The sequence below is a fragment of the Paenibacillus foliorum genome (assembly GCF_013141765.1).
Classification (GTDB): domain Bacteria; phylum Bacillota; class Bacilli; order Paenibacillales; family NBRC-103111; genus Paenibacillus_S; species Paenibacillus_S foliorum.
In genome coordinates, this window is sequence record NZ_WHOD01000050.1 from 57,672 (window position 1) to 102,938 (window position 45,267).

Sequence of the window (45,267 nt, forward strand, 5' to 3'; positions counted from 1 at the left end):
CGAACCGAATGTTATGGACTTTTTATCAGGGGTAGTCGAACAATGGGAACGGGCAATGGATCAAATTCAACAGACTCGTATAGTTAAACTGCGACTTGGAATCGTGCTGGGCAATGATGGTGGCGCATTTCCCAAAATGATGACACCCTACAAGCTTGGTATCGGAGGTCGAATTGGCAGCGGTAAGCAAGTCATGTCCTGGATACATATAGAAGATTTATGCAGATTGATCGAGTTTTGTATTGAGAATGAAGATATTATCGAGCAGATCAATGCAACCGCTCCACACCCAGTATCCAATGACGAGTTTGGCCGAGCGTTAGCTCAAACGATGAACAAATCACACCGAATACCGGTGCCTGCATTTATGATGAAGCTGATATTTGGTGAGTTATCCACCCTGATCCTTGATGGTCAACGAGTGCTTCCACTGCTGGCTGTAGACTATGAGTTTCAATATAAATATCCGGTTATTGAATTGGCATTAAAGGATTTGGTTAAAAAACAAACTTAACAAACTACCTGATGGAAAAGTTAGGTTAGGAATTGAATGAAAAGAGGTGGCAGTATGATCCAATACGGGTCAGATGATCATTCAGATTTGATATTTCAACGATTACACGCATCAATAGAGCCGCGGGACAGTCAATGGGTTGATGTAGAACTGAGCTTTGAACTGTCGCCGGAGAGTGTTATGCCTACAGATTTATTGGATTTAACCGCGCTGCTTGTTTGCACCCATTCAGGTGAAATTTTCCAGATTGTGCCGCAAGATGAGGGCCGTGATTGTGAGTATCAATTTACTGAAACTGAAAAGGTGCAGCTGCGTCAGTACTATGAGACTCAGGTAAAGCCTAAGCTGCTTCAGGTGGTCAGCGCTGAAGTATAGAAAAGAGGAGCGGGCGAATTTCGCCTCACTCCTCTTTTTGTTTTTGCAGCGCTGCCTTTAAGGCTTCTTCCAAGCTGGATCCAATAGTAGTATTATCGCTAAATTGCTTAATCATCTGAGCAGAGTTTCGCTTGGCGGCTTTTCCGCCCTCCCGCGGCCCATCAGTAAGCATTTCAATCACATTACAGTGGCGGCATTGCGCATATTTGCCTGCTTTTCCTGTGTGTATTTCCATCTTTTTATGACACTGGGCACAACGCTTGTTAGACAGCTGAGGCTCTGAAGCCCGTTTGTAGCTGCATTCACGATCTATACAAACGAGCATTTTTCCCCGCTTGCCTTTGATCTCTTGTAAGTTTTTGCCGCACTCTGGACATTTGGAATGAGTCAGGTTATGCGGTTTGTACTCAATGCTGCTTTGCTTCACAAGACGCACCATGTCAGTAGTTTGACCCCGTATCGCTTGAATAAAATCCTTCATGCTTCCTTTACCTTTGGAAATGCGCTCCAGCTCTTGTTCCCATTTGGCGGTTAGCTCAGGGGAACGCAGCGCGGGTACTACAAGCTCTATTAGCTGTGCCCCTTTACCTGTTGGCTGCAGCGTGTTCATTTTGCGTTCAATGGTATCGGTGGACAGCAGCTTTTCAATGATGTCGGCACGTGTAGCTGGAGTGCCAAGACTATGCTTTTCCATAACGGAGAGCAGTGCAGCTTCTGTATAACGGGAGGGCGGCTTAGTCGCACGCTTATCCAGGCTGCAGCGTGCTTCGCGAAGCACATCTCCTACCTTTAGAACAGGTAGCGCTTGCGTGCCATGTAGTTCATCCTCGGCTTGTCCTTCAGCATCGCTGTCAGCTGAATCAGAGAGGCTAGACGCAGCAGAGCTATCCTGGCCATACACAGCCTTCCAGCCGATATCCTTCGTGACGCGGCCTTTGGCATAGAAGCTTTCCCCAGCCAGCTCAACCGTAACAGATGTTTCATCGTAGCGGAAGGCTGGGTAGAATATAGCTATAAATCTGCGGGCTATCAGATCGTACAGCTTGCGTTCATCGGCGCTTAACGTATGAAGCAGGGGAGCCTGCTCTGTTGGAATGATCGCGTGATGGTCGGATACCTTACTGTCATCGGCAATCCGTTTGGTGACAGCTAAAGGCTTGCGCAGCAGCGGTTTAACAAGAGCGGCGTACGGCTGAACACTGATGCTTTCCAGTCGTCCCTTTAATGTAGGAACCATATCCGAGGTCAGGTATCTGGAATCTGTTCTTGGATAAGTAACTATCTTATGCTGCTCATATAGCTTTTGCAGCACATTGGAGGTCTGCTTAGCAGAAAAGCCGTATTTGCGGTTGGCATCCCGCTGCAGCTCGGTTAAATCATAGGCGAGTGGATGCGGTTCGCTTTTCTCTGTTACCCTCAGCTGTGTAACCTTGGCTTGGGCACCCTGCATCTTGGCCAGAAGTGTATCTGCAGCTGCTTTGTCGAACAATCGTCCGTCCGTCTGCTGCTTGCCTCTCCACATGGCTTGGAAGCCTCCCAGCTGTGCCTTGAGCAGCCAGTAATCCTGAGATTGAAACGATCTGATTTCTTTCTCGCGGTCCATCATCATGGCGAGGGTAGGTGTCTGAACTCTGCCGGCAGCAAGCTGTGCATTGTATTTGCAGGTTAGCGCACGAGTAATATTCAACCCGATTAACCAATCGGCTTCAGCTCTACACACTGCCGCTTGGAATAAGGCATCGTAGTCACGACCAGGCTTCAGCTTAGCAAACCCGTCCAGGATGGCTTTGTCCGTCTGGGAGGAAATCCAGAGGCGTTGGAATGGCTTGCGCCACCGGATTAGCTCCATAATCCACCGGGCAACAAGCTCGCCTTCGCGTCCAGCATCGGTAGCAATTATCAGCTTGTCAAAATCACTTCGTTGGGCAAGCTGTGAAATTGCACGAAATTGAGGGGTTGTTTCTTTGATAACTTTCAGCTTCATCCGTTCTGGAAGCAGGGGGAGATCCTCAAGCTCCCACGTTTTATATTTGGTATCATAATCCTCCGGCTCAGCTAACGTGACTAAATGTCCTAGAGCCCATGTAACGACATATTTAGGTCCTTCTATAAAGTGCTTTGACTTCTGATGGCAGCCAAGCACGCGTGCAATTTCCTTAGCAACACTCGGTTTTTCTGCAAGTACTAGTGATTTCATACATACTCCTTATAAGGGTTTTATTTAATAGTGGACTGATCTCACAATATGTTCAAGATTACTGGAAAAAGAAGCCTTTGTCCATTTTGCAGCAGATAAACTATTAATTCTTCCAGTATAAATCCCTATAATCCGATGGTGTCATACCCTCCTGCTCCAGAAAACGCTTGTTAAAATAGCTCGTGCTAGGGTAGCCCGAATCCAAGGCAATCTGACGGATCGTAACCTCCCGCTTTTCTAATAACCATTGCTTGGCTAATTGTAATCTGCATAATGTAACGAAGGTCATGGGTGTCATTTGAGTTACTTTGCGGAACAGCTTGCAGAAATAATAGGTGCTGACCTCTGCTTGTCCAGCCCAATACTCTAATTCGAAGGGCTTGCAAGCATCCTGCTGAATCTGCGGCAGCAGATGTAGTATTCGATTGGTAGTTTCTTCGTTCTTGTTAGTGGATAACGGCTCTGCTTGATTGACAAACTCAGCGATCACAGAATAAGTCAATGTGGATAGTCGAGTCAGCCTATAAAATGTGTTTTCCTCTGCTTCCAACAATAGCTCATGATAAGCTTGCTCCAAAGGCTTCCACTGACGAACGGTCCATAGATGAGAACGATGTAAGCCTCTCTCCAGTAGATAATCCTTCAGCTTTGAACCATAGAAATGCATCCACCGTACCTCCCAGGGGTCATCCTGACTGGAGTAATAGCGTTGTTTCTGCATGGGGAAGTACAAGAATGCATCTCCGGCTTGCAAGGTGTAGGTTTGGTTCTCTGCGACTAAAAAGCCTTTGCCTTTTACTATCATATGAAGGCTGAAATTGTTCAGGGCATTTTCCTGACGGTCAACAGAATGCCAGGGGGCATCCATATACCAGCCAACGGATTCCGGTAAACAAAAAAAGGCATGGTCAGCCAAGGTTGGGAGTGAGCGCTGGCGCTGCATATCAAAAGAACCTCCTACGTTAATTAAAGACAATATTGTTGTATAGGTGCGCAAAAAGTTTCTATATTCATATTAAATTTTGTTTTCTATAATAGCAATATAGTCTTATTTAATATATTTCATAAGGAGTTGGAGATGTAATGGAACAACGAAAGATACGCTGGGGTATCCTCGGCTGCGCAGGAATCGCGAAACGGGCGGTAATCCCGGGTACCAAGCAGTCGGAGACAGGCGAGGTTGCAGCTATTGCCAGCCGTGATGAGAGTAAAGCCGTACAGACAGCGAAAGAATTAGACATTCCAGTTGCTTATGGGAGCTATGAAGCGCTGCTAAATGATGATAGCATAGATGCCATTTATATACCTTTGCCAAATCACTTACATAAAGAATGGACGATAAAAGCAGCAGAAGCGGGCAAGCATGTGCTCTGCGAAAAACCAATCGGCTTAAATGCCGCAGAGGCCGAAGAGATGAAGGCAGCTTGCGATAAGGCCGGCGTTAAGCTTGCAGAAGCCTTTATGCACCGACATCATCCTCGTTATGCCATGATGAAAGAAGTCATTAAATCGGGCGAGATTGGCCAGATTCGCGGAATCCATGGAGCCTTTACATTTAACAGCTCACAAAATCATGGCAATGTTCGATTTAACGAGTTCATGGGTGGAGGATCGCTCTATGATGTTGGAGTATATCCGATTAGCGCGGCGCGGTTTCTGTTGGAGCAAGAACCGGAAGCAGCTACTGTACACGCCTTTTTTTCACCGGAGCATGATAATGTCGACATGATGGCTTCTGGTCTGCTGGAATTTCCAGGCGGTGTCGCTCTAACTTTCGACTGCGGAATGTGGGCTGCGGGACGAAATGTTCTTGAGGTTCTTGGAACAGAAGGACGTATAGAATTGCCTTGCGCTTATGTAACTCGATTGAACGAAGAGGACCATTTTTTTGTCACCGTTAAAGGAGAGCGCAGAGAAGTGAAGGTGCCATATGTTAACCAATATTCTCTGCAGGCAGACAATTTTGGACGGAGCATTCTAGAAGGTACACCACAGCTATTTGACGGTTCCGATGCTATTCTAAATATGAAGGTCATTGATGCTTGCCTCAAATCCGCCAAAGAACGTATACGCGTTGTCATTTAATTTTCATTCAAGCTGAACAATACCCATTCTTACACCAACTCAAAGGAGTGTTCAAACTATGAAAACCATTCGTGTACAAGGCTTGGAAAAACCTGTAAGCTGCCTGATTCAAGGCTCAGACTTTTTTACTCATGAGGTTTATGACAAAGTATGTACGGTGTTGGATCAATTTTTTGCATTGGGTGGGAATACAATCGATACTGCGTTTAATTACCGCGGCGGCCAGAGTGAAGAAACAATTGGCAGATGGATGCAGGATCGAGGCAATCGTAAGGATGTAATCATTTTGACAAAGGGTGCACATCATGACGCAAACGGACCACGTGTTAATCCAACAGCTATCGCAAGCGATCTTGCAACGAGTCTAGGTCGGCTGCAAACCGATTATGTGGACTTGTACGCGCTGCACCGCGATGATGTCAACATTCCAGTAAGCGTTATTATTGATGCGCTGAATGAGCATATTCGCGCAGGCCGTATTCTCACAATTGGAGCTTCCAATTGGTCGCATACAAGGCTGCAGGAAGCCAATGATTACGCAGCAGCCAACGGATTAATCGGCTTTACCTTCAGCAGCCCTAACTTGAGCTTAGCGAAGCCGAATGAAGCGCGGTGGGCAGGCTGCGTTTCTGCAGATACAGCAACCTGCGAATGGCATGAGAAAACTCAATTGCCGCTGCTTTCATGGTCATCACAGGCAGGAGGCTTCTTTACCGGCAACTTTGCTCCGGATAAGCTCGAGAACGCTGAGATGGTACGTGTATATTACAGTGATGCTAACTGGGAGCGTTTGCGCCGCGCTGAAGAGCTGGCCAAGAAGAAGGGAGTCAGTCCTATTCAAATCGCGCTCGCCTATGTGTTGAATCAATCGTTCCCAAGCGCAGCCTTAATTGGAGCTCAAAACCTGGCTGAGCAGGAGTCCTGCCTTGAGGGATCCCAAATCAAGCTTACGGCTGATGAGGTTCAATGGTTGGAAAACGTACAACTCGTTTAATCTTTATCTCTAAAGTAGCTTGTAGCTAATCGATAGCGTTGTAAGTAACTATCAGCTCTTTCATAATGCAAAACGCCATTCTCAACTATAGACTGCATTTAAGCAGTTTAGAATTGAAAATGGCGTTTTTTTGGTGATAACAATTACCGTCGTTTACGAGCCAACCATAGTATTGTAATAGTGAGCACCACGATGAGCAAAAATGTAACAGGAAATACGTAGGGATTAATGCTGCTGTCCGAATTGTTGAAGAAGATACCCGCGTTTGGTTTTTGAGGTTTAGGGGCTACCGGATCTTCTTTGACAGGAAATTGATGTACATGATTTTGATTGTCAACGATCACAAATTTACCGGTTATTTTGTTGCTTTCGTCCGGGCTTGTAAGAGCATTAGTGATGGATGCTTCATGTTCTGCGGACGAAGCCGACATAAGCAGCAAGCTTTTGGTTGGATTAAGCGGTGAATGAGTTATTTGAATGACCGCAGAGTTGTTTTGAAGTTCACTTAATAATTGCACATCACTCGCAAGAGAAAGGATCTGATCATCCTTGAATTGAACCTGGCTGCCAGAAAATCCATTCATGAAGTCGGGTAAGCTCTTGGATGTGCCTAAATAGATAATGTTAAGGTCTTTTAGTAGCTCTTTTAAACCAGGATTTGAAGTTTTAAACAGTAATAATTCAGTATTGTCTTGCGAGTTTCTGCCAATAATTCCAGCCAGCGTCAACGCCATGCTCAGTTCATTCGTTCCGATTTGATCCGGCAGCAGCAAAGCTGTTTGATTCCAGTGCCCATTCACAACAAATGGATAAGGAAGTGATTCGAGTCTCTGAGTTTGCCGTTGTGCAGGGATATAAGTTAATGTAGAGGCTTTATCAATGACTGCCCAGTTACCGAGATAGCTGGGATTGGAGCAATAATCCTTAAGGTTCTGATTTTGAGTATCCTTATTATTGCTATTGGCATTAATAAATTGAAACGCTACTTCAAATTCTAATGTTCTGCGCGAACCGATTACACTTGGATCCAATACCAGCTCTAGAATCCCAGCATCAGCTGTAGTTTCAGTTAGACGGACACTTTCAACAGGAACGCCGTTTAGTTTAACCGATGCAACGGATTGCTTTAAATTAATGGATTTAGAGTGCTTGAACAGGAGCTTAAGTCCTGCGCCATTATCAAAGTCCCAGTTCCCTGGAATTGGATAATTGATCCGCACACTTCCTTGTTCTACTCCTTCTACCGTAAGGTTGTTATACCCCATCTTTTCTAAGGTAACGGTGTAAGGACTTCCAATTTTCAACTCTGCGGGAGCTTCTTTCTTTTTCAAATTCGCAGGTACGATAGAAATGTTGCCTTGAAGCTGAGAAAATAAAGCTTCGTCCGTTAAGATGGTTGCCGCACTGGATAATTCCGCCTCATTCCCTGCGACGATTAGCTGTGCATTTGCAGGATTCCAAGGAGAAGGCGCCACACCGATAAACGATTGCCATTGGTTAGCCGGAGCGCCAGTAAGCTTTCGTAGTGCTTCTATAGCGGCTTGTCCCCGTTCCTTCCAGCGGTCCGTCCTTCCGAACCATATCACACGATTATCGCGCAAAATGATGTCTGTAAGCTCTGATTCAGCATATACCGGAAACTTAATTCGTTTGTCCGATGCTTGCGTGGAGAAATACTGAGCTAGTTGAGCTACGGATGAGAACTCATTCTGGTCTATATTATCAGGTACTGCAATAATAGACTGAAACGGATTCGTGCTTCCCTTTTCAAAGAAAGGACTGGGGTATGTAGTCAGGTCAGCTTTATCATAGCTTGGTACAAGATTAAGGTTGATTCTGCTGTTTTTATGAATAACCATCCAATTGGCTGTATTTTGAGGATCCACACATACATCACTTGCTATCTCCATGTGAGTCTGTAAAGACAGCTTATGAAAACCCGATTTAAGTCCAAGCTTAGAGAGATCGACCCGCCAAAGTGCTTGTTCTTTATTTGAATCATCTAAGGCAACACTGCCGATTGGAAGATCATTAACAAGTAGTGTTAAAGTAGAGTTCTTTGGAAGTAGTGTTGGTGAGTGACCATAATATAAGTCCAAGTAGGAGCCAACGGCAGCGGCGCGACCTTTTCCAATTTCGAAATACGATTCGTCCCTTGCATTCTCTCCTCTAATGACTCGATCATCACCACCAAATAGGGGGAAGTTTTCCGGTGTGGCTTGTGCTTGTCCGTATACTGTGGGCGAGAGAATAGGAGTGATGAGCATCACACAAGCCACAAGGATACATAAGCGTGCAATTAGCTTTAGCTTCATTAAAGTAGCACTTCCTTTATTGAGGTTGTTCAAAAAGTCCCCTGTTTGAACACTTTCTTACTGCTTGCTGCGTAAAAGGGTTCGGTCTGTGTTCCTGTTATTTTAGTGTTACACGCTTATTATTAAATCAAGCTTAGCCTTATCGTATATCTCTTGAAAGTTCATACCATCCTGCGGACATTCAGAACGTCCATAGCGCAGTCTGGCCTTGACTGAGCCTTCGCGTCGAGGTCTCGACAAAAGTAAGGAATTGAATTTGTCATCCATCCATTCTATGGAGATACTTACGTTCATTTGATCGGATCCGGTTAAGATGACCGCAAACAAACCATCGCCCAAATATCCTTTGCAATCTACATCGCGCATGACATCTCGAATTAATTCAGCAACTCGGTGTACCAGCAGCTGGGTTTGCTCATGGCCGTATTCATTCTTGAACTCTTGAAAGTATTGAACTTCGATGAGCATTAAAGTGAGTGTACGTTTAGCACGTAGTCCGCGAAATACTTCTTCTTGTAGCTTTCCCATAAACCTGGTGGAATCTGCAAAGCCCATCATCGTATCCAGTTCTATAGTTCCATCGGTGGGATAGGGTTCATCCAATTCACTGTCGGTACTGATCCCCATATTTCTCATTCCCCATGTTTTCGCCCGAGCATCATTCCTGTTAATTCCACCAACAAGCGCGTAGAAAGGGAAGACGAGTAACCAAATGATATCGTTCCAACCGATTTGGTAATGGGGATTACCCATATAAAGCATATACAGTGTGTAACATCCGTACAAAATAACTATTATCAGACAAGCGAGCAAAGCCTCATTGACTATACGAATACAGCCCAAAACTCCTAATGATACAGCCAATATAAACCACACGTAGTTGATGGGGTATAAATGGCGTGTGAAGTATACATATAGAGTCAGAAATATAACAGCCAGCAGTTGAACAAAAGTATTAGCATATATCCGCCCCGACAAGTTCATGTTTGTTAATCCTCTCCACTTAAAATCTCTATTTCTCCATAATTATTCCTTATTCGACATAACTATTATTCCCCGTAATCTTATCAATTCCTTTTTATAGAAATCAAGCAATAGTTAAATTTGTTAGTCATTTTTCGTACTTTTTAACATGTTTTATGTATAGGTTCCAATAAATGCCTATGGTATGATATTGAACAAATAATGAAAGCGATTACTATGTGTTAAGGTGGGGCTAAATATGCAAATAAATCCTTTGACCGTCTTGGTTGTTGACGATGAGCTGCCTTTGCGTGAGGAGCTGCGCTTATTTCCTTGGTCAGCTTGTTCGGCAGAACTGGTCGGTGAAGCGGAGAACGGGATGGAAGCATTGGAGCTATGCCGTAAACTATCTCCCGATGTGGTCATTACAGATATAACGATGCCGATTATGGATGGAATGGAGTTATTCAGGACCATTAAGAGTGAATTTCCTCAAACGCAGGTAATATTGCTCACCTGTCACAGCGATTTTGAATATGCAAGAGATGCAATAAAGCTAGGAGCGCTGGAGTATCTCATAAAGATTTCGTTATTGGACAGTGAGCTGGAGCATGCATTGGACAGAGCTAGGCAAGCCATCGATCGTGAGAGGAACCATCGCCGCAGTGAATTGGATAAGCAGCGTTGGCAGCTTTCTATGCTGCTTTCACGGACTGGAGCAGACGCTTCGCTCTTGGATGCTGTAAATCCCATACTTGAAAAGTGGAAGCTAGACTATCCTCTACGTTTTATTCGAATTCATCTCAATGTAAGGGCAGAGAACGAGATGTATGTGCACCACGAGCTGCAGTTTGCTTTTAGTGAGTGGGAGATTGCTTCAAGGGGGGGATATCGCTGGGTTCCATTAGGAAATACCGATTATTTGTTCTTGTTCCATTCACCTATCGATGTGCACATTCAACTTCTACATGAACAAGTGAAAAGCGCTATGGGAAGATTACAGGACGAATTAGACCAACGACTTTCCTTTGTTAGTGAAGCGGTACGTTTGTTTGCAGTAGTTAGTGAGGCGATACAAGAAGGTACGGTATTTTTATCAGAAATCAGCCATGTCCAGATACCCTTTGCGGCATTTTTTTATGACAGTTGTGAGAATGTGTATCTTCACGGGCTGGACAGCCGTGGAGCAACTGCTTCAATGAGTGAGCAGATAAGGAGTATGCTGCTAAGCGAAATGTGTGAAGCAGCAGCCCGCGGAAGAGATGAGCTTATTAACTTTGCTCGAACACGGTTTACCGAATGGGCGAACAGTTATCGTGCTGATCCGGATGAGCTGAAGCAATGGTTGAGGGAGACTTCCAAAGAGCTGTTTAAGACCATGAGAAATGAGAAGGGGACTCTTGATAATATGCTGCAAAGGATTGCCTTGTCGCGAACCTTAACTGAGCTGACAGCGATCTTCATTCGAGAGCTTGAGGCAGCTGACGGTGTGAAGAACAGATGCCGCAAGGAGGTTGCGATGGCCAAACAGATAATTACACAGCGGTTAGGGGAGCCGATAACATTAACTTTAATCTCCGAGGAGGTTGGATTGAGTTCATTTTATTTAAGCCGTTTGTTTCGGGAGGAAGTAGGCGAATCATTCAACGAGTTCATTACTCGATTGAGGATAGACAAAGCTATACACTTATTGCAAACAACTTCCATGAAGGTATATGAGGTTGCAGAGCAGGTTGGAATACCGAGCTACCGTTATTTCTCCGTGTTGTTCCGTAATCGGACCGGTGTCGCTCCGACTGATTTCAAGAAAGGTTGAACGGCATGAAAAAAAATAGGGTTAGCTGGTTTCAAAGTCGAAGTATTGCAATCAAGCACTTTGTGTTTTTATTTGCAGGTTCACTCATATTATTCGGGCTGCTTGCCTGGAATAACTTACAGGATGCTGAGCAGCTATTCCGCAAGCAGGTGCTTACAGACGCAAAGGTCATTATTGATCGTACAAACTTATATTTGGATGCCTATTTGGATAATGTTCAAAATATACTGCTTCTGCTTTCAACGCGTGATGATCTGCTGGATGAAGGGAAGGAGCAGGAAGCGATTGAAGTGTTAAGGAAATATGCAGAGAAAAACAGCGCTTTGTATAGAACCTTATATTTGGTCCGCGCGGATGGAAAAGTGATGTCTAACTCTCAGGTATATTTAGATATCATTGGGAACACTCATTTATCGACACTGTATAAGCAGGCTCAGAGCAATTACGGCATTATGATCAGTGAACCCTATGAATCTTCCCTGTCTGGGAAAACCGTCGCTTTCATTTTACCCATTACTTCTAAATCAGAGGATGAAGTGAAAGGCATGGCTGTAATAGAAATCGATTTGATCCGGCTTACGAATATGCTTGCTCAATTTATGAATACACGGAATCAGACATTTACCATTGTCACCAACAAAAATAATGTGGTCAATACGTTCGATGCAACCTGGCCCCTGTATTATTATGCGCTGCTGCCTTATAATACGGCTGTTTTTCCTCCTGAATTAAAAAGCGCCTTTGTTTCTCAGATAAGCGAACTGCCGGTCGGAATTACCGAGTTGAATGGAGCTAAAGGTAAGCTTGTCGCGGTAAAATCAGGTATGAACAAGCTGGGCTGGTACTTCATAGCTTTTATTGAGGATAGTTACTTCTATCAAAATATCATCAGTCTTTACAACAACTACAAGACAGCTGCGTTTGTGTGGGTGTTAATATTGTTGATCAGCTCCTATATGATGAGCCGTTATGTAACATATCCAGTGCGTATGCTGGTTGCCAAAATGGACCGTGTGCGGGATATGGAGGTGCTCCCAAGTATTTCAGTTCAGCGTGAGGATGAAATTGGTCGACTAGCCAAGAGCTACAACGCCATGATGGAACGTATCCATCATCTGCTGATCGAGACCAAGGAAATGGAGACGCGCAAAAATCAATATGAGCTGAAAATGCTGCAAAGCCAGATTGCCCCGCATTTTTTATATAATACGTTAGCTTGCATCAGTAGTTTGGCAAAACAGCAGAAAACGGATGCAGTTCGTGAGACGATCCGTTCTCTAGTCGGACTACTATCATTCAGCTTTGACAAAAGCAGTGAGTTTGTAACATTGCAGGATGAGCTGGAGGGTCTGAAAATGTACGCGCATATTCAAACGGTACGCTATGGCGCGAAGTTCAGTATTGAAATGGATATTGCCCCGGATACGCTGGATTGCAAGATATTGAAACTTACCTTACAGCCTTTAGTGGAAAATGCAATTTTTCATGGATTGGCGCCTCAGAAGGTGCAAGGCCTTATACGTATCCGTGCTTTCGTACGCCGCGGTAAGCTATTGATAATAATTCGGGACAATGGTCTTGGAATGAGCTCGCTTCAGCTGGAGAGCGTATTTTCCGAACGGAGAAAAGCCCCCAGTAAACACCGGTTTACAGGTATAGGTATTATGAATGTGCACGAGCGTATCCGACTTCATTTTGGCGCTGAATATGGGCTTCGTATAGCCAGTTTGCCAGAGGTTGGGACCCTAATTCGAATTAAATTGCCAGAGCTATCATTTAAAGAATAACGCGTATACAAGAATTGATACACTTTCGCAAGATCACTGTATAGAACGAAAAGAAAGCGCTTGCTAAAATATAGTTATAGTCATTCATGACACACTTTCAGTTTGGCTCCAGCTTTATGATTTTCTTAAGCTGAACTATTCTAAGTTAAAAAGATGTTAATTAACACTATTTTATCCGCTCATATGCTTATGAGTGCTATCCCTATAGCTCAGTGACTTATGGTTATTATCCCTTTGACTCAGAAATATCAGTTCAAATTGAATTGTATCGGAAAACCAAAAGTTAAGTGTGTCCCGAAGGGACGAACACGCTGTACGCACATTACTTGCTAGGCAACGTCTATCGTAACTCCTCCCCAAGCACTTGAAGGGTGTCCAGAGGGCAGAGCCCTTGGAGCCCTCCCTGTAGGGAGGGTTTGGGTGGGTAGAAAAGAATGGGTGGGTAGAAAAGAATGGGTAGGTAGAAAAGAATGGGTGGGTAAAAAAAGGAAGGGGGGCCGTATGATGAGAATGGATCAGCCATTGTCGATGGAAAGTTTATCCGCAGCCAAGCTTAAGGAATCGAAATATAAGCTCCTCGGCAAAAATGTTTGGGCACACCGCGCCTTTTACTTCATGCTGTTGCCCGGTGTTCTGTATTATGTTTTATTTCGTTACCTACCCATGTATGGGGTGATCATAGCTTTTAAAGATTTTAGCATTTTGGATGGCATTATTAGCAGCCCATGGGCAGATCCATGGTATAAGCATTTTGAAACCTTTTTCAACTCCCCGTATTTTGGCCAGCTAATGATCAACACCTGCTTAATCTCCATCTACAAATTGATTTTTGGCATGGTGCCGCCGATTGTTATGGCCTTGCTACTTAATGAATGCCGCAATCGCTGGTTCAAAACTGTGATTCAAACCTTAACCTACATGCCGCATTTCCTTTCTTGGGTCATTATCTATGGAATTTTGATTTCCTTACTGTCTCAAAGCTCTGGGTTATTCAATCGGTGGATTGAAGATAGTGGAGGCAGTTCGATTGGCTTTATGACCTCATTGGACTATTTTCGCGGCATTCTGGTAGGCTCTGAAATTTGGAAGGATCTAGGTTGGGGAGCTATCATATACTTGGCAGCTATGACAGGAATTGACCCGACCCTATATGAAGCAGCAAGAGTGGATGGAGCAAGTCGCGTGAGAATGATTTGGCATATTACTTTGCCTGGGATTCGTAATGTCATTGTGCTGCTGCTAATTTTGAAACTAGGTCACATCATGGATGCAGGCTTCGATCAAATCTATATTTTGTATAATATTCAAGTGTATCAAGTGGCGGATATTTTAGACACATGGGTGTTCCGTACCGGTCTGCAGCAGTTAAATTTCAGTCTGGGCGCGGCCGTAGGTTTGTTCAAGTCGGCGATAGGGTTGTTTTTGGTGCTAGGCTCTAATCATCTGTCTAAGAGATGGGGGGATGAAGGAGTATGGTAAGAGGATTTGAGGATCGGTTAATAAATACGGTTGTGTATGTGGTGCTGGGATTAGCTGGATTGGCTGCGATTTTTCCGCTAATGTATGTTGTATCCGTTTCCATTACGCCTTTTTCTGAGGTTCTTAAAAATGGCGGTTTCATTCTGATCCCACAATCTGTGACATTCACGGCTTATCATAAGCTGTTTACCGAATCGAATATTCCACAGGCGTTCTGGATAACGATTTTCATCACTATCGTTGGAACGGTTCTCAATCTAATCTTGACCGCGCTGATGGCTTATCCGCTTAGTCGTAAGAAGCTGCCTGGGCGCATATGGCTCCTGTTTCTGGTTGTGTTTACGATGCTGTTTAGTGGTGGCATTATACCGACTTATTTAATTGTTAAAGCGTTGGGGTTGATTGATTCAGTCTGGGCAATGATTTTGCCAAATGCGGTGTGGAGCTTTAATGTGCTCATTATGAAAAGCTTTTTTGAAAATCTTCCTGACGAATTGTTCGAATCCGCAAGAATGGACGGTGCGAAGGAATTTCGTATATTGATGCAAATTGTCATTCCTCTGTCTGTACCTTCCTTGCTAACGATAGGCTTGTTCTATTTGGTGGGGCATTGGAATGAATTTTTTCAAGCTGTTATGTATGTGACGGATCGTACGTTATTCCCGCTCCAAGTCGTCATCCGTGAGATCCTAATGCTCACTCAACAGCCTATGGATAATGCAGAAAATATGCTGCCCACCGAAACGATGCAGATGGCTTCGGTTGTTATTGCTAGCTTGCCGGTAATCATAATTTATCCGTTTATTCAAAAGCATTTTACCAAAGGTATGCTGTTAGGCTCTGTGAAGGGTTGATCGTCGGAACCGTTGCTTCGGACTGCAGCTGGAGCTAAGGCACCGCTTCAATATATAAAATGAAATATAGGGAAGGGGATTCCAATGAAACAAAGAAGAGCAATTACGTTTTCTATGGCGTTTCTTATGGTTGGAGGTACACTGCTTGCAGGCTGTGGGGGCCAGAGCACGGGGACAAAGCCTGAACCTGCGGCAGCACCAGCTTCAAAGGAGGCGCCAGTTCCAGCTGCTGCTGCCAAAAGCACAGGGCCCGTGAAATTGAACATTATCGAAACCGGAGGGGGATTACCTTCACCGGATCAGGATATTATTAAGCAAGAGCTGGATAAAGCACTGGGAACTGATTTAAATCTGACCGTGTACGCATCTCAGGATGATTACAAAAACCAATTGAATGTGCGTATGGCATCGGCCAACTTTCCTGATCTATTTGCTGTAGATAGACAACAATTGAAGCAATTTTCGGATCAGGGGTTATTATTAGATCTTACATCCTATATGGATAAGCTGAAGCCTGTTAAGGATTTTATAGGTGAGGATAGTTTGAAGAAAGGGACGATGAACGGTAAAGTGTTCGCGATTGCCAAGTCCCCGCAAATCCCTTACGATACGTACTTTGTCCGCAAGGATTGGCTGGATAAGCTGGGGATGAAAGCACCGACTACAACCGATGAGCTTTTGGAAGTGGCTAAGGCCTTTACTGACAAAGACCCCGACGGAAACGGCAAAAAGGATACGTACGGTATTACCGGCGGCAAGCTGGGAGCATTTTATACTATTTTTGGTGCTTATGGGGTTGGCTTCGATGCAGGATACCCAAGTCTTTATGTGAGGGATAATAAGCTGGTTAATGCTCTTTTCGATCCTGGCATGAAGGATGCACTCGCATTTATTAAGAAGCTGACCGATTCGGGAGCAGTTGATCCTGAACTGTTAGCCAACTCGGGGCTGCAGCATCAGCAAAAAGCGATTAAAGGGCAAGCAGGAATCATTTATATTGACTGGCCCAACGTGACAAAGGAACAATTTGACGAGCAGATTAAAGCTGTTAATCCGAAGGCGGAATGGATTCAAGTCGATGCGGTTAAAGGTCCGGGTGGGCTGAAATTCGCAAGCGCTTGGGATATTGGTAAAACTCCTGCCTTATATGCCATTCCAAAGGCTTTGGAGAAAAATCCGGAAAAGCTGCAAAAAGTGTTCGAGCTGTTGAACTATGTTTCCGGGAAGGATGGCTCTCCATTAGTGCAATACGGTGTAAAGGGCAAGCATTATAACCTGGATGGAAATAAAGTGATTCCTACTGATTTAATGGGTAAAGAGGGCGGATATTTCTGGCTGTATCAATTTACTGGACGTCCGGAAATGGAATATCTGCAAGTAAAGTTCGCGAAACAGACGCCTTTCATCGAATTTGCTAACAAGCAGCCAAGAATTCAGGCTTTAAACGGCTTTGTCGATTATCCGAATGGGTATAACGCAGCCGACGCAACCCGATATATTGATGAAGAATTGGCTAAATTCATTTACGGCAAGCGGCCCTTGACTGAATATGACAGCTTTCTTAAAACCTTGGAGACATCGATGAACTATAAAGCTTATTTGGACGCAGCTCAGAAGCAATTGAAGGATCTTGGTTATTTAAAATAAGATTTGAGCGAAGGAGAGATGATCTAATGACCGAGGACACAAACAGCTTGAACGTGCCCGAATTAATAAAAGAGTTTAATGAACAAGGCTATCTGCTGCTTCGTAATGTGCTGACTCCTGAGAAGGTTGACCGGCTGAATGCAGCTATTGATGAGATTGTAGAACAGGAGCAGGACTCATTGGCGCATAATATTTACAACAGTGTAGAGCGTCACGAGGAAATTGCTTCTTTAATAGATGAACCGACGCTTTTGCCGTTGATGGTGAACTTACTTGGATTCAACATCCAGCTGCATATTTCCCATCTTACCATTCGTAAACCAAATCCGCAGGATGTTGCAACGGAATCACATAGCTTTATAAATTGGCATCAGGACGGGCCGCACCCGCAATTCCCGCAGATTAATGACATAACCTCAACCTATTACATCAAGACCTGCTACATTTTGAGCGATATGTCTGAGCCGAATCGCGGCAATACAAAGATTATTCCAGGCTCCCATAATAAGCCTTTTAAGCCCGACAAGCAGGATGTGCGAGATTCCGTATCAGGCGAGGTACAAGTGTGCGGAAAGCCTGGTGATGTGTTTGTTTTTGCTCAAAATTTATGGCATGCCGGAGCTCCTAATCATTCAAGCTTTACCCGCAGGCAGTTATTTCTCGGCTACAGCCCGATCTGGATGCGGCCGATTGATTACCGGACAGCTTCAGATAGCCTGCTAAAGAATGCTACTCCTATTCGGAAGCAGCTGTTAGGTGTTATAGATGACAATCCGTTTAAATATTATGTTCCGAATGAATCTATGGTGCCATTAAAGCAATTCTTTCAGGGGGATGCGGGTAATGGTGGATATTCGCATTAAAAGGTCAGCTGGAGTTTTCTTCAGTCCCCAGCTGGTCAATTATCTCAGTGCTTCGGCCACAGTATGCGGCTAGAAATTCACCAGCCATCTAATCATTGGCGCCTTCATGCCCCGTGATTGCACAAGTAGACTGCGAGGACATCCTAATTATGCACAAACTCAATCTGCTATTCGAGTCCGGAAGCAACCGATAGGCCACCTCTATGTACTTGCAACTATCAAACCTTCAATCTCACTTAAGTGTGTGGTTGTTAAGGTTTGTTTTTGCGCGATCTGTCCTTTCTCATTTTTTTGATAAGTATACCCAATCCTATTCGAATGAATGGTTTAAATAGATTTTTGATGGTATACTAGCTGCACAAAATAGTTATGATTTGTAAACGGAAAAGAGCTGATAGGTAAGATGGATCCTCGTGAGCTGTTTGGCAATATCGACATTTATTTATTCGATCAACTGCTTAAAGGTCGAATAAGCCCGGGGCAGCGAATCCTTGACGCAGGCTGCGGCACTGGACGAAATCTGGTTTACTTTTTACGCAGCGGGTATCGGGCATATGCTGTAGACCACTCTGAAGATGCCATATTGGAAGTGAGAAAGCTAGCTGCAAGGCTGGCGTCTGAATGGACAGATGAGCAGGCTCGTGTGGAATCTGTTGAGAAGATGAGCTTTGCTAACGACAGCTTTGATGTTGTAATCAGTAATGCTGTATTGCATTTTGCAGAGAGCGAAGCGAACTTTCAGCAAATGGTTCAGGAGTTATGGCGGGTGCTTCGCCCAGGGGGTCTATTGTTCGCTAGGCTGGCTTCCTCTATTGGCATTGAGGATAAAGTGGAGCCGCTTGGAAATCAACGCTTTAAGCTGCCGGATGGGAGCGAACGTTTTCTCGTAGATGAAGAAAGATTGATGAAAATGACGGACAAGCTGCAGGGAATACTGTTGGAGCCGCTTAAGACAGTGAATGTCAGCAACCAAAGGTGTATGACTACTTGGTGCTTGAAAAAACCTCATATTTTATTTTTTGAACCGATTGAAGAACTTCGTACAGATGTACAAAAGGAAACGGGAATGAATCCGGATAAGGTAGACGCAACGGATCATAAGACAGAGGTTGATATAATGGCGGAACAAATATCAAAAGAGCATTATTCATAACAGCTTACTTATAGCAGGAGGTAAACCATGAAATTACGTGTGTCGGCAGTCCAGTATCATTTACATACCATTCACAGCTTTGAAGAATTTGCAGCCCAAGTTACGCATTATGTAAAAACGGCAGAGGAATTCGAAACTGATTTTGTGCTGTTTCCCGAGCTTTTTACAACTCAGCTAATGTCCATTGGCGGTGGGGAAAATCATCCTGCTGCCTTAACCATTGATGAATTACCGGATTTTACGGGCCGATATAAACGATTGTTCACAAACCTGGCTCAAAGCACGGGTATTCACATCATTGGCGGGACACATATTATTAAAGATCAAGGCAGACTGTATAATACGGCCTTCCTATTTTATCCAGATGGTACAATCGCCGAGCAGCGGAAGCTGCATATAACGCCGGCAGAAGTTAAGGGATGGAATATGGCTGCTGGAGCGGATCTTCAAATATTCGATACGGTTAAAGGCCGAATTGCTATTCTCATCTGTTACGATATCGAGTTTCCAGAGATTGTGCGTATGGCGAGGGCTCGTGGTGCAGACGTTATTTTCTGCCCATCCTGTACGGATGATCAACATGGCTTTCATCGTGTTCGTTATACCTGTCATGCACGTACGATTGAAAACCAAGTATATGTGGTGACGACAGGTACTATTGGTTCTTTACCGACGGTTGATTTTATGAGAGGCAACTATGGTCAAGCGGCTGTCATTACGCCAAATGATGTACCCTTTCCTCCAGGCGGTATTCTAGCTGCAGGTGAAATCAATCATGATATGATCATAACAGCGGATTTGGATTTAAGCTTGCTGCATGAGGTGCGGGATAAAGGCTCGGTTACTACCTGGCGTGATCGTCGGACGGACTTATATACGGATTGGAGCTAAGCAGTTCAGTATGTGAAACTCTTGAGGGGGAAATCCTTTGTCAGAGTATTTGTATAGCAAGGAATTGTATGTCTTTGAGCAGGATCAGCCTGTAAAAGCCCTTGTAAGGTCATATACCAAATATGATTTTACGGATTTGATAGCTATTCAGCAGCAAAGCTTTCCACCCCCATTCCCGTCGGAGCTCTGGTGGAACGAAGAACAATTGATGAATCATACTACGCTTTTCCCCGAGGGAGCTCTATGTGTAGAGATCGAAGGTAAACCGGTTGCCTCCATTACGGGACTGCTGGTGAATTTTGAACCTGAACATGCGGATCATACTTGGGAAGAAATTACGGATTGTGGTTATATCCGCAATCACAATCCATCAGGCGATACACTTTATATCGTAGACATTTGTGCAATCCCTGCTTACCGGAAGTTGGGTCTTGGTAAACTGCTGATGCAGTCTATGTATGAAGTGGTGATTGCGCTAAATCTGAAGCGTTTGCTAGGTGGTGGGCGAATTCCAGGTTATAGTAAGTATGCTGACAGGATGACAGCAGAACAATATACAGCTGCCGTAGTTGAAGGAAGATTGAAGGATCCTGTGCTTACTTTCCTTATGCGATGCGGTCGAATGCCGGTTAAGCTGGTTCAAGGTTATCTCGAAGACGAGGAATCCTTGAATTATGCAATGCTTATGGAATGGCGAAATCCTTTTATAGATAGTCTAAGGATGAATTATTAATTCTGATTTGGGTTTAACTCTTCTTCAAAAGGAAACAATGGTAGTTGTTAGTTTGAACCATTTACCTTTTGGAGGGACATCAGATGAACAAATTGATAAGTCAAGGAGCTCTAGGCATCAGCTTCATGCTGCTGTTATCGTCTTGTGAGTGGGGAGCAACTCAGCCAACCGTAGTAACTCGTGGTTCTTCTGCAACAGCACATCCTCAGCATAATGTAAGCGAAAGCCAAGGAAGCCCCGCTCCCGCAGCTTCAGCCGAAGCTGCTTCGAAAGAACCCGCAGCTGTTGTAAAACGGATTGACATTATGGACAGTAAGGGAGCAAAGGTCGGTACAGCAGTATTGTCTGAAGCTGCCGAGGGTGTTAGGCTGCAGGTTGAGGTATCAGGCCTTCCGTCAGGTATTCATGGTATCCACATTCATCAAACGGGAGTTTGTACAGCCCCTGATTTCAAATCAGCTGGTGAACATTTTAACCCGGAAGGGAAAAAGCATGGATTTGAAAATCCGGAAGGTTACCATGCAGGAGATCTTCTAAATCTGGAGATAGGCTCCGACGGCAAGGGGAAAGCAGAATTGATAGACAAGAAGGTAACGCTGGCTAAGGACAAAGCCAACTCACTGTTGAAGCCAGGTGGTACTGCCTTAGTTATTCATGAGGCTGCTGACGACTACAAAACAGATCCATCCGGAAATTCCGGAGCAAGGATTGCTTGCGGTGTGATTTTGTAGGTTAGAGGCGTAAATCTGTTTTTTCCAACAGTGAATGATTGCCGCTTTTTTGAACCTGTGTTACGATAAAAGAGAACCCACCTTGGAGGCTGTTCATAGCCTATGGGGTGGGTTTTTGCTGTCATACTAGTTATCTTCATAAGCATAGGGGAGTTTTATAGAATGAAGTTTGTCGTTGAATACATTTCTTTTTTTGTCATTCAGGTTGATGGGGAGGAAGGTCAGGGAGGCAAGCGCTGCAAGCACTACCAGACCTTAGATGGGGATGATTATACAGAGAGTGAGCTCAGCTCGTTTCTGGGTGGGGAGTTTACTAAGACCGCTAAACGTGCGGCTGAACGCAATCCCAAGGCAGAGCAGGTTCCGACCAAGATCGGACGATTTGCAGTTGAGCCGGGCTATGACTTGGACAGCAATCCTAACTACAATTTATTTGCGCGTTTGCGCACAGCCGAAACAAAGGACTTATACATGGAATATGCCGACTCGTTAGTACAAGCCTATATGGATACTAGCGCGATACGCGGTGGAGCGGTGTTTATCGTTCGGGCTAAGCATGAGAAACTGTTTGATGAACCTTTTATTTTTGTGCTCAAATGCGACTTTGAACAAAAAATTGCCCGCATCACCGATGAGCGAAGTCTTTTAAATAAAGTTGAAATGGCGATTAATGCCAAAAATATGAAATCAATTATGTACCCGCATATGCCCGAAGAAGGGACTTTGGAGCCTTGGGAAATCAAAATCCACCAATCTTCTCATGCCCGTTATTTTGAAGACTTTTTGAAATATGTAGAGTATGAAAAATCGATGCCCGAGATCATGAATGAGCAGGTTCTCGGCTTCGTTCATCAATATATTGAGGAAGTTTATGAGAATAATGCGGAAGGTAAGGAGAAGGAGCTGGAGGAGGTAGAGCTGTGGGCTTGCAGTGAGCAGCGACAGCTTCAAGAAAAGTGGTCTCACGAACAGGTAATGGAAGCTTCATCGGTAATGATTGAGCAAAAGCCGGATATTGAAATGAAGCTCAAGGTGGGGCATATGTCCGTTAAGGCATTATTGGCGGATTTCGGTGACCGGTTGCATATTGCCAAGGTTGGTGATCGCTATGTGGTTGTAATAGAAGGCGAAGATTTGATGTTCGATAAGGGGATATTACCTGTAGAGCTGCTTCAGCCTGAGCCTTTAGAGCAGATTGTAGACAAAATAGTTCGAAAATCCGATGAGGCTTAAAAGGAATTCCTTTAACGCAATTGGAATTTGTTAGTGTCAACCGTATGCCCATTTAATCGATAGTTCGTTGAGAGGGATGATGTGTGTGGGAAGTCTATTTGAAGTAGTAAAAGCGAATTGGGAAGCAAAACTAATCGATATTCAGAGACGGATGATCGAAGCCGTCACCCAGTTAAAGGAGGAGCAGCTAAATTGGCGCCCAAACGAAGAAAGCAACAGCATTGCGAATCTTATCGTGCACATAGAAGGTAACATTCATCAACGTATCGAAGCGACAGTATTGGGTGGCGTGGACCGCCGTGATAGGGATGGGGAGTTTGAAAATGGTGTTCATTTGAGTAGTGAAGAATTGCTTCAACGTTTTAACAATTCCTTTGATCTGCTAATGCGGACCGTTTCAACTCTGAGAGAGGATCGACTGCTGGAGACCGTTCAGGTTCGAGACAGACAAGTGACGGTATTCGATGTGGTGAACGGATGTGCGACTCATTTCTCGGAGCATTTGGGTCAGGTGCTGTATTTGGCGAAAATCCAGCTGGGCGAGCGTTACAAGACGACCTCAATTCCTAAGAAAAAGAGTTAAAGTTTTGATAAGATGAAACCATCTTCTAAGAGTTCGAACAAAAAAACAGGTGCAAATCCCAACGGGCAGATGCACCTGTTTTTCTATCTTTTGCGGAAAACATCAAGCAGCAGCTCGTTTTTGTCTGTATCTTGAGTCTCCCACGTAGCGGCAAAGCGAACCTGATGAGATACGCCAAGGATGTCGTATTGATTGACTAAGTGCCTGCGGGCGCTGCCAATGATAAGCGAGTGCAGGCGCACTTGCTTGCGCGCACCGAGTTCGGCCAATTGCTGCCGAACCGCGGCGCTTATGGTCCCGATGCCATCGGTGACCATTACGAAATCGGCATCCGTGAAACGCGGATGCCCCTCCACGAGCTCGATGCCGCGGCGTATCGGCGCATCGAAGTGAGTGCCGCCGCCGAAGGCGAGCTGCGTGAGCGCGTAGAACGCGGGCCAGTTCGGCTTGCGCCAGTAGAGCGGCTGCTCTACGAGCTCACCGCGCGCGCCGAACAGCAGCAGCACGAAGTCGCGGTGCTCCAGTAAGCTGAAGGCGGCGAAGGTGGCGACAAAGATTTGCGCGACCCGCAGCTTGCTGCCGCGCATGGAGTGAGAGGTATCGAGCATGCAGATGACCGGACCCTTTTGCGGTTCGTCTGTAAAACCCGATATGTTGTAGGTCAGCAGCTTGCGGTCCAGCCATTTAACCGCAAAGTACATTTCATAGTCTTCATCTGCCAGAAGACTGGCTTCACTGGCCAGCATATGCGAGATGTCGCCGGATTGGCGGAGATCGTCGTAAGCTTCCGGGATATGAGGGGAGCGTATTTTCCTCCGCTGCACCTTCAAGTGCTGCAAGTTGCGGCCAACTTCTTGGAGAAAGGCTATTAGCTCCGGATGCCGCTTCAGCTTGTCGATCCACTGTATATAGTTGGCAAATTCCTGTCGATGCAGCCTCCCTAAATCACTGCCCCATTTGCGGTTAGCAATACGCTGGCTAGCCTGCAGCAGCTCATGAACGTTTAAGCTTTCGTGATCCTCACGACTTAAGCTTTCCTTTAAGGAGCGGCTTAACCATTGACCGAGCTGCTCTTCCAGCTGGCGGAAAGCTTCGCGTTCACGTTTCGTATAACGTTCCAGCTGCCGTTCTCGTTGCTCCAGCTCGACCTCCGCTTTCTTAAGCTTCTGCTTCGCCTTATCCCGCTTGAGGAAATCCGTGCGTACCTCCTCTTGGAGAGCTCTGATGCGTTCCTTCAACTGAATGATTTCCGCTTCTACTAGAGGGCGGGAATCCAGTCCTGCCTGCTTTTCTTCGACATTCTGCTTTCCCTGCTGAAGGGTATAGCCAACCAGCTTCAGCTTCTCGATCTGCTTCTCTGTCAGATGCTCGTTAATTTGCGAGCTCTCCTGGCCTTGCATTTGTTTTTTCTCATTCAAGCCAACGGTGAGCAGCTGCTCATCCTGTTTGCGTCGCTTTACTTCCTCGGCATAGCTCGCGGTTAGCCACATTAGCGCCTTTAATGCAGTTTTAAAGGATGCATTAACTTCTCCTATGGTTCTTGGATGAATGGTCAAGTAAAAAAACTGCTTGCGCAGCTGCCCAATCAACCAACGGTGAAAGGGAGCTGCATCCTTGGAACGGTCAATTTCCGGTTGAGGTAAATAGAAGCACATGAAAAAGTCGGCAAACAGCTCAACTGAAAACCAAGCTGTTGAGGCTTGCACCTCACGGATCCATTCCTGCGCGGTACGGGAGGAATGGACATATCCGTCAAAAATATAACGATCGATTCTCGCGCATTGAATGATCATTTATCGCTCACCGCCCGTATTCTGGATGGGGTTCAATCAAAGTGTGTAATCGTACTGTATGCCTGGTATCTCTCGGTCAAACAGTGTACGATACAGTCCTTGAATAGTTTGCAAAATACGTTCGCCTTGGATACGAAGATGAGTGTATTTGACCGCATATTGGTCGGTGTGCATCAATAAGAAGTTTTGATTGCGTATATATCCAGGCAGATCCTTCTCTCGCTGCTGCCACTGTACTAGTTTGCCGCGCAGCTGTTTGGCGGTTTCCTCAAGCTCAGTCCGACATTCCTCAAGACGCTCCTTAGTCTGCTCTTGTGCGTCCTTGCTCAGCTTGGCGCCGACTTCCTTCTTGAATTGGAAGGAATGAAGCTCATCCTCCATATCCAGCCAGCGTTTAGCGGTTTGATCATAGGTGCTTAACGGAAGCTCACGCTCCGATTCCTGCTTTAATGCATCTTGAAACCGTTTCTGAAACATTTCCTGAATTACGGTCAAATCCTCTGGGAAATCCCACAGCATATGAGGGGTGTAAACGGTATCCCACACATTAACCGCCATGCGCCCATTTAGAGCGGCAGAAGTTTTCCATACATGTCCAATCTTACGCCAGCGGCGATCGGAGAGCACAAACTCCTTGGTCTCCATCTCTGTTTTTAGCTGATAGACCATATAAATGAGGGATTCAGGGATGGTTACCAACTCGGCTGCTTGACGTACCGTTAGTACATCCTTTGTTGAGATTAAGGCAGGGAGCGGCTCATTCGGAAGCTGGAACATTCGTTCATAGCTAGACATCTGCTTTAAAAAGCCGACCTCATACCGGATAAGAAAGCGATCATATAGCGCAGTTAGCTGTTCGTTTTCCTCTGGCAGCTCATTCGATGCAGCCATGAGGAATACAAGAGGCACGTTTTCCTTTTCACGGCCATTGAAGAAGATACGCTCATTTAGAATCGATAATAGGGCATTAAGGATGGCGCTGTTAGCTTTGAAAATTTCATCCAAAAATGCAAAATCGGCCGAAGGCAAATAACCGTTTGTTTTCCGAACATACTGATCCTGCTTAAGCTGCTGTAAAGATACGGGGCCGAATAGCTCATCAGGCGTCGTGAAGCGGGTCAGTAAATAGTCGTACCATTGTCCGCCTCCGCATAGCTGAGATACAGCTCTTGCAAGCTGGGATTTTGCCGTACCTGGAGGTCCGATTAACAATACATTCTCATTACTCATCAAGCCAAGCAGCAGAAGCCTAATCAGCTCCTCGCGCTCAAGAAAACGGCTCTCCAGCAGCTTGAAGGCCTGCTCTAATTTATTTTGTATGGTTTGAATTTCATTCATCACATGTAATCGCGTAAGCCGGTTCTAGGATAAACCGATACGCTAACCCCCTAGTTTCAAAATGAGTAATTTTTAAAGCTATTGTATCAAAATTGGTCAGCTTATACGAATCGATGCCGTATTTTTATTCCAAACACTTCCATGGTATGATTAAGGTGCTAAAAATCAGCACATCCTTACAGGTCCTTTTTTCTTCACAAACTCAGTTGGTGGTTACGATGGTAGTTTTATTCCAGCAAAACTCTAAGGAGGTTTTTTGATGTCATCTATTTATGATATTTCCGTGCAAACCGCAGACGGTGGAACCAAAACCTTAAACGACTTTAAAGGGAAAGCTCTCCTGATTGTGAACGTTGCATCCAAATGCGGGTTTACCCCGCAGTATGCAGGACTGGAAAAGCTAAACCAGCAGTATAAGGACCAGGGGCTTGTCATCCTGGGAGTTCCTTGCAATGATTTTGGAGGTCAAGAGCCAGGCACATCAGAAGAAATTCAGGAGTTTTGCAGCTTGAATTATGGCGTAACCTTTGAGGTTCTAGATAAAGTTGATATTTTGGGTGATAACAAGCATCCATTGTACAAGCTATTGACTGAACAGTCAGAGCCGCCAGGCGATGTTAAATGGAACTTTGAGAAATTCCTGATTGCCAAAGATGGTTCAATAGCTGGACGCTTTTCGAGCAAAGTTGCGCCTGAGGATGCAGAATTAACAAATGCTATCGAGAATCTACTATAATTGAATGTTATTATTCATTCTGGGTAAATAAATAAGTTACTAGTCACTTAAAATTAAATGAACCGTCCGAGGGGTAATTTTCGGGCGGTTTTATTCATTTCCATTAGTGTCAAGCGGGTGAATATTACGATATGCCATAATTCGACATTTTACTAAATTTTAATTAAAAATTGTGGTATAATATACCAAAACATTAGTTATTGTAATCATAGCATTGTGTTAATTGGAGTTGTAACCTTGCGAAGCAGTTGGGGAGAGAGCATCATGGATGAATCAGTAATGTTGGCAGCGGTTGCGTCACACCCTTTGTTTATGTTCAGTGGTGATGGTGTCATACTGCTCGACTCACAAGGAAACATACGGCAAATGAATGAAGAATCCTGCAGATTAACAGGAGTGGAGTCTGGTTATTGGTTGAACCATTCGATCAATGAGCTGTTGGATATGCCATATAGGGATTCGTTCTCACGCCATCTTGAGGGAGCTTTACAGGGGAGATCCAGTAATATGGAAGCGGATATCCGCCATCGCGCTGGGCATACCATTCAATTAACTCTCCGGTTTATTCCAGAACAGATGGAACACTTGAATTTAGCTTATGTAGTGTTGAGGGATGTTACTGAACTTAAACGATCTGTACAGCTTATTGAGCACATGGCGTACCACGACACATTAACGGGCTTGCCTAACCGAACTATGTTTCAAATTCAACTAGCTCAAATGCTCGCTGCCGGAAATGCAAACACCGAGTCAGTCTCTTTTGCTATTTTGTTGATAGGCTTGGACCGACTCCATATTGTTAATGACTCGCTTGGACATAACTGGGGTGACCTTCTGCTTAAGCAGGTTGGAGAGCGGCTGCAGCTGATGATGGGTAGAGATCATTTGGTCAGCCGTATAGGGAACCATGAGTTTGCTGTAATATACAAACGATTTGCGGATACATCCGATATTATCGAAAAGACGAGACTGCTTCATCAGAATTTATTGTCACCTTTTATGGTTAGAGAGAGGGAATTTGTTGTGGTAGGGAATATTGGTTTAGCTGTATTTCCAACGGATGGAACGGACATGGACAGCCTCATGAGACATGCGGCTCTTGTTCAAACAGTGGAGAAGGAAAATGGCCAAGGCATTTACCGATTGCAGCAAGATGATGTTACATCGGACTCGCTCCAGCGACTCGAGCTGGAATATGATTTGCGAAAAGCTTTGAAGCGTGATGAGTTCGAGCTCTATTATCAGCCGCAATATAATATTCAGACCAATCAGTTGATAGGCATGGAGGCGCTCATCCGGTGGCATCATCCTGAGCGAGGTATGGTTCCGCCGGGAAAATTTATACCGCTCGCCGAAGAGACGGGACTTATTGTGCCTATCGGGGATTGGGTGATTCGTACAGCCTGCTTGCAAAATAAACAATGGCAGGACGCAGGCATGCCGCCGATCACAGTCTCTGTTAATTTATCCTTGCGTCAGTTTCAAAAGCACAATTTAATCGGTGACATCGTGAAGACGCTTAAGGAAACAGGCTTAGATCCACGTTATTTGGAGCTGGAGATAACTGAGAGCATGGCGATGGATAATATCGAAAGGGTCATTCGTAAGCTGAATGAGCTTAAGGATTTGGGTATTCGCATATCGATGGATGATTTTGGAACAGGTTATAGCTCCTTGCAATACTTAAGAAAAATACCCATCCATAAGCTCAAAATCGACCAATCCTTTATTCGCGATATAACCCAAGACCCCGACAATGCAGCAATCGTAAGCACCATCATTGCAATGGCGAATCATCTGAAGCTTGAGGTAGTGGCAGAAGGAGTGGAAACCTTGGAGGATTTGCGCTTTTTACTCAATAAGGATTGCCGCCATGCACAGGGGTATTATTTCAGCAAACCTTTACCAAAAGATCAATTTGAGCAGCATTTTAGACAACAATGACTGTGAATAGTTACTATTTTAGGATGTTTAGCTAACAGCCTCTTTTTCTATCGGGAAAAAAGGACTATAATAATAACGTCAATGGAGCAGCACTTTATAAGAAAGCTTCAGGAGGGATATATATATGGAAAGTATTGAACAGAAGTATGAAAAGCTAGGAGACATCCTGAAGTCAATGGACCGGGTTGTTGTTGCTTTTTCAGGCGGAGTGGACAGCGCTTTCCTGTTAAAAGCAGCGTTGGAGTTTCTGGGACCTGAGCGAGTATTGGCCATTACAGCCGATTCTGAAACCTACCCTGTAAGGGAAAAGGAAGAAGCTATCGCACTGGCGAAAGAGCTGCAAGCTCCGCATGTAGTCATTCATACCAGCGAGTTGGACATTCCGGGATATGCGGAAAATCCAACGAATCGTTGCTATTTTTGTAAAAATTCATTGTTTGATCATTTGATTCCTATAGCCAAAGAGCGTGGCTTTGAGCATGTGATATTTGGCGCAATTGCAGATGATCTCGGAGAACACCGTCCAGGCTTGCAGGCTGCTCATGAGCAAGGCGTTCGTGCGCCACTGCTGGAGGCTGGTATTAAAAAATCAGAAATCCGTCATTTATCTCGCCAGTTTGGGTTGAGGACATGGGATAAGCCATCCTTTGCTTGTTTATCTTCAAGGATTCCTTATGGAGAAGCAATTACGGCTTTAAAGCTATCTATGATTGATCAAGCCGAAGATTTTCTTATTCAGTTAGGGTTCCGTCAGGTGCGTGTCCGTCAGCATGATAACTTGGCGCGGATTGAGGTTCCGGCGGCGGAATTGGCTGAAGTAATTGCTGTAGCTGAAACCATTCATGCGAAGCTTAAAGAAATTGGATATGCTTACATCACAATGGATTTAAAGGGTTATCGTTCTGGTAGTTTGAATGAGGTTTTAAGTCCGGAGCAGCAAGCGGTTAACGCTGAAGCGGTAAAATAATTATTTATCAGTTGGAGGAATAGACGTGTCAAGTAAACCGAAGGTTCTCATTAACCGAAAATTGCCAGAAGCTATTATTTCTTATTTAAATGAGCATTGCGAATGTACGGTTTGGGATGGAGAAGGATTGCTTCCACGTCCTCAATTGCTGGAAATGATCAAGGATTATGAAGGCTTGTTTGTAAATAATGAGCAGATTAACGCTGAATTGTTGGAGAGAGCTCCTAAGCTGCGCGTAGTAAGCTCATCTTCCGTAGGTTATAACCATTTTCATATTGAAGACATGAAAGCTAGAGGAGTAATCGGTACGCATACCCCCTACGTTTTGGATGATACGGTTGCGGATCTTGTGTTCTCCTTAATACTAAGCTCGGCCAGAAGAGTAGCAGAGCTGGATGCTCAAGTGAAGCAGGGCAATTGGAAGCGTGGCGCCCGTAAGGAAGATGAATGGTTCGGGATGGATGTCCACCATGCTACGATTGGAATCATCGGTATGGGCAGGATCGGTGAAGCTATTGCCAAACGTGCGGTACATGGCTTTGATATGAATCTGGTCTATAACAACCGTAGTCGCAAGCCGGAGGCTGAGGAGCGCTATGGTGCGCAATTCCGTTCGCTAGAGGATGTGCTTAAAGAGTCCGACTTTGTCGTGCTTATGACACCACTTACTCCTGAAACGGAGCACTACATACGCAAGGAACATTTTGAAATGATGAAGCCAACTGCATTCTTCATCAACGCTTCACGCGGCCAAACGGTTGACGAGCAAGCTATGATTGAGGCACTGCAGAATGGAACGATTCGTGGAGCGGGTCTTGATGTTTTCGACCAGGAGCCGGTTTCTCCAGATAATCCATTGCTTAAGCTGTCCAACGTTGTTACGCTTCCGCATATCGGATCGGCTACAACAAAAACCCGCTATGACATGGCGATGCTAGCCGCACAAAACCTGGTTGGTGCATTGACTGGCGATAAAGCGTACGTCGTACAGGAATTGAAGGAATTAGTAAAGTAAGCCCCTCATACGTAAAATCAATTAAAATCCCTTTTCAGCCACAAGATAGCCCAAAACATAGGCTACTGGCAGAAGAGGGATTTTATTATTTGTATCCTCTAAGTTTGTCTTACATTGAAAAGGTAATAATAGGAGTTAAAAACGATAAGGGTGAGACCATGACCAATGATACAAGTCATCCTAGACAACCTATTGGTAACCTATCCTCTCAATTGGAACAAAATCTCATTGAAGTCAAACAGGCTTTAGGTAAGAGCGGGGATTTGATCATTAGAGAATTTACGTTTGATCCAGACTTTCGTTTTTCAGCAGCAGTTGTTTATATCGACGGGTTAACTGATCAAAAATCCATCCAACAGTTTATCCTGGAGCCTTTAATGCTTTATGACTTGTCCCGCTACTGGGCAGCCGGTGAACAAGGAGAGCTTTTGGATATTATCCACAAAGAGATACTGCTTATAGGCGATATCAAAACGGCAGGTTCTTATAAACAATTATACGAATTCATCCTATCAGGAAATGTGCTTTTGTTAGTGGATGGTATCTCATCTGCGCTATCACTGGGATTAAGCAAATCCGAACATCGCAGTATAACTGAGCCCACCAACGAGGTGGTTATACGGGGACCGAAGGAAGCTTTTACAGAAAATATCCGGACTAATACCTCCTTAATTCGTAAGAGGCTTAGAAATCCAAATCTTCGAATTGAGGAAAGAACTATAGGTATAGATACTCAAACTAAGCTGGCGTTGGTATATGTAGAAGGGATTATTCAAGACGAGGTGCTGGAGGAAGTCCGAGCGAGATTGGATGGTATCCATCTGGATAAAGTGCTGGATAGCAGTTATGTGGAAGAGTTCCTTGAGGAAAAGCATTACTCCCCATTTCCGAGAGTATTCAATACGGAACGGCCAGATGTGGTAGCTGCCACTTTACTGGAAGGCAGGTTCGCGATTATCGTAGACGGTACTCCGTTTGTCTTAACCGCTCCATCCTTGTTTATGGAGTATTTCCAATCATCCGATGATTATTATCAGAGATGGAATATCGCTACTTTAATAAGGGTTTTACGATATACCGGTTTATTTATCGCTCTGTTGGGACCCTCCTTATATATAGCTATTACCACCTACCAGCATGAAATGCTACCTGCAGAGCTGTTATTCAGTTTGGCTTCCCAAAGGGAGGGAGTCCCTTTTCCCGCATTTATAGAAGCCTTCTTGATGGAGGTTTCATTTGAAATTCTGCGCGAAGCGGGGCTGCGTATGCCGAGAGGCATTGGTCAGACCGTATCCATAGTTGGCACATTGGTCATTGGACAGTCCGCAGTTGAAGCTGGAATTGTATCTGGTGCTATGGTGGTCGTGGTTGCGATTACAGCAATATCTTCCTTCATTATCCCTTCCTATACATTTTCCTCCAGTGTGAGGATGCTCCGATTCTCTTTTATGTTTCTATCTGCCAGTTTCGGTCTTTATGGGATTATGGTAGGGTTATTTGCCTTAGTTCTGCACTTGAGCAGCTTGAGCTCCTTTGGGGTTCCTTATATGTCCTCCTTTGGACCTATGATTTGGCGAAACCAACAGGACTTGCTTTATCGCGCTCCCATCAGTAGTCAGCAACAAAATACAACAGACAAGAACAAGGTACAAAGATGAGATGGCTTAGGCGGACTCTTAGTATGCTGCTGATCCTGATTACGTCAATGCTCATTTTATCTGGTTGTTGGAACCGTAGAGAATTAAATGAGTTGTCTATAGCGGTCGGGATTGGATTAGATAAAGTGGGGCCAAAATATAGGCTCAGCATACAAGTAGTGGACACGGGTGCAGTAGCTTCCAAAAAAGGTGGGGGTGGGGGGGCTCCCGTTACTTTGTATAATACTGAGGCGGACTCTATTTATGAAGCGGTCCGAAGGATGACAACTCTGTCTGCGCGCAGAATTTACCCCTCCCATCTAAGAATACTTATCATCGGTGAAGAGTTAGCGAGAGATGGAATTGCCCAAGCACTCGATCTGCTGTCAAGGGACTGGGAACTGCGTTCTGATTTCTACATGACTGTTGCCAAGGGGGATAGGGCTGAGAACATATTGAAAGTACTAACCCCTATTGAACAAATTCCCGCTAGTAAGCTCTTCAACTCATTAAAGACGTCTGAGCGACTCTGGGCTCCAACCAAGGCCGTTCACCTTGATGACTTTATTAATGACTTTCTTAGCGATGGCCATCAGCCTGTTCTTAGCGGTATCAGAATCTTAGGGGATGCAGATAAAGGAAGTAATAAGGAAAGCTTGAATTCGGTTGTGCCAGAAGCCCGCTTGCAGTACGCCAACCTTGCTGTATTTAAGGAAGATCGATTGATTGGATGGCTGAATGAAGTGGAGAGCAAAGGATACAATTATATAACGGATAATGTTAAATCAACGGTAGGACCTATTCCCTGTCCTGAAAGTGGTGATGGCATTATTAATATGGAAATCCTAAATTCCTCCACCAAGATAAAAGGATCCGTCAGAAATGGAAAGCCTGAAATTGATATTACAGTAAAAAATCTGGAGAATATTGGTGAAGTGGGATGTAATTACGATATTAGTAAAGATAAGCAAATTCAGAAGCTTCAAGAACTAGCAGCAGAGACAAGTATACAAATTATGGATACATCTATACGAAAAGTCCAGAAAACGTATAAGTCCGATATCTTTGGCTTTGGGGATGCGATTCATCGGGCGGACAAGGAATATTGGAAAAAGAATAAAGATCAATGGGGGCAAATTTTCCCGACCGTTGAAGTGAATTATCATGTTGAAGTAAGAATCCGAGAGATGGGAACCACGAACAATTCCTTTTTACAGGCCAAGAAGAGGGAGGAGTCATGACAATTGACAATAACATCTCTGGTTATGGTAATTCTATTGACCATTCTGTCATTTACAGAGGTTCCATCTTTATGGAAAAAGAAGTATTGGAAAGAGGTGGGATTCCTGATCTTGGCCGTTTTGATAAGCGATGTTATTGGTATTTTACTCGGCTCCAATTATTATGTTCCCAATCCAATGAACGGGCTAATGCTGATCCTTCAACCTGCTAAAGACTGGATGGACAAACTGTTATCCTCATAAAGGAGGGAAGGATATGCAATATAAATTGAACCTGCAAGGGAGACAATTCTTCATATTAATCACTCTCCATATGATTGGTAGTGCGGTGCTTGTGATGCCAACCGTATTAACTGTGGCTGCTAAGCAGGATGCTTGGATTTCAGCCGTAATGGTGGTAGCAGCAGGCTTAGGACTCACCTGGCTTGTCTATAAGATCTATCAACGGTTTCCGGAACAGAATCTGATTGAGATTACTCAAGAGGTATTTGGAAAACGATTAGGAACCGCAATATCCTTCCTTTTCTTCACCACTTATACTTTCGTTATTACCGCACTAGTCTTAAGAAACATGGGAGATTTCGTTATAACAGTAATGCTTCCCGATACTCCGCTTGGTGTGGTCGATCTTCTGTTTCTGTTTGTTGTCATCATGGGAGTCAAACTTGGACTAAGGACAACGGCTTACGCGGCAGAGATCTTCTTCCCTTGGGTGTTCCTGTTATTCTTTGTTTTATGCATCGGATTGCTAAGTGAAGTGAAAATCGATTTCATCCTGCCGATCTTCGATACCGGGATTAAATCCATCATTCAAGGTGCCCTCCCCCAAATCGGGATCCCTTATATGGAGAGCATTATTTTTCTCATGATCACAAGCCATATCAAGCAAGGAGAAAAGGTTGGGAAAATGTGGTATATGGCTGTATTGGCCAGCGGATTATTTCTGCTGACCCTTACTTTGTTATCAACCCTCGTACTTGGACCCGCCCAAACAGCTCTTTCCGTTTTTCCAACCTTTGAATTAGCCAAGCGAATTGATAGCAGTCGTGTAGAGTTTTTTATGACCTTCATTTGGTTTGTAACGGTGTTCTTTAGAATGATTCTCTTTTTCTATATTACGAATGTGGGCCTATCTCTTACTTTAAAATGGAGAGATTATAAGTTTTTCTCCTATCCATTGGCAATGCTCGTTCTGGTAGGTTCTATTCTATTTGTTCCAAATCGGAGCTTTATGAGTGAATTGATTTCCATGTGGTACAACTATGCATTCTTATGGGGAGTCTGTTTTCCAATCCTTCTGCTTGTTATTTCAATGTTGAGGGGGAAAAAACAGGCTTCTTAAGGGGAAATAAGCTAGTAAAATACGAAACCCTTCAGATCACTTTTCGTGAGTCTGAAGGGTTTATGTTGTTAAATTGGCTAATTATTTCCGACTGACGAAGTCGCCTTCAATTGAAGCAATCAATGGAGACGGTGTATTCTCATACCATAGCTGGAGTGAATGCAAGGCACGAGTACAGCCAACGTACAGCAGCTTGGCATCCTGCTCAGTAGCCGCGTAGTTATTCGCGTCAACATCGGCAACGATGACAGCATCGAATTCAAGTCCCTTGGCCATAAAAGATGGCACGATGGAGATTCCGCCTTTATAATGCTGCTGGCCTGCGGCAATGAGGTTGACTTGCATCCCGTGAACACTCAGCTGCTTATAGAGTGCTTCACAACGCGCCTCTGTACGGGCGAGAACGGCAACAGTTGAAGCAACACCAGACTGAAGCTGCTCAATAGCCGCTTTCAGTGAACTGATGAGCTCAGCTTCGTTCATCTGAACAATCTGAACAGGATCACCGCTGCGGAATACAGGGACTGCCAAGGTGGCAGGCTCCTTAATACCATTTTTCAGCACTTCATTAGCGAAGTAAATAATCTCCATCGTTGAACGGTAGCTCCGGTTTAACTGGAAGTAAGCTGTTTTGCCATCCTCGAAAAGGTCGGTAAACTCTTTCCAATTGCGAATTCCTTGATAATCGTGAATCCCTTGGGATAAGTCGCCTAATATTGTAAAGGATTGATTTCTCGTATGCTGGCTTAACAAGGCAATTTGAAAAGGAGAGAAATCCTGGGCTTCGTCAATCACGGTATGATCGAAGGTCAGATCGCCATGAATGCCATGAAACTTGGAACGAATGTAAAGTAGGGGAGCCATATCTTCAGGCTGGACCAACTTTTTCTTCATGTAAGCCTCTGTTGAAGCTATTAGCTCACCCGGAAGCTCTGAATAAAGCTGTTCGGACAGAAAGGAAGGTCGCGAAGCACTTTTGAATAGCTCCTTGTAAAAGCTGAACGGTGTATATCCAGTCCATAGCTTGCTATAGTCACGGAGCTTTGCAGAGCCTTTCTTCTTATAGTCTTTTTTCAGATGCACTTCCCATACTTTGTCCAGTTCCATTTCCATCCAACGTTTGATCCGCGCTATTACTCGCTCTCTGCGTTTCATTAACGGTTCATGCTTGTTTTCCACATCATGCCATTGCTGGATCGTTTGCTTGCTAAGCTTGGCTCCGTCCCAAGGGCTGAAATCCGCTTGTGGGACTGCGGTAGCTTCATATTGCTCAAGAGCCTGGTCCAACCAGTGCATGAATCGGATAGAACCTTTCCAACGCCCGGGAGCATTGTCATCCATATGTGGACGCGAGCTCCCTGTTTGAAACCAGAAGCGGAGCCTTTCAGCCGGGTCGGCCAGCTTCATTTCGTTATCCAGCAGATCCAGCGCCCAATCGGAGAAGGTTGTTTGCTGTATATGACCAACACCAAGCTCAGGTAGAACTCCGGAAATGTAATCAAGGAACATCCGGTTTGGGGCAAAAATAATCATGCGCTCAGCCTTGACCTGATCTCGGTATTGATAAAGCAAGTAGGCGAGTCTATGCAGAGCCACAGTCGTCTTACCGCTTCCTGCTACGCCTTGGATAATGAGGGCGCTGTTTTTGACAGCACGGATAATAGCATCTTGCTCGGACTGTATTGTGGAAACGATATCGCGCAGTTTGTTATCCTTGTTCTCACCTAAGCGATACAGCAGGAATTCATCGGTTACCGCCATGCTGTCGCCTTCTCGGTTAAACGTATCAACGACACGCTGTAATATTTGCTTTCGGATAACCAAATTTCGTTTTAAGTAAACAAGCCCCTCAACTAAGCCGTCGGGGGAGTCATATTCAACAGGGGAAGTTCCACCTGTATAAGAGTAGAATAAGCTGGCTACCGGTGCACGCCAATCGATAACCATAAGTTCAAGGGAGGGATCTTTCTCAACGCCAACCTTACCTATATATAGAGGAGAAGGCTCTTTTTGGCCTGTTTCATGAAAATCCAGTCTGCCGAAGTAAGGTTCAACTTGTGCTACTGCTAGATTGTGGCGTCGGGTCTCACGAATCGAATCAAGCACCTGTTCGGTATGATCGGTTCCTGTGTAAGGCGGAATATCTCTAAGCACGGTAAGCTGTCGGTCAATTTCCGAGAACGTTTCTTCTAATCGTTGCATTTCTTCCTTATATGCGGTTTGCACACTGGTTTCCAAGAATAGTACCTCCGTTCATTTTATAGGCATTAGATTTTGCAGAAGAATAAATATATCATAACAAGTTTGGAAATTGCAACCATAAAGCTGATTTGGAAAACATGACTAGGTATGGGGTGTATATAAATTGTCCTTAAGAGTGTTATTGTATTACTATAAGTGTTAGAGAGATGGATATAAAGGATATGAGGAGTGTTTGTTATCATGAGAACTGAGAACCAGATTAAAAGAAAGCTCAATGAATTGATCATGTCGAAAAAATCGTTGGAATCCAGAATGGCAGCTTTGTTGGAGAAAGAAGAACAGGATAGTTCAGACGCGGTTAAATCGCTTCGTGTACAAACGGAGCAGGTGGAAGAATCCATTACTCTATTGGAATGGGTGCTGGATGAGCCGGTAGGGAAATATCACGCTTAGGACGCTTGGAATGGAGAGGAATTTATGGATAAGAAGAAAATCCTGATCATCGAAGATGAAGAAGCGATTGCGGATCTTCTTGCTTATGGATTGAATAAGGAAGGCTTCCATACGATAACAGCCAACAATGGTGAAGAAGGAATCCGAAGCCTCGAGCGGTTTAAACCAGATCTGCTGCTGCTCGATTGGATGCTTCCCGATTCAAGCGGACTTGATATCTGTAAGAAAGTTACGGCAACAAACAATATTCCAATTATTATGATCACTGCCAAATCGGATATTACAGACAAAATATTAGGGTTAGAGTTCGGAGCAGATGATTATATTACCAAACCTTTCGATTTGCGGGAAGTCATCGCGAGAATTCGAACCATCCTCAGAAGAGTGGCTCTGGCAAACAGCCCCTCAGAGGAACGGATAGACAATACTATCCGATTTCATAATATCGAAATTACGAAGGATGAACGATTAGTCAAGAAAAATGAAGAAATCATCGAGCTTACCCCCAAAGAATTTGATCTCCTAATCACTCTTTACAGTTATAGAGGTAAAATTTTTACCAGAACCGAGCTGCTGGATTTTGTATGGGGGTATGAATATGCAGGAGATACAAGAACAGTAGATATTCATGTCCAAAGATTGCGCAAAAAATTAGATGCTAACGACTTGATCACAACGGTTTTTGGTGTTGGTTATAAATTTGAAAAACAGGTGGATTAACTTACATGATCCCGACAATTAAGGTTAAATTTCTAGTAGGCTTCTTCATCATTTTTTCCGTATCTCTGCTGCTGTTGAACCATTTTGTCGTACAAATCATAGAAACCAGCAACGAGAAAATCATTACACAAGATCTGGTCAGTCTTAAGAAGAATAGCAGTGTGTATGTTAAGCAAACGTTTATGATCAATCATTACAATAATGATGAGATTTATTTTCAGCAGATGGCTAAAGAAATGGTAGAAGACCTGCATCATGTAAGTTCAAGTGAAGTTAGTGCTTACACCGTAAGCGGAGATAGGATCTATACGTCCAATGACCAGAAATTCCCAAACGGGATTGATGATGATTTACAGAATGCTCTGAATGGAAAGACAGCTTATACGATCTATTATACGAATAGCGCGGCGGAAGTGTATTATTCTTACCCTGTTGTGATGGATGGAAAAAAAGTGGGTATTCTGAGGTTTGTCAAAGATTTTTCTCTGCTTCATGAGCAAAGTAAACATATTCTGGATTTTATATACTATGTCACTATAGCGATCTTTGCTGTGGCATTTATTTTTTCCTATATTTTATCAAGAAATATTACAATTCCCATCGTTAAGCTTACCCAGGCCTCAACCGAGGTGACCAATGGAAATCTGGACATCCGGATCGCATTTAAACGAAAAGACGAAATTGGCCAACTCGCAACTAACTTTAGCAAAATGATTGAAAAGATCAAGATGCAAATTAAAAAAATCGAAAAAGATCGGGATCGCTTGGAAGAATTGAACCTTCATCGAAAACAGTTTTATGATAATGTCACTCACGAATTAAAAACACCGCTCACCTCCATATTGGGATATGCAGAAATGATTAAAGACAATGGTCGGAATGATGAGGTTTTTTTCGATAAAGGAATGAATCACATCGTAGATGAGAGTAAAAGGCTTCATGAAATGGTAGTTAATCTATTGGAGCTCTCCAAGGAAACCGCTGCCCAGGAAGTATATGAACTCATCGAGGCGGGTCGGATTTTGCAAGATGTATCAGAGGGGATGGCTTTTAAAGCGGATAGGTATAAAAAGACCATTCAATATAAGGTGGACGAGTCATTGTACGTTTACGGAAACGCTCACAAGCTGAGACAGGTTTTTATCAACGTTATCGATAATGCCATCAAGTATGGTTATCCTCATTCGGATATTATTGTACAAGCCCATCTTGCACTTGACACCGTTCAAATTACAATTATCAACAAAGGGGAAGAAATGAAGCCGGAAGAGCTAATTAACGTTTTTGATCCGTTTTATCGGGGAGATCGACGATTGTCCAAGGAAACGGGAAGCCGCGGCTTAGGTCTTAGCATTTGCAAGGCGATCGTTATGGAGCACGGAGGAAGTATTTATATGAGGAGTGAAAACCAGGAAACAAGCGTCCATATACAATTACCTTATAGGGTGCTAATGAGGGAACCTATATGATCAAAAGGGTGTTCAAGCTTATTGTACCTTGCATTGTGTTCGGCTTAGTAATGTCAGGCTGTTCAGGAGAGCTGAAAACTAAAACCATTATTATTCCTGATACAGCAGAAACTAATCCGATTCAGAGCGTTAACGAAGACTTCGTGGTGAATAAAATATATAAGCTTATGGAAAACGATACTTCAACTGGAGACATACTTGGATGGGCAGATAAGGAACAGGTACTAGGAGTATTTGGGAGGAAAGATAAAGACCGCAGCTTGGAAAGAATAGATTATTCCTATAATTCACACCAGAAGCTGATAAACATTGATGCAAATACGGAAGTTGAAAGTGTATCTCCCAATGGAATGTATGTTGTTTCGTCAGTTGCCAATGAGGACGGCAAGCAAAAGCTGCTGCTATATAATCTCACGGATCACAAAGAGGATCTAATAAGTGAACTTGCAAAAGCTAATATGAGAATGAATCCAGTAACGTGGTCGAGGAATAGCCAATATGTTACCTACGTACAGAGGGATAGAACAAAAGCAGAAGCTAAGCTGGTAGTCTATGATGTGAACAGTCGGAGTCTTAATGAAATTGTGTTTTCTAGTCGGAATGAGAAAGATATCATTTACAATGTTAAACTTTCTGATGATGGTAAAAGCGCATTGATAATGAAATCATCAGATGGGCAGCCTTATGTTGTTTATGGAAAAATAGTCGGGAACGAATTGACAACTCAATATGAACAACCTATAAGCAGTGATGGAAGCTTTGACTTTATCAATGATGATCAAATCATGTTCGTCGGGCAAAAGGGAGCTCTATATTTATACGATGTTCGCAATGCAAATACGACGATTTTACTGGATCAAATTGGCAGCTTTGGGCTCTCTAGCGATAGGAAATATATTGCTTTTTCTAAGGGTAAGGAAAGTATTTATGTGGCCAAACTACAAGGGAATACGGTCATAAATGAAATAGAGATTTATCGAGGTATGATTCCTTTTCAAATGGATTGGAGTAAGGATAATAAGAAGATTTTAATATACGGCTGGAGGTCATATGGAGTTCTTCCATCCGCATCTCGTCCTGTAATAACAGTTACGCCGGAAAGAAATGTGCCCTTCATCATTGAATTTAAATGAACAAGGATAGCGTATAATTTCAACAAATAATTCCATATCGCTTATTACAGCAAGCTGCAGCCCATGCTTAACAGGCTTCAGCTTTTTTTGCTTTGAGATAAGAATGGCTAACAATGAACCGAATTGCTTGTGCAGGAGGTAGTTTAGATACAATTTGTTTACAAGTTGGAGAAGTTATATTAACATCTTGGGTCGAAAATAAAAGATGTTCACAAGCAAAAGAGACTTGGAAGAACAAAGTATAAGGAGAGAGATGAGAAAATGAGAAGAACAGTCATTACATTATTGAGTTTCACATTAGTAGTTACTATGGCCGCTTGCAGCAGTAACACAGCTAACAGTGGCAGTGGGGACAAAGGGAACAAGGGAAGCGGAAGCACGGAGATTACGGAGCAGCAGAAAAGCTCTCAATCAAAAGCAGACGAAAAGACTCCAGTAAGCGGAGATTCCCAAGTAGACAAAGATAATGTCAAAGACAAAGCACTAAACGAAGGTAAATCCTCGCAAGCAGAGGCAGCAGGGACTGAGAGCAAATCGCAATCCTTATTAAAGGCTGAAACTAAACCGGAGGGCACTCAGCAGCAGTCTCAAGCCGGTAGTGTTTCCACCGACAGCAAGCCCAGAGCATCACAACCTGTAGAAGCTGCAACGGAGAACAAGGCTAGACCATTGCCAACTTTAGAACCTGCTACGGAGAGCAGAGCTCGACAAGCGCAAATCGTTGAATCATCCAAAGAAGCCAAGCCGCAGCCATCTCGTATGGAGGGAGTCATTCCGGAAGTTAAGTGACAGCCGTCTCGTATGGAGGGAGTCATTCCAGAAGTTATGCCGCAGCCGTGACGATAAGATACACTCGCCTTTCTGCTGAAAAAAGAGTAATCTAGAAATAAATCAGGAGGGAGTGGTTGGAATTGGATTTAGGGTTAAAAGGCAAGGTTGCTCTTATTACCGGAGGAAGTAAAGGGATTGGGCTCTATACGGCTCTTACATTAGCAAAGGAAGGTGCGAATGTAGCCATTTGCGCCCGCAATGAGGATGACTTGCAACAAGCTGCTGCGTACATAACCGAGAATACCGGTAAGGAGGCATTCTATATTCAGGCGGATATGACCTCACAGGAGGAATGTGAGCGGGCCGTAGCCGAGACTGCGGAAAGGTTTGGCCGACTGGATATTTTGGTTAACAATGCAGGAACTTCAGCTGCTAATACGTTCGAAAAAGTAGATACAGATACATGGACACATGATCTTGACTTGAAATTATTCGGTGCGATCCATTGCTCGCGCGCTGCAATCCCTCACTTTCGTAAGGCAGGTGGAGGAGCCATTGTTAACTTAGCTACTTCTGCAGCCAAAACACCTCCGGCATCCTCATTACCCACTTCCGTAAGCCGTGCTGCTGGTTTGGCGCTTACCAATGCGATGAGTAAGGATTTGGCTGCTGATGGCATTCGAGTTAATGCCGTATGTATAGGCACAATTCGAAGCGATCAAATTGAGAAAATGTGGAAACGTACTGCGCCGGATATGACCTGGGAGCAATTCGCCAAAGATCCGAAGCATGCTATTCCGCTCGGACGGATAGGGGATACAGAGGAAGCTGCCAATGTTATTGCTTTTCTTGTATCAGATGCAGCTTCATACGTAACCGGAACTTCAGTGAATGTTGATGGAGGAAAAGGTGCGGCGCTGTAAAATTGGGAATCACCATCCAACTACAACCACACTTTAATTCTTTGTAAAAGCTCATTTGCAGGCAATAAGTTCTCAACTATTTTATAGTTCTAGGCACTCTACACGCCGCACCGTATGATTATTCCATACGGTGCGGCGTGTTATTTTTTTGAAACAGGAAAACTAGCGTAATTCTTAATAAAACCTCTTCACATTGAACTGTCTTTGCTGTGCTGCTATGATTGAGATAGATCGGACTACCCATTGACATAATGATGGATTAGATTAAGCTATAGCATACATGGTTTGAATTGCAACTAGGAATCACGGTATTTTTTGTATGAGGAGCGAACGTATTATTGAAAACACTAATTATTGCTGAAAAGCCTGACATGGGGCGTAATATTGCGGCGGCTATCGATCCAAAGGCCAAAAATTTCCGGACCTATATAGAAGGGGAGCAATATATTATTACATGGGCAATTGGGCATTTGATCGGCTTGGCGGAGCCGGATGCTTATGCTGAAAAGTATAAAAAATGGAATTTTCAAGATTTGCCGATCATTCCAGATCACTTCAAGCTGGTGCCCAATGCCAAAACAAAGGATCAGTTAAAAGTCATTGCCGATTTGGCAAAGCGCAGCGAAAGATTGGTTAATGCTTGCGATGCGGGGCGTGAGGGGCAGCATATTTTTTCACTTATTCAGAGACATTTGAAATTGGTTCAACCGGTAAAACGGCTCTGGATTTCCGATTTAACCCCTGAAACAATCCGCAAGGGCTTCTCCGAGCTTCGCGAAGGCGCAGAGTACGAGAATTTAACTAAAGCGGCCCGTGCCCGAAGCGAAGCGGATTGGTTGATCGGAATGAATGGCTCAAGGGCTTTTACTACCAAGCATCAGGTGCTGCTGTCAGTAGGTCGCGTGCAAACACCGGTGCTGGCCATTTTGTATGACCGCCAGAAGGAAGTTGAAGCATTTAGCTCGAATAAATTTTATGATGTAGAAGCGATGTTTACGCAAGATGAAACCGAATATAAAGGGATGTGGCAGGGGGATAGATTGACTGACCCCGAGAAGGCCCAGGCGCTTGTGGAGAAATGTAAGAAAAAACCGGGCGCGATTACCAGCTATGAAGTAAAGGATACGAAGGAATACCCTTTTAAGCTGTATGATTTGACGCTTTTGCAGCGGGAAGCGAATGCGAAATTCGGCTTTTCAGCAAAAAAGACATTGGATGTTGCTCAGGCATTGTATGAGAAGCATAAAGTTATTAGTTACCCGCGTACAAATTCAAATTATGTGAATGAACAAAACATTCCGGAGATGCATCGAGCATTGGATCAGCTTCGCGGGACTTCTTATGATGAGCTGGTTGCAGGTGCTGAGAAGCGTTTTGTCCATAAAAATAATAAAGCGGTTTGTAACCCGGCTAAGGTTGAGGATCACCATGCTATCCTGCCTACACATAAAAAGGCTAACGGGCTATCGGCTGATGAGCAGCATATTTATGACTTGGTTGTGAGAAGGTTTTTGTCTCACTTTTATCCACCGGCGGAATATAAGGTGCATACCGTACTAACAACTGTTGAGCAGGAAGCATTCAAAAGTACGATCAAACAGCTGCTCTCCATCGGTTGGAAGGTTATATATGCCGATCAGAAGAAGGATAAGCCAAAAGCTAAGAGCAAGGCAGACAAGAATGAAGATGAGGATCAAGCTGCGGAAGAGGAAATAAGTACGCCGTTTAGCTTAAATGAAGATAAAGGAGTTCATTGCTCTAAAATAGCTGCCAAGGAGAAGGAGACACAGCCCCCTAAATCCTATACAGAAGGTACGCTGCTCAAAGCAATGGAGGGCGCAGGGAAGCAGGTTGAAGATGAGGAGCTTCGTGATGCGATGAAGGATTCCGGCCTGGGTACCCCTGCTACGCGAGCTTCGGTTATAGAGCGTCTCAAGGGTGTAGGTTACATCGTGATGCAGGGCAAGCGAATCGTCATTACGCAGAAGGGACGCATGGCGGTGGAGTTGATCCGCAAGGCAGGCGTCGATCTGTTGACCTCGCCGGAAATGACCGGCCATTGGGAGCGCAGGCTGAATGAAATTGCGCGTGGGTTGGCTTCGGATGACACGTTTATGGCTAACGTGAAGAAGTTCACGAACCTGATCATCGAGAAGGTTCGGGTTCAGTCGAGGGCGGCGAAGCAAGCCTTCGAAAGCGAGGCGCAGCCAGCACCGGCTGCGGCTAAGCGTGCGCCGCGGAAGCGCAGCGATGCGTCGGCGGAGGCCGCCGCAGGCGAGGGCGACGCAGCCGCGCCTGCGAAGCGCACTCGCGCCAAGCGCAGCAGCGACGCCGCGGAGGCTCCGGCCGCAGGCACGCGCCCGCAGCGTG

The 45,267-nt window shown here is 44.4% G+C and carries 38 protein-coding genes (1 of these 38 cut by a window edge); 31 read left to right on the forward strand and 7 right to left on the reverse strand.

Annotated features, from left to right (window positions below; all coding sequences use genetic code 11):
• Together GC093_RS11505 and GC093_RS11510 are read left to right on the forward strand one after the other, a co-directional pair.
• Nucleotides 1-514 carry the 3' portion of a TIGR01777 family oxidoreductase gene (locus GC093_RS11505; RefSeq protein WP_171652023.1) on the forward strand. It extends 386 nt beyond the left edge of the window, so only the last 514 of its 900 coding nucleotides appear in the window; its start codon lies beyond the left edge, outside the window; it ends in the stop codon at nt 512-514.
• A gap of 54 nt (nt 515-568) precedes the next feature.
• Nucleotides 569-889 carry a hypothetical protein gene (locus tag GC093_RS11510; RefSeq protein WP_171652024.1) on the forward strand — a complete coding sequence of 107 codons (321 nt, stop codon included), beginning with the start codon at nt 569-571 and terminating at the stop codon, nt 887-889.
• A 25-nt stretch (nt 890-914) separates the two neighbouring features.
• Here GC093_RS11510 and GC093_RS11515 read toward each other — a convergent pair whose 3' ends face one another.
• Together GC093_RS11515 and GC093_RS11520 are read right to left on the reverse strand one after the other, a co-directional pair.
• Nucleotides 915-3,086, reverse strand: coding sequence for a DNA topoisomerase III (locus GC093_RS11515; RefSeq protein ID WP_171652025.1), 2,172 nt, complete (start codon nt 3,084-3,086; stop codon nt 915-917).
• Between the two features lie 103 nt (nt 3,087-3,189).
• The gene (locus tag GC093_RS11520) at nt 3,190-4,029 is read right to left on the reverse strand and encodes an AraC family transcriptional regulator (protein WP_171652026.1); all 840 of its coding nucleotides are present in this window, start codon (nt 4,027-4,029) and stop codon (nt 3,190-3,192) included.
• Between the two features lie 140 nt (nt 4,030-4,169).
• Here GC093_RS11520 and GC093_RS11525 point away from each other — a divergent pair, with 140 nt between their 5' ends.
• Together GC093_RS11525 and GC093_RS11530 are read left to right on the forward strand one after the other, a co-directional pair.
• Nucleotides 4,170-5,171: a Gfo/Idh/MocA family protein gene (locus tag GC093_RS11525; protein WP_171652027.1), complete on the forward strand. Its 1,002-nt coding sequence runs from the start codon at nt 4,170-4,172 to the stop codon at nt 5,169-5,171.
• Nucleotides 5,172-5,229: 58 nt separating this feature from the next.
• Complete coding sequence (locus GC093_RS11530) at nt 5,230-6,165, forward strand: aldo/keto reductase (protein ID WP_171652028.1); 936 nt, start codon at nt 5,230-5,232, stop codon at nt 6,163-6,165.
• Between the two features lie 143 nt (nt 6,166-6,308).
• On the opposite strand, the gene GC093_RS11535 is transcribed toward GC093_RS11530, so the two are convergent.
• Together GC093_RS11535 and GC093_RS11540 are read right to left on the reverse strand one after the other, a co-directional pair.
• Nucleotides 6,309-8,480, reverse strand: coding sequence for a cellulose biosynthesis cyclic di-GMP-binding regulatory protein BcsB (locus GC093_RS11535; protein ID WP_171652029.1), 2,172 nt, complete (start codon nt 8,478-8,480; stop codon nt 6,309-6,311).
• Between the two features lie 108 nt (nt 8,481-8,588).
• Nucleotides 8,589-9,464 carry a GGDEF domain-containing protein gene (locus GC093_RS11540; RefSeq protein ID WP_171652030.1) on the reverse strand — a complete coding sequence of 292 codons (876 nt, stop codon included), beginning with the start codon at nt 9,462-9,464 and terminating at the stop codon, nt 8,589-8,591.
• 238 nt (nt 9,465-9,702) lie between these two features.
• On the opposite strand from GC093_RS11540, the gene GC093_RS11545 reads away from it, so the two are divergent.
• The 12 genes from GC093_RS11545 (at nt 9,703) to GC093_RS11600 (ending at nt 23,213) form a co-directional block, all read left to right on the forward strand.
• Nucleotides 9,703-11,259 carry a response regulator transcription factor gene (locus GC093_RS11545; protein WP_171652031.1) on the forward strand — a complete coding sequence of 519 codons (1,557 nt, stop codon included), beginning with the start codon at nt 9,703-9,705 and terminating at the stop codon, nt 11,257-11,259.
• Between the two features lie 5 nt (nt 11,260-11,264).
• Entirely contained in the window at nt 11,265-13,046 is a 1,782-nt protein-coding gene (locus GC093_RS11550; RefSeq protein WP_171652032.1) for a cache domain-containing sensor histidine kinase, read from the forward strand.
• Between the two features lie 528 nt (nt 13,047-13,574).
• Complete coding sequence (locus GC093_RS11555; RefSeq protein WP_376768644.1) at nt 13,575-14,525, forward strand: ABC transporter permease; 951 nt, start codon at nt 13,575-13,577, stop codon at nt 14,523-14,525.
• Nucleotides 14,519-15,379, forward strand: coding sequence for a carbohydrate ABC transporter permease (locus tag GC093_RS11560; protein WP_171652033.1), 861 nt, complete (start codon nt 14,519-14,521; stop codon nt 15,377-15,379). Before GC093_RS11555 ends, GC093_RS11560 begins: the two co-directional genes overlap by 7 nt.
• An 84-nt stretch (nt 15,380-15,463) precedes the next feature.
• Nucleotides 15,464-17,026 carry an extracellular solute-binding protein gene (locus GC093_RS11565; RefSeq protein WP_171652034.1) on the forward strand — a complete coding sequence of 521 codons (1,563 nt, stop codon included), beginning with the start codon at nt 15,464-15,466 and terminating at the stop codon, nt 17,024-17,026.
• Nucleotides 17,027-17,052: 26 nt separating this feature from the next.
• Entirely contained in the window at nt 17,053-17,889 is an 837-nt protein-coding gene (locus GC093_RS11570; protein ID WP_171652035.1) for a phytanoyl-CoA dioxygenase family protein, read from the forward strand.
• Between the two features lie 403 nt (nt 17,890-18,292).
• Nucleotides 18,293-19,042, forward strand: coding sequence for a class I SAM-dependent methyltransferase (locus GC093_RS11575; protein WP_171652036.1), 750 nt, complete (start codon nt 18,293-18,295; stop codon nt 19,040-19,042).
• A gap of 27 nt (nt 19,043-19,069) precedes the next feature.
• Complete coding sequence (locus GC093_RS11580) at nt 19,070-19,933, forward strand: carbon-nitrogen hydrolase family protein (protein WP_171652037.1); 864 nt, start codon at nt 19,070-19,072, stop codon at nt 19,931-19,933.
• Nucleotides 19,934-19,982: 49 nt separating this feature from the next.
• Entirely contained in the window at nt 19,983-20,666 is a 684-nt protein-coding gene (locus GC093_RS11585; protein WP_171652061.1) for a GNAT family N-acetyltransferase, read from the forward strand.
• An 83-nt stretch (nt 20,667-20,749) separates the two neighbouring features.
• Nucleotides 20,750-21,397 (forward strand): superoxide dismutase family protein, encoded by a 648-nt coding sequence (locus GC093_RS11590; RefSeq protein WP_171652038.1) that lies wholly within the window; start codon nt 20,750-20,752, stop codon nt 21,395-21,397.
• A 162-nt stretch (nt 21,398-21,559) separates the two neighbouring features.
• The gene (locus tag GC093_RS11595; RefSeq protein ID WP_171652039.1) at nt 21,560-22,630 is read left to right on the forward strand and encodes a DUF3900 domain-containing protein; all 1,071 of its coding nucleotides are present in this window, start codon (nt 21,560-21,562) and stop codon (nt 22,628-22,630) included.
• A gap of 85 nt (nt 22,631-22,715) precedes the next feature.
• Entirely contained in the window at nt 22,716-23,213 is a 498-nt protein-coding gene (locus GC093_RS11600; RefSeq protein WP_171652040.1) for a DUF1572 family protein, read from the forward strand.
• An 83-nt stretch (nt 23,214-23,296) separates the two neighbouring features.
• Here GC093_RS11600 and GC093_RS11605 read toward each other — a convergent pair whose 3' ends face one another.
• Nucleotides 23,297-25,006, reverse strand: coding sequence for a hypothetical protein (locus GC093_RS11605; RefSeq protein WP_171652041.1), 1,710 nt, complete (start codon nt 25,004-25,006; stop codon nt 23,297-23,299).
• A 36-nt stretch (nt 25,007-25,042) separates the two neighbouring features.
• On the reverse strand, nt 25,043-26,344 hold the full coding sequence (locus tag GC093_RS11610; RefSeq protein ID WP_171652042.1) for an AAA family ATPase: 1,302 nt from the start codon (nt 26,342-26,344) through the stop codon (nt 25,043-25,045).
• A gap of 259 nt (nt 26,345-26,603) precedes the next feature.
• Here GC093_RS11610 and GC093_RS11615 point away from each other — a divergent pair, with 259 nt between their 5' ends.
• The 8 genes from GC093_RS11615 to GC093_RS11650 all read left to right on the forward strand — a co-directional run bounded on the left by GC093_RS11615 (nt 26,604) and on the right by GC093_RS11650 (nt 35,226).
• The gene (locus GC093_RS11615; RefSeq protein ID WP_171652043.1) at nt 26,604-27,080 is read left to right on the forward strand and encodes a glutathione peroxidase; all 477 of its coding nucleotides are present in this window, start codon (nt 26,604-26,606) and stop codon (nt 27,078-27,080) included.
• A gap of 264 nt (nt 27,081-27,344) precedes the next feature.
• Nucleotides 27,345-29,024, forward strand: a complete 1,680-nt coding sequence (locus GC093_RS11620; RefSeq protein WP_171652044.1) for a putative bifunctional diguanylate cyclase/phosphodiesterase — start codon at nt 27,345-27,347, stop codon at nt 29,022-29,024.
• 124 nt (nt 29,025-29,148) lie between these two features.
• Nucleotides 29,149-29,991, forward strand: coding sequence for an ATP-dependent sacrificial sulfur transferase LarE (gene larE, locus GC093_RS11625; protein WP_171652045.1), 843 nt, complete (start codon nt 29,149-29,151; stop codon nt 29,989-29,991).
• Nucleotides 29,992-30,016: 25 nt separating this feature from the next.
• A complete protein-coding gene (locus tag GC093_RS11630) occupies nt 30,017-31,006 on the forward strand; it encodes a 2-hydroxyacid dehydrogenase (RefSeq protein ID WP_312886508.1) in 990 nt (329 codons plus the stop codon).
• A gap of 158 nt (nt 31,007-31,164) precedes the next feature.
• A complete protein-coding gene (locus GC093_RS11635) occupies nt 31,165-32,664 on the forward strand; it encodes a spore germination protein (protein WP_171652046.1) in 1,500 nt (499 codons plus the stop codon).
• A gap of 23 nt (nt 32,665-32,687) precedes the next feature.
• The gene (locus tag GC093_RS11640) at nt 32,688-33,884 is read left to right on the forward strand and encodes a Ger(x)C family spore germination protein (protein WP_246314050.1); all 1,197 of its coding nucleotides are present in this window, start codon (nt 32,688-32,690) and stop codon (nt 33,882-33,884) included.
• A gap of 3 nt (nt 33,885-33,887) precedes the next feature.
• Nucleotides 33,888-34,127 (forward strand): hypothetical protein, encoded by a 240-nt coding sequence (locus GC093_RS11645; RefSeq protein WP_171652048.1) that lies wholly within the window; start codon nt 33,888-33,890, stop codon nt 34,125-34,127.
• Nucleotides 34,128-34,140: 13 nt separating this feature from the next.
• Complete coding sequence (locus GC093_RS11650; RefSeq protein WP_171652049.1) at nt 34,141-35,226, forward strand: GerAB/ArcD/ProY family transporter; 1,086 nt, start codon at nt 34,141-34,143, stop codon at nt 35,224-35,226.
• 81 nt (nt 35,227-35,307) lie between these two features.
• Here the strand turns inward: GC093_RS11650 and GC093_RS11655 are convergent, their stop codons facing one another.
• A complete protein-coding gene (locus GC093_RS11655; RefSeq protein WP_171652050.1) occupies nt 35,308-37,464 on the reverse strand; it encodes a HelD family protein in 2,157 nt (718 codons plus the stop codon).
• Between the two features lie 204 nt (nt 37,465-37,668).
• Here GC093_RS11655 and GC093_RS11660 point away from each other — a divergent pair, with 204 nt between their 5' ends.
• From GC093_RS11660 to GC093_RS11690, 7 genes are all read left to right on the forward strand, one after another.
• Nucleotides 37,669-37,881: a hypothetical protein gene (locus GC093_RS11660; RefSeq protein ID WP_171652051.1), complete on the forward strand. Its 213-nt coding sequence runs from the start codon at nt 37,669-37,671 to the stop codon at nt 37,879-37,881.
• A 24-nt stretch (nt 37,882-37,905) separates the two neighbouring features.
• The gene (locus tag GC093_RS11665; RefSeq protein ID WP_171652052.1) at nt 37,906-38,601 is read left to right on the forward strand and encodes a response regulator; all 696 of its coding nucleotides are present in this window, start codon (nt 37,906-37,908) and stop codon (nt 38,599-38,601) included.
• Nucleotides 38,602-38,606: 5 nt separating this feature from the next.
• Nucleotides 38,607-40,070 (forward strand): sensor histidine kinase, encoded by a 1,464-nt coding sequence (locus GC093_RS11670; RefSeq protein WP_171652053.1) that lies wholly within the window; start codon nt 38,607-38,609, stop codon nt 40,068-40,070.
• On the forward strand, nt 40,067-41,203 hold the full coding sequence (locus GC093_RS11675; protein ID WP_171652054.1) for a TolB-like translocation protein: 1,137 nt from the start codon (nt 40,067-40,069) through the stop codon (nt 41,201-41,203). The genes GC093_RS11670 and GC093_RS11675 overlap by 4 nt, the downstream gene beginning before the upstream one ends.
• 285 nt (nt 41,204-41,488) lie before the next feature.
• Nucleotides 41,489-41,992, forward strand: coding sequence for a hypothetical protein (locus GC093_RS11680; protein WP_216624597.1), 504 nt, complete (start codon nt 41,489-41,491; stop codon nt 41,990-41,992).
• 122 nt (nt 41,993-42,114) lie between these two features.
• Entirely contained in the window at nt 42,115-42,897 is a 783-nt protein-coding gene (locus GC093_RS11685) for an SDR family NAD(P)-dependent oxidoreductase (RefSeq protein ID WP_171652063.1), read from the forward strand.
• 338 nt (nt 42,898-43,235) lie between these two features.
• Nucleotides 43,236-45,267 (forward strand): DNA topoisomerase 3 (locus tag GC093_RS11690; protein ID WP_171652056.1); only part of this gene is annotated, 2,032 nt, incomplete at its 3' end.

Excerpts from the sequence above, each read along its gene's own strand:
- GC093_RS11635 (WP_171652046.1), top strand. The coding sequence starts at position 31,165 with ATGACCAATGATACAAGTCATCCTAGACAACCTATTGGTAACCTATCC.
- GC093_RS11560 (WP_171652033.1), top strand. The coding sequence starts at position 14,519 with ATGGTAAGAGGATTTGAGGATCGGTTAATAAATACGGTTGTGTATGTG.
- GC093_RS11570 (WP_171652035.1), top strand. The coding sequence starts at position 17,053 with ATGACCGAGGACACAAACAGCTTGAACGTGCCCGAATTAATAAAAGAG.
- GC093_RS11525 (WP_171652027.1), top strand. The coding sequence starts at position 4,170 with ATGGAACAACGAAAGATACGCTGGGGTATCCTCGGCTGCGCAGGAATC.
- GC093_RS11550 (WP_171652032.1), top strand. The coding sequence starts at position 11,265 with ATGAAAAAAAATAGGGTTAGCTGGTTTCAAAGTCGAAGTATTGCAATC.
- GC093_RS11665 (WP_171652052.1), top strand. The coding sequence starts at position 37,906 with ATGGATAAGAAGAAAATCCTGATCATCGAAGATGAAGAAGCGATTGCG.
- GC093_RS11615 (WP_171652043.1), top strand. The coding sequence starts at position 26,604 with ATGTCATCTATTTATGATATTTCCGTGCAAACCGCAGACGGTGGAACC.
- GC093_RS11540 (WP_171652030.1), bottom strand. The coding sequence starts at position 9,464 with ATGAACTTGTCGGGGCGGATATATGCTAATACTTTTGTTCAACTGCTG.
- GC093_RS11510 (WP_171652024.1), top strand. The coding sequence starts at position 569 with ATGATCCAATACGGGTCAGATGATCATTCAGATTTGATATTTCAACGA.
- GC093_RS11530 (WP_171652028.1), top strand. The coding sequence starts at position 5,230 with ATGAAAACCATTCGTGTACAAGGCTTGGAAAAACCTGTAAGCTGCCTG.
- GC093_RS11670 (WP_171652053.1), top strand. The coding sequence starts at position 38,607 with ATGATCCCGACAATTAAGGTTAAATTTCTAGTAGGCTTCTTCATCATT.
- GC093_RS11590 (WP_171652038.1), top strand. The coding sequence starts at position 20,750 with ATGAACAAATTGATAAGTCAAGGAGCTCTAGGCATCAGCTTCATGCTG.
- GC093_RS11640 (WP_246314050.1), top strand. The coding sequence starts at position 32,688 with ATGCTGCTGATCCTGATTACGTCAATGCTCATTTTATCTGGTTGTTGG.
- GC093_RS11555 (WP_376768644.1), top strand. The coding sequence starts at position 13,575 with ATGGAAAGTTTATCCGCAGCCAAGCTTAAGGAATCGAAATATAAGCTC.
- larE (WP_171652045.1), top strand. The coding sequence starts at position 29,149 with ATGGAAAGTATTGAACAGAAGTATGAAAAGCTAGGAGACATCCTGAAG.
- GC093_RS11675 (WP_171652054.1), top strand. The coding sequence starts at position 40,067 with ATGATCAAAAGGGTGTTCAAGCTTATTGTACCTTGCATTGTGTTCGGC.
- GC093_RS11565 (WP_171652034.1), top strand. The coding sequence starts at position 15,464 with ATGAAACAAAGAAGAGCAATTACGTTTTCTATGGCGTTTCTTATGGTT.
- GC093_RS11545 (WP_171652031.1), top strand. The coding sequence starts at position 9,703 with ATGCAAATAAATCCTTTGACCGTCTTGGTTGTTGACGATGAGCTGCCT.
- GC093_RS11620 (WP_171652044.1), top strand. The coding sequence starts at position 27,345 with ATGGATGAATCAGTAATGTTGGCAGCGGTTGCGTCACACCCTTTGTTT.
- GC093_RS11595 (WP_171652039.1), top strand. The coding sequence starts at position 21,560 with ATGAAGTTTGTCGTTGAATACATTTCTTTTTTTGTCATTCAGGTTGAT.
- GC093_RS11575 (WP_171652036.1), top strand. The coding sequence starts at position 18,293 with ATGGATCCTCGTGAGCTGTTTGGCAATATCGACATTTATTTATTCGAT.
- GC093_RS11580 (WP_171652037.1), top strand. The coding sequence starts at position 19,070 with ATGAAATTACGTGTGTCGGCAGTCCAGTATCATTTACATACCATTCAC.
- GC093_RS11660 (WP_171652051.1), top strand. The coding sequence starts at position 37,669 with ATGAGAACTGAGAACCAGATTAAAAGAAAGCTCAATGAATTGATCATG.
- GC093_RS11605 (WP_171652041.1), bottom strand. The coding sequence starts at position 25,006 with ATGATCATTCAATGCGCGAGAATCGATCGTTATATTTTTGACGGATAT.
- GC093_RS11610 (WP_171652042.1), bottom strand. The coding sequence starts at position 26,344 with ATGAATGAAATTCAAACCATACAAAATAAATTAGAGCAGGCCTTCAAG.
- GC093_RS11515 (WP_171652025.1), bottom strand. The coding sequence starts at position 3,086 with ATGAAATCACTAGTACTTGCAGAAAAACCGAGTGTTGCTAAGGAAATT.
- GC093_RS11535 (WP_171652029.1), bottom strand. The coding sequence starts at position 8,480 with ATGAAGCTAAAGCTAATTGCACGCTTATGTATCCTTGTGGCTTGTGTG.
- GC093_RS11650 (WP_171652049.1), top strand. The coding sequence starts at position 34,141 with ATGCAATATAAATTGAACCTGCAAGGGAGACAATTCTTCATATTAATC.
- GC093_RS11520 (WP_171652026.1), bottom strand. The coding sequence starts at position 4,029 with ATGCAGCGCCAGCGCTCACTCCCAACCTTGGCTGACCATGCCTTTTTT.